The 57,671-nt window shown below is 75.0% G+C and carries 43 protein-coding genes and 1 pseudogene (1 of these 44 running past the window's edge); 24 read left to right on the top strand and 20 right to left on the bottom strand.

The genetic code is table 11. The features are described 5' to 3' along the window. Both ACFY0X_RS18480 and ACFY0X_RS18475 read left to right on the top strand, forming a co-directional pair. A protein-coding gene (locus ACFY0X_RS18480; protein WP_387755817.1) for a MupA/Atu3671 family FMN-dependent luciferase-like monooxygenase crosses the window boundary here: on the top strand, positions 1-11,547 show its 3' portion. 1,791 nt of this gene lie to the left of the window's left edge; 11,547 of the gene's 13,338 nt are visible here — the last part of the coding sequence; the start codon falls outside the window, past its left edge; the stop codon is at positions 11,545-11,547. Then, positions 11,544-13,013: a condensation domain-containing protein gene (locus tag ACFY0X_RS18475; RefSeq protein WP_387755815.1), complete on the top strand. Its 1,470-nt coding sequence runs from the start codon at positions 11,544-11,546 to the stop codon at positions 13,011-13,013. The genes ACFY0X_RS18480 and ACFY0X_RS18475 overlap by 4 nt, the downstream gene beginning before the upstream one ends. 114 nt (positions 13,014-13,127) lie before the next feature. Here the strand turns inward: ACFY0X_RS18475 and ACFY0X_RS18470 are convergent, their stop codons facing one another. Then, entirely contained in the window at positions 13,128-15,044 is a 1,917-nt protein-coding gene (locus tag ACFY0X_RS18470) for a glycoside hydrolase family 5 protein (RefSeq protein WP_387755813.1), read from the bottom strand. Between the two features lie 313 nt (positions 15,045-15,357). Further along, positions 15,358-17,337, bottom strand: a complete 1,980-nt coding sequence (locus tag ACFY0X_RS18465; protein WP_387755811.1) for a heavy metal translocating P-type ATPase — start codon at positions 17,335-17,337, stop codon at positions 15,358-15,360. A 113-nt stretch (positions 17,338-17,450) separates the two neighbouring features. Here ACFY0X_RS18465 and ACFY0X_RS18460 point away from each other — a divergent pair, with 113 nt between their 5' ends. Beyond that, complete coding sequence (locus ACFY0X_RS18460) at positions 17,451-17,852, top strand: ArsR/SmtB family transcription factor (RefSeq protein WP_387755808.1); 402 nt, start codon at positions 17,451-17,453, stop codon at positions 17,850-17,852. Between the two features lie 21 nt (positions 17,853-17,873). Here the strand turns inward: ACFY0X_RS18460 and ACFY0X_RS18455 are convergent, their stop codons facing one another. Continuing rightward, positions 17,874-18,812 (bottom strand): LysR substrate-binding domain-containing protein, encoded by a 939-nt coding sequence (locus tag ACFY0X_RS18455; protein ID WP_387755806.1) that lies wholly within the window; start codon positions 18,810-18,812, stop codon positions 17,874-17,876. A 130-nt stretch (positions 18,813-18,942) separates the two neighbouring features. Between ACFY0X_RS18455 and ACFY0X_RS18450 the strand changes: the two genes are divergently transcribed. From ACFY0X_RS18450 to ACFY0X_RS18440, 3 genes are all read left to right on the top strand, one after another. Further along, positions 18,943-19,686 carry an SDR family oxidoreductase gene (locus ACFY0X_RS18450; protein WP_387755804.1) on the top strand — a complete coding sequence of 248 codons (744 nt, stop codon included), beginning with the start codon at positions 18,943-18,945 and terminating at the stop codon, positions 19,684-19,686. Between the two features lie 89 nt (positions 19,687-19,775). Beyond that, entirely contained in the window at positions 19,776-20,384 is a 609-nt protein-coding gene (locus ACFY0X_RS18445; RefSeq protein ID WP_387755802.1) for an ester cyclase, read from the top strand. A gap of 109 nt (positions 20,385-20,493) precedes the next feature. Next, entirely contained in the window at positions 20,494-21,024 is a 531-nt protein-coding gene (locus ACFY0X_RS18440; protein WP_387755800.1) for a hypothetical protein, read from the top strand. A gap of 62 nt (positions 21,025-21,086) precedes the next feature. On the opposite strand, the gene ACFY0X_RS18435 is transcribed toward ACFY0X_RS18440, so the two are convergent. Both ACFY0X_RS18435 and ACFY0X_RS18430 read right to left on the bottom strand, forming a co-directional pair. Beyond that, positions 21,087-22,550, bottom strand: coding sequence for a carboxylesterase/lipase family protein (locus ACFY0X_RS18435; RefSeq protein ID WP_387755798.1), 1,464 nt, complete (start codon positions 22,548-22,550; stop codon positions 21,087-21,089). A gap of 19 nt (positions 22,551-22,569) precedes the next feature. Next, a complete protein-coding gene (locus ACFY0X_RS18430; RefSeq protein WP_387755796.1) occupies positions 22,570-22,773 on the bottom strand; it encodes a hypothetical protein in 204 nt (67 codons plus the stop codon). Between the two features lie 222 nt (positions 22,774-22,995). On the opposite strand from ACFY0X_RS18430, the gene ACFY0X_RS18425 reads away from it, so the two are divergent. The 4 genes from ACFY0X_RS18425 (at position 22,996) to ACFY0X_RS18410 (ending at position 27,951) form a co-directional block, all read left to right on the top strand. Then, entirely contained in the window at positions 22,996-24,393 is a 1,398-nt protein-coding gene (locus tag ACFY0X_RS18425) for an NAD(P)/FAD-dependent oxidoreductase (protein WP_387755794.1), read from the top strand. Positions 24,394-24,564: 171 nt separating this feature from the next. Further along, positions 24,565-26,109 (top strand): MFS transporter, encoded by a 1,545-nt coding sequence (locus ACFY0X_RS18420; RefSeq protein WP_387755792.1) that lies wholly within the window; start codon positions 24,565-24,567, stop codon positions 26,107-26,109. A 111-nt stretch (positions 26,110-26,220) separates the two neighbouring features. Then, positions 26,221-26,610: an SCO5389 family protein gene (locus tag ACFY0X_RS18415; protein WP_387755790.1), complete on the top strand. Its 390-nt coding sequence runs from the start codon at positions 26,221-26,223 to the stop codon at positions 26,608-26,610. A 294-nt stretch (positions 26,611-26,904) separates the two neighbouring features. Further along, on the top strand, positions 26,905-27,951 hold the full coding sequence (locus ACFY0X_RS18410) for an LLM class flavin-dependent oxidoreductase (RefSeq protein ID WP_387755788.1): 1,047 nt from the start codon (positions 26,905-26,907) through the stop codon (positions 27,949-27,951). 60 nt (positions 27,952-28,011) lie between these two features. Here ACFY0X_RS18410 and ACFY0X_RS18405 read toward each other — a convergent pair whose 3' ends face one another. Beyond that, positions 28,012-28,581 (bottom strand): Uma2 family endonuclease, encoded by a 570-nt coding sequence (locus ACFY0X_RS18405; protein ID WP_387755786.1) that lies wholly within the window; start codon positions 28,579-28,581, stop codon positions 28,012-28,014. A 194-nt stretch (positions 28,582-28,775) separates the two neighbouring features. Here ACFY0X_RS18405 and ACFY0X_RS18400 point away from each other — a divergent pair, with 194 nt between their 5' ends. Beyond that, positions 28,776-29,792 (top strand): NADP-dependent oxidoreductase, encoded by a 1,017-nt coding sequence (locus ACFY0X_RS18400; protein WP_387755784.1) that lies wholly within the window; start codon positions 28,776-28,778, stop codon positions 29,790-29,792. Between the two features lie 109 nt (positions 29,793-29,901). Here ACFY0X_RS18400 and ACFY0X_RS18395 read toward each other — a convergent pair whose 3' ends face one another. Then, positions 29,902-31,983 carry a hypothetical protein gene (locus tag ACFY0X_RS18395; protein ID WP_387755782.1) on the bottom strand — a complete coding sequence of 694 codons (2,082 nt, stop codon included), beginning with the start codon at positions 31,981-31,983 and terminating at the stop codon, positions 29,902-29,904. Between the two features lie 92 nt (positions 31,984-32,075). Between ACFY0X_RS18395 and ACFY0X_RS18390 the strand changes: the two are divergent. Continuing rightward, positions 32,076-32,570, top strand: a pseudogene (locus tag ACFY0X_RS18390) (alpha/beta hydrolase fold domain-containing protein); the annotation flags it as partial. Between the two features lie 48 nt (positions 32,571-32,618). Here ACFY0X_RS18390 and ACFY0X_RS18385 read toward each other — a convergent pair. Both ACFY0X_RS18385 and ACFY0X_RS18380 read right to left on the bottom strand, forming a co-directional pair. Beyond that, positions 32,619-33,197, bottom strand: a complete 579-nt coding sequence (locus tag ACFY0X_RS18385; RefSeq protein WP_387755780.1) for a GNAT family N-acetyltransferase — start codon at positions 33,195-33,197, stop codon at positions 32,619-32,621. Beyond that, complete coding sequence (locus ACFY0X_RS18380) at positions 33,181-34,116, bottom strand: class I SAM-dependent methyltransferase (RefSeq protein ID WP_387755778.1); 936 nt, start codon at positions 34,114-34,116, stop codon at positions 33,181-33,183. The genes ACFY0X_RS18385 and ACFY0X_RS18380 overlap by 17 nt, the downstream gene beginning before the upstream one ends. A gap of 183 nt (positions 34,117-34,299) precedes the next feature. Between ACFY0X_RS18380 and ACFY0X_RS18375 the strand changes: the two genes are divergently transcribed. From ACFY0X_RS18375 to ACFY0X_RS18355, 5 genes are all read left to right on the top strand, one after another. Continuing rightward, positions 34,300-35,364 (top strand): ATP-binding protein, encoded by a 1,065-nt coding sequence (locus ACFY0X_RS18375; protein WP_387755776.1) that lies wholly within the window; start codon positions 34,300-34,302, stop codon positions 35,362-35,364. After that, on the top strand, positions 35,361-37,163 hold the full coding sequence (locus tag ACFY0X_RS18370; protein WP_387755774.1) for a hypothetical protein: 1,803 nt from the start codon (positions 35,361-35,363) through the stop codon (positions 37,161-37,163). Before ACFY0X_RS18375 ends, ACFY0X_RS18370 begins: the two co-directional genes overlap by 4 nt. Positions 37,164-37,233: 70 nt before the next feature. Continuing rightward, on the top strand, positions 37,234-37,638 hold the full coding sequence (locus tag ACFY0X_RS18365) for a hypothetical protein (protein ID WP_387755772.1): 405 nt from the start codon (positions 37,234-37,236) through the stop codon (positions 37,636-37,638). After that, complete coding sequence (locus ACFY0X_RS18360) at positions 37,635-37,976, top strand: hypothetical protein (RefSeq protein ID WP_387755770.1); 342 nt, start codon at positions 37,635-37,637, stop codon at positions 37,974-37,976. The genes ACFY0X_RS18365 and ACFY0X_RS18360 overlap by 4 nt, the downstream gene beginning before the upstream one ends. 228 nt (positions 37,977-38,204) lie before the next feature. Further along, positions 38,205-38,885, top strand: coding sequence for an HAD family hydrolase (locus ACFY0X_RS18355; protein ID WP_387755768.1), 681 nt, complete (start codon positions 38,205-38,207; stop codon positions 38,883-38,885). A gap of 12 nt (positions 38,886-38,897) precedes the next feature. Here ACFY0X_RS18355 and ACFY0X_RS18350 read toward each other — a convergent pair whose 3' ends face one another. The 5 genes from ACFY0X_RS18350 to ACFY0X_RS18330 all read right to left on the bottom strand — a co-directional run bounded on the left by ACFY0X_RS18350 (position 38,898) and on the right by ACFY0X_RS18330 (position 42,928). Beyond that, positions 38,898-39,476: a suppressor of fused domain protein gene (locus tag ACFY0X_RS18350; RefSeq protein ID WP_387755766.1), complete on the bottom strand. Its 579-nt coding sequence runs from the start codon at positions 39,474-39,476 to the stop codon at positions 38,898-38,900. A gap of 138 nt (positions 39,477-39,614) precedes the next feature. Continuing rightward, on the bottom strand, positions 39,615-40,313 hold the full coding sequence (locus ACFY0X_RS18345) for a hypothetical protein (RefSeq protein ID WP_387755764.1): 699 nt from the start codon (positions 40,311-40,313) through the stop codon (positions 39,615-39,617). Next, positions 40,313-40,933, bottom strand: coding sequence for a SigE family RNA polymerase sigma factor (locus tag ACFY0X_RS18340; protein ID WP_387755762.1), 621 nt, complete (start codon positions 40,931-40,933; stop codon positions 40,313-40,315). The genes ACFY0X_RS18345 and ACFY0X_RS18340 overlap by 1 nt, the downstream gene beginning before the upstream one ends. A gap of 182 nt (positions 40,934-41,115) precedes the next feature. Beyond that, the gene (locus tag ACFY0X_RS18335) at positions 41,116-41,895 is read right to left on the bottom strand and encodes an MBL fold metallo-hydrolase (RefSeq protein ID WP_387755760.1); all 780 of its coding nucleotides are present in this window, start codon (positions 41,893-41,895) and stop codon (positions 41,116-41,118) included. Between the two features lie 37 nt (positions 41,896-41,932). Then, positions 41,933-42,928 (bottom strand): GlxA family transcriptional regulator, encoded by a 996-nt coding sequence (locus ACFY0X_RS18330; protein WP_387755758.1) that lies wholly within the window; start codon positions 42,926-42,928, stop codon positions 41,933-41,935. Between the two features lie 558 nt (positions 42,929-43,486). Between ACFY0X_RS18330 and ACFY0X_RS18325 the strand changes: the two genes are divergently transcribed. From ACFY0X_RS18325 to ACFY0X_RS18305, 5 genes are all read left to right on the top strand, one after another. Then, entirely contained in the window at positions 43,487-45,268 is a 1,782-nt protein-coding gene (locus ACFY0X_RS18325) for a sensor histidine kinase (protein WP_387755756.1), read from the top strand. A 17-nt stretch (positions 45,269-45,285) separates the two neighbouring features. After that, positions 45,286-45,672, top strand: coding sequence for a roadblock/LC7 domain-containing protein (locus ACFY0X_RS18320; protein ID WP_355264222.1), 387 nt, complete (start codon positions 45,286-45,288; stop codon positions 45,670-45,672). A gap of 82 nt (positions 45,673-45,754) precedes the next feature. Then, the gene (locus ACFY0X_RS18315) at positions 45,755-46,117 is read left to right on the top strand and encodes a DUF742 domain-containing protein (RefSeq protein WP_387755754.1); all 363 of its coding nucleotides are present in this window, start codon (positions 45,755-45,757) and stop codon (positions 46,115-46,117) included. Beyond that, entirely contained in the window at positions 46,098-46,715 is a 618-nt protein-coding gene (locus ACFY0X_RS18310) for an ATP/GTP-binding protein (RefSeq protein ID WP_387755752.1), read from the top strand. Before ACFY0X_RS18315 ends, ACFY0X_RS18310 begins: the two co-directional genes overlap by 20 nt. Before the next feature lie 168 nt (positions 46,716-46,883). After that, positions 46,884-48,362 carry a cytochrome P450 gene (locus ACFY0X_RS18305; protein WP_387756174.1) on the top strand — a complete coding sequence of 493 codons (1,479 nt, stop codon included), beginning with the start codon at positions 46,884-46,886 and terminating at the stop codon, positions 48,360-48,362. 171 nt (positions 48,363-48,533) lie between these two features. Here ACFY0X_RS18305 and ACFY0X_RS18300 read toward each other — a convergent pair whose 3' ends face one another. From ACFY0X_RS18300 to ACFY0X_RS18290, 3 genes are all read right to left on the bottom strand, one after another. Further along, positions 48,534-50,168, bottom strand: coding sequence for a purple acid phosphatase family protein (locus ACFY0X_RS18300; protein ID WP_387755750.1), 1,635 nt, complete (start codon positions 50,166-50,168; stop codon positions 48,534-48,536). Between the two features lie 92 nt (positions 50,169-50,260). Then, entirely contained in the window at positions 50,261-51,082 is an 822-nt protein-coding gene (locus ACFY0X_RS18295; RefSeq protein ID WP_387756172.1) for an SAM-dependent methyltransferase, read from the bottom strand. Positions 51,083-51,318: 236 nt separating this feature from the next. Next, positions 51,319-52,671: an MFS transporter gene (locus ACFY0X_RS18290; RefSeq protein ID WP_387755748.1), complete on the bottom strand. Its 1,353-nt coding sequence runs from the start codon at positions 52,669-52,671 to the stop codon at positions 51,319-51,321. A 146-nt stretch (positions 52,672-52,817) separates the two neighbouring features. On the opposite strand from ACFY0X_RS18290, the gene ACFY0X_RS18285 reads away from it, so the two are divergent. Further along, positions 52,818-54,431 carry an alpha/beta hydrolase gene (locus tag ACFY0X_RS18285; protein WP_387755746.1) on the top strand — a complete coding sequence of 538 codons (1,614 nt, stop codon included), beginning with the start codon at positions 52,818-52,820 and terminating at the stop codon, positions 54,429-54,431. A gap of 67 nt (positions 54,432-54,498) precedes the next feature. On the opposite strand, the gene ACFY0X_RS18280 is transcribed toward ACFY0X_RS18285, so the two are convergent. The 3 genes from ACFY0X_RS18280 to ACFY0X_RS18270 form a co-directional block, all read right to left on the bottom strand. Further along, complete coding sequence (locus ACFY0X_RS18280; RefSeq protein WP_387755744.1) at positions 54,499-54,849, bottom strand: 5-carboxymethyl-2-hydroxymuconate Delta-isomerase; 351 nt, start codon at positions 54,847-54,849, stop codon at positions 54,499-54,501. Between the two features lie 114 nt (positions 54,850-54,963). Further along, positions 54,964-55,356, bottom strand: a complete 393-nt coding sequence (locus tag ACFY0X_RS18275) for a ribonuclease domain-containing protein (RefSeq protein ID WP_387755742.1) — start codon at positions 55,354-55,356, stop codon at positions 54,964-54,966. Between the two features lie 113 nt (positions 55,357-55,469). Next, positions 55,470-56,540 carry a phosphatidylinositol-specific phospholipase C domain-containing protein gene (locus ACFY0X_RS18270; protein WP_387755740.1) on the bottom strand — a complete coding sequence of 357 codons (1,071 nt, stop codon included), beginning with the start codon at positions 56,538-56,540 and terminating at the stop codon, positions 55,470-55,472. Positions 56,541-56,840: 300 nt separating this feature from the next. Between ACFY0X_RS18270 and ACFY0X_RS18265 the strand changes: the two genes are divergently transcribed. Further along, positions 56,841-57,485, top strand: a complete 645-nt coding sequence (locus ACFY0X_RS18265; RefSeq protein WP_387755738.1) for a dihydrofolate reductase family protein — start codon at positions 56,841-56,843, stop codon at positions 57,483-57,485. Positions 57,486-57,671: the final 186 nt, after the last annotated feature.

Genomic DNA, 57,671 nt, shown 5'->3' with positions numbered 1-57,671 from the left:
GGCTGGTTCGACACCGGGGACCTGGCCTTCCTGGCCGCCGGCGAGGTGGTGCTCACCGGCCGTCGCAAGGAGATCATCATCGTCAACGGCGTGCACTACTTCTGCCACGAGCTGGAGGACGTGGTGGCCTCCGTGGCGGGGGTGCGCTCCGGGCACGTCGCGGCCTTCGGGGTGCCGGACGAGCGCACCGGCACCGAGCAGCTGGTGATCGCCTACGTCCAGAACGACCCGGACGCCCCCGCACCGCCCGTCGCCGCCGAGGTGCGGCAGCTGCTGGCGGCCCGCCGGCAGCCGGCCCCCGCGCTGGTGCTCCCGGTCCCGGCGGCCGACTTCCCGCGCACCACCAGCGGCAAGATCCAGCGCACCGCGCTGCGCCGCCGGCTGCTGGACGGCGGACTCGACGACCACATCGTGGCGTTGGACCTGGCGGAGGGCAACTCCCGGACGCTGCCGGACTGCGTGCGGCGGCTCGACTGGGAGGCCCGGCCGGTTCCGGGGGGCGCGGCGGCCGGGTCGGCCACGTCGGCCGGATCAACCGCGTCGGCCACATGGCCCGCGCTGGCCGCGTTGCCCGCGTTGGCCGAGGAAACGATCCTGCTGCTCGGCCCGTCCGGCCCCGGCACCCTCACCGAGGCCCTGACCGCCGCCCTGCCGACCGCCGTGGTGGTGGACCAACAGCCGACCGGCGACCCCCAGGACTGGCTGCGGGCGCTCGGGGACCGTCCGGCCGACCGGCTGGTCTACCTGTGGAGCGCGACGGCCGACGGCACGACGCCGCCGGACGAGGCGCTGCTCGCCCTGCTCCGCGCGCTCCCGGCCCGGGCGCCGGTCCGCGAACTGGTATCCGTCAGCGCCGGGCTGCACGCAGTGCTCCCCGGTGAACTCCCCCGGCCGCGGGCGGCGTTGACCGCGGCGCTGACCGCCGGGGCCCGGGCCGAGCAGCTGGTGCCCGCCGCCCGACACCTCGACCTGCCGGGAGACGCGCCGGCCGCGGAGCAGGCCGCCGCGCTGCTCGCCCTGCTCGCCGACCCCCGCCCGGAACCCGAGTCCGCCTGGCGCGCCGGCCGCCCCTGGGTGCCCCGGCTGGGCGTGGCCGACACCGCCCCCGGCCCGGCCGGCGAGGGCTGCTCGCTGCTCACCCCCGGCGCCCGCTACCTGGTCACCGGCGGCCTCGGCGGGATCGCCGCCGAGCTGCTGCCCGGGCTGCTGCGCGAGTACGGCTCCCGGCTGCTGATCGTCGGCCGCAGCGACCTGGACGCCCCGACCGCCGAAGCGGCCGAGCGCCGGGCCGCGCTGCGCCGGCTGTCCGTCCAGGGCGGCCAGATCAGCTACCGACAGGCCGATGTGACGGATCGTCAGCGATTGGCGGAGGTGCTCGCCGAGGCGGAACGGGAATGGCGGGCACCGCTGGACGGCGTGCTCCACCTGGCCGGCGGCTACCGGCTCGCACTCCTCGCCGACACCGACACCGAGGGCTGGCGCGAGGCCGTCCGGACCAAGACCGAGGGCACCGACCACCTCGTCGAGCTGGTCCGGCAGCGGCCGGGCGCGCAGTTCGTCGCCTTCTCCTCGATGATCGGCCTCCAGGAGGCGGTCGGTTCCACCGGGTACGCCGCCGCCAACCGCTACCTGGAGAGCACCGTCGACCGGCTGCGCCGGGAGACCGGCACCCCGGCCTGGACGGTCTCCTGGGGCCTGTGGAGCGGGATCGGCATGAACCGCGACACCGAGAACGAGCAGGCCGCCGCCGACCGGGGCATCGCCGTGCTGAGCGCCGCGCACGGCCGCCGGCTGGCCGCCCTGCTGCTGGCCGGCGCCCCGGGCCACCGGTACGCCGGTCCGGACCCGACCTCCCCCGCAGCCCGGCGCCGGCTGCTCGCCACCGCGCCCCGCCCGCTGGCCGCCACCGCCGCACCGGCACCGTCCGCCACCGCCGCGCCGTCGCCGTCCGCCGCGGCCCCGGCGGCCCGGCCCGCCGGACCGTCCGCCCCCGGGCACACCGCCCCCTCCGGGCTGCGCCGGCTGGTCCTGGACGCCTTCGAGTCGGTCCTCGACGGCCCGCTGGACCCGGGCCGCCCGCTGGCCGAACTCGGCATCGGATCACTCCAGTTGATGCGGGTGCACGGCGCGCTCAGCGCCGCGCTGCCCACACCCCCGGCGCCCACCGAGCTGTTCCGCCACCCCACCGTGGACGCCCTGGTCGCGCACCTGGCCGCCGGACCGGCCACGCCCGCCGCTCCGGCCGCCTCCCCCGCCGCCCCAGGCGGCGGCTCCGCCGCGGGCCCGGGCGACGACCGCCGGGTGGCGATCGTCGGCCTGGCCCTGCGCCTCCCGGGCGCCGACACCCCCGAGCAGTACTGGCGCAACATCGTCGAGGGCGTCCGGAGCACCACCCGGTTCACCGAGGAGGAACTGGCGGCGGCCGGGCTGCGCCCGGAGGAGTACCGCCACCCCGACTTCGTCCCGGTCACCGGGGCGCTCAGCGACGTCGACCGGTTCGACGCCGAGGCCTTCGGCATCAGCGGCAGCGAGGCCGCCCTGATGGACCCCCAGCAGCGCCTGCTGCTGGAGATCTGCCGCCAGGCCCTGGAGGACGGCGGCTACGACGCGCCGGACCCGGAGCGCCGGGTCGGGGTCTTCGCCGGCACCGGGATGACCCTGTACGCGCTGCGCAACTACTATCAGCACACCCTCGCCGCCACCGCCGACCCGGCCGAGCCGGTGGCCGCCCTGCAGACCGCGATCGGCAACCAGGCGGACTTCGCCGCCACCCGGGTCGCCTACCGGCTGGGCCTCACCGGTCCGGCGATCGGCGTCCAGACGGCCTGCTCCACCTCGCTGGTCGCGGTGCACCTGGCCGTGCAGTCGCTGCTGGCGGGCGACTGCGAACTGGCGCTGGCCGGCGCCGCCGCCCTGCACATCCCGCAGGCCGCCGGCTACCGCTACGAGGAGGGGTCGATCCTCTCGCCCGACGGCTCCTGCCGGGCCTTCGACGCCGAGGCCGGCGGCACCGTCGGCGGCAACGGCGTCGCCGCCGTCCTGCTCAAGCGCCTGGACCGGGCGCTGGCGGACGGCGACACCGTGCACGGGGTGATCCTCGGCTCGGCCGTCAACAACGACGGCGGACGGAAGGTCGGCTACACCGCGCCCAGCGTGGACGGGCAGGCGGCCGTGGTCGGCCGGGCGCTGGACCTGGCGGGCGTGCCGGCCGACACCATCGGCTACATCGAGGCCCACGGCACCGGCACCCCGCTCGGCGACCCGATCGAGTTCCGGGCGCTGGCCCAGGCGTTCCGCGCCCGGACCGACGCCGCCGGGTTCTGCTCGCTCGGCTCGGTGAAGCCCAACATCGGCCACCTGGACACCTGCGCGGGCATGGCGGGCCTGATCAAGGCACTGCTGGTGCTGCGGCACGGCACCATCCCGCCGCTGGTCAACTTCACCCGCCCCAACCCCGCGCTGGAACTCGCCGACAGCCCGTTCCGGCTCGCCGCCGACCGCCGGGACTGGCCGGACGGCCCCACCCCGCGCCGGGCCGGGGTCAGCGCGCTGGGCGTCGGCGGCACCAACGCCCACCTGGTGCTGGAGCAGGCCCCGGCCGCCACCGCGGCGGTGCCCGAGCCGCGCCCGGCCCCGACCGTGCTGCCGCTGTCGGCCCGCACCGCCCAGGGCCTGACCGAGCTGGCCGCCCTGGTCCGCGACCGGCTGGACGCCGAACCCGCCCTGGCGCCCGGCGACCTGCCGCTCACCCTCGGCGCCGGCCGACGCGCGCTGCGCCACCGGCTGGCCGTCACCGGGCCCGACCCGGCCGCCCTGCGCAAGGGCCTGGACGCCTTCCTGGCGGGCCGGCCCACCGCCGGCGCGGTCCACCGCGAGACCGGGCGCGGCGAGGTCCACCCGGTGCTGCTCTTCACCGGCCAGGGCGCCCAGTACCGGGGCATGGCCGCCGAACTCCACCGCGCCTTCCCGGTGTTCCGCGCCGTCCTGGACGAGTGCGACCGGCTGCACCGCGAGAGCTGGGACGAACCGCTGCTGCCGCTGCTGCTGGACGCCGCGCCGCAGGACACCGACGACATCTGGACCACCGAGGCGGCGCAGCCCGCGCTGTTCGCCCTCCAGGCGGCCTACCTGCGGCTCTGGCAGGAGCTCGGCGTCCGGCCGGCCGCGGTCGCCGGGCACAGCGCCGGGGAGTACGCGGCCTTCCACGCGGCCGGCGCGCTCGACCTCGCGGACGGGATGTTCCTGACCGCGCTGCGCGGGCGGCTGATGCACCGGCTGACCGGGCCGGGCGCCATGACGGTGGTCCGGGCCGGGCTGGACCGGCTGGCCGGGCTCGGCGACTGGCTGCCCGGGGTGGACCTGGCCGTGGTCAACGGCCGGGAACAGTGCGTGCTGGCCGGCCCGCCGCGCGAGATCGCCGCCGCCGAGGCCGTCCTGGCCGCCGACGGCGTCGCCACCGAGCGGCTGCGCGGCGACCGGGCGTTCCACTCCCGCCTGCTCGACCCGATGCTCGACCCGTTCCGCGACCAGCTGGCCCGGCTGCGCCTGCGGCCGCTGACCGTACCGCTGGTCAGCAACCTCGGCGGCGAGGTGCTGGCGCCCGGAACCGTCCCGACGCCCGACTACTTCCTCCGGCAGACCCGGGAGACCGCCCGGTTCGACCAGGTCCTCACCGCCCTGGACGGGCAGGACCACGAACTCTTCCTGGAGATAGGCCCGCACCCGACGCTCACCGGCATGGGCCGCCGGGAGCTGCCGCGGCGCCACTTCGTCGCCGGCGGCCGGCGCGGCGCGTCCCCGGAGCAGCAGTTCGACGCCGCCGCGGCCGCGCTGTGGGCGTACGGCGTCCCGCTCGACTGGGCCCGCTTCGCCGCCGCCCGGGACTGGCCGGACGGCCCGGCCCGCCGCGTCCCGCTGCCGACCACCGTCTACCAGCGCCGCCGCCACTGGTTCACCGCCCCTGCCCGGCCGACCACCGAGGACCCCGTCATGCGCCAGGAACCACCCCAGCAGACCGCACCGGCCCCGGCGCCGGTCGCAGCGCCGGCCGCGACCCCGGCCCCGGCCGCGGCGCCGGTCACGGCCCCGGCCGCCGTACCGTCGCCGGCCCCCGAGGAGCTGGCCGAGCAGGCCGTGCTGCGGCAGGTCGTCGAGCAGACGGCCCGCCAGCTCGGCTACGACGAGGCGTCGGTCGGCGCCGACGAGCCGTTCTTCGACCTGGGCGCCGACTCGCTCTCGATGATCAACATGATCCGGGACCTGGAGCGCGCGTTCCGGGTGCGGGTGTCGATGCGCGAGCTGTTCGAGGCGGCCGACACGCCGGCCCGGCTGGCCGGGCTGATCGCCTCCCGGCTGGAGCCGGCGGTGCTGGCCGCGCTGCTGCCGGCCGCCGAGCCGGAGCCCGTGGCGGCACCCGTGCCGGCGCCCGAGCCCGTGCCCGTGACGGCCCCGGTGGCGGCGGCTCCGGTCCCGGCCGTACAAGCCGCCCCGGCCGTACACACTGCCCCGGCCGTCCAGACCGCCCCGGCCGCGCAGGCCACCCCGGTCGTCCAGGCGCCGGCCCCGGCGCCGCAGCCCGTCCTCGCGGCCCCCGCCGCGCCCGCCGCGCCCGCCGCGCCCGCCGCCCCGGTCACCGACGGAACCGGCCTGATCGAGCGCCAGCTCTCCCTGCTCGGCCAGTTCTCCGACCTGATGCGCGACCAGCTCGGCCTGCTGGCCGGCGGCGCGCCCGCGCCCGCCCTCCCCCCGGCGCCGGCGCCGGCCGCCCTGGCCCCGGCCACCGTCCAGGCTCCCGCCGCCCCCGCCGCGCAGATCCCGGCCCCCGTCGAGGCCCCCGCCGAGGCACCTGCCGCCGCCCCCGCCGCCCCGCAGGTGCACGGCCCCCGGGTGACGGTCTCCCGCGAGTCCGGCATGGCCTCCGGCGGCCTGACCGACCAGCAGCGCGCCCACGTGGACGAGCTGGTCGCCCGCTTCACCGCCCGCACCACCGCCTCCAAGGCGATCACCCGCCGCCACCGCCGCACCCTGGCGGACAGCCGCGCCGTGGTCGGCTTCCGCTCCGGCACCAAGGAGATGCTCTACCCGCTGGCCGCCCGCCGGGCCCGGGGCTCCCGGCTGGAGGACGTCGACGGCAACCCGTACGTCGACATCACCATGGGCTTCGGCGTCCTGCTCTTCGGCCACGACCCGGAGTTCGTCTCCGAGGCCGTCCGCGAGCACCTGGCCTCGGGCCTGCGGCTGGGCCCGCGCGGCCCGGAGACCGGCGAGGCCGCCGAGCTGCTGGCCGAGCTGACCGGCACCGAGCGGGTCGCCTTCGCCAACTCCGGTACCGAGGCGAACGCCGGGGCGATCCGGCTGGCCCGCGCGTACACCGGCCGGGACAAGATCGTCATGTTCGAGGGCTCGTACCACGGCCACTTCGACCACACCCTGGGCCGCACGCTGGGCCGCGGCGCCGACCGGGAGACGGTGCCGGTGTCCATCGGCATCCCGGGCAGCGCTGTCGCCGACCTGCTGGTGCTGCGGTACGGCGACCCGGAGAGCCTCAAGGCCATCGAGGAGCACGGCGACCGGATCGCCGCCGTCCTGGTCGAGCCGGTGCAGAGCCGCCACCCGGGCCGCCAGCCCGTCGACTTCGTCCGCTCGCTGCGCGAACTGACCGCCCGGCTCGGCATCGTGCTGGTCTTCGACCAGATGCTCACCGGCTTCCGGCCCCACCTGCGCGGCGCCGAGGGCTTCTGGGGCGTCACCCCGGACGTGTCCACCTACGGCAAGGTGCTGGGCGGCGGCTACCCGATCGGCGCGATCGCCGGACGGGCCGACGTCCTGGACGGGATCGACGGCGGGCACTGGGACTACGGGGACGACAGCTACCCGCCCAGGGACACCACCTTCTTCGGCGGCACCTACATCCAGCACCCGCTGGCGATGACCGCCGCGGGCGCGGTGCTGCGCCACCTCAAGGCGGCCGGCCCCGGCCTCCAGGAGCGCCTGAACGCCCGCACCGACGAGCTGGCGGCCACCCTGAACGGCTTCTTCGAGGAGGAGGAGTTCCCGCTGCGCCTGGCGCACTTCGGCTCGCTCTTCCGGTTCGAGCCCCGGGCCGACATGGAGCTGCTCTACCCGCACCTGCTGACCCGCGGGGTCTACGTGTGGGAGTGGCGCAACTTCTTCCTCTCCACCGCCCACACCGACGGCGACCTGGAGTTCGTGGTCGACGCGGTCCGCGAGTCGCTGCGCGACCTGCGGCGCGGCGGCTTCTTCCCGGCCTCGCCCGGCGTCCGGCTGCCCGCCCCGCGACCGGCCGCCGAACTCCCCCGCCCCGCCGAGGCCGTCCGCACCCACGCCGAACCGGTTCCGTACCAGCCGGTCAGCGACCCGCAGCGGCCGGTGGACTTCAGCCTCTACTTCTTCGGCGACTACCCGCTGGACTCCCCGGAGGACGAGAAGTACCGCATCGTCCTGGAGAGCGCCCGCTTCGCCGACCGGCACGACTTCCACTCGGTCTGGCTGCCCGAGCGCCACTTCCACTCCTTCGGCGGCATCTTCCCCAACCCCTCGGTGCTGGCCGCCGCCCTGGCCCGGGAGACCACCCGGATCCGGCTGAACGCGGGCTGCGCCGTGCTGCCGCTGCACCACCCGGTGCGGGTGGCCGAGGAGTGGTCGGTGGTCGACAACCTGTCCGGCGGCCGGGTCGGCCTGGGCTGCGCCAGCGGCTGGCACCCCAACGACTTCCTGTTCTTCCCCGAGCGCTACGGCAGCCACAAGGAGCTGATGCACCGGCAGGTGGAGACCGTCCGGGCGCTGTGGCGCGGCGAGCCGTACCAGGGCCGCAACGGCAACGGCGAGCCGATCGAGGTGACCCTGCACCCGCGCCCGCTGCAGGACCTGCCGCCGATGTTCACCGCGATCGTCGGCAACCCGGACAGCTTCCGCGAGGCGGCCCGGAACGACCTCGGCGTGATCACCAACCTGATGACCCAGGACGTCGCCCAGCTGGCCGAGAACATCGCGGTCTACCGGCGCACCCGGGCCGAGCACGGCCTGGACCCGGAGGCCGGCCGGGTGGTCGTGCTGGTCCACACCTACCTGGGCACCGACCTGGCCACCGCCCGCGAACAGGCCTACCGCCCGTTCTGCAACTACCTGCGCTCCTCGCTCTCGCTGTTCGGGCAGATGGCCAACAGCCTGGGCCTGACCCTGGACTTCGAGAACGCCCGCGAGGACGACCTGGAGTTCGTGCTGGAGCGCGCGTACGAGCGGTACTGCGCCTCCCGCGCGCTGATCGGCACCCCGCGGAGCGTCCAGGGCGTGCTGTCCGAGCTGCGGGCGGCCGGCGCGGACGAGATCGCCGCCTTCGTGGACTTCGGGATCTCCCCCGAGCTGGTCGCGGCCGGCCTGCCGCAGCTCGACGTCCTGCGCCGGGACACCCTGCGCCGCGCCCCGCTGTCCTACGCCCAGCAGCGGATGTGGTTCCTGCACCGGATGCTGCCCGACGGCGGGCAGTACAACGAGGTCAAGGCCATCGAGCTGGACGGCCCGCTCGACCCGCGCGCGCTGGACACCGCGCTGCGCGGGCTGGTCGAACGCCACGTCGCGCTGCGCACCGTCTTCCGGGAGCAGGACGGCGAACCGTTCCAGCAGGTGCTGGCGCCGCCCACCGGCCCGGTGCTGCGGCGGGTCACCGCCGACCGGACCTCGCCGGACGCCGTCGCCGACCTGGTCGCCGCCGAGGGCGAGCACCGCTTCGACCTGGCCGAGGGCCCGCTGTTCCGGGCGCTGCTGCTGGAACAGGCGGCCGACCGGCACGTCCTGGTCCTGTCGATGCACCACATCGTGATCGACACCCTGTCCACCGTGGTGATCACCCGCGAGCTGGGCGAGCTGTACCTGGCCGCCCGGGAGAACCGGGCCGCCCGGCTGCCGGTGCTCGCCACCGGCCCGGCCGCCGAGGCCGCCCGGGAGCGGGCCCGGGTGGCCGCCGGCGAGTACGAGGAGAGCCTCGCCTACTGGCGCAAGGTGTTCGGCGGCGGTGACCTGCCGGTGCTGGCGCTGCCCACCGACCGGCCGCGCCCGGCTGTCCCGGACGGCCGCGGCCGCGCCTTCGTCCACCACCTGCCCGCCGAACTCGCGGACGGCCTGCGCGAGTTGGCGAGGTCCCGGCGCTCGACCCTGTTCATGGTGCTGCTGACCGGCTTCGCCGGCGTGCTGCAGCGGTACGCCGGCCAGGACGAGATCGTGCTGGGCACCCCGGTGGCCAACCGGGCCGAGGGCACCGAGGACCTGGTCGGGTTCTTCGTCAACACACTGGCGCTGCGCCTGGACCTCTCCGGCGAGCCGGCCTTCGCCGAGGCGCTGGGCCGGGTCCGCTCCACCGCGCTGGACGCCTACGAGCACCAGCAGCTGCCCTTCGAGGTCCTGGTGCAGGACCTCAACCCGCGGCGCGACACCAGCCGCAACCCGCTGTTCCAGGTCATGGTGGAGTTCGAGAACCACGCGGTCTTCGAACTGGACCTGCCCGGGCTGACGGCCCGCCCGCTGGACCACGTCGCGGACCGCTCCGCCTTCGACCTCACGCTCTTCCTGACCAGCCTGCCCGACGGCATCCGCTGCCACGTGGAGTACGCCGAGACCCTGTTCGACCGGGCCACCGTCGACCGGCTGCTCGGCGCCTTCGAGCGGCTGCTCACCGCCGCGGTCGCCGACCCGGAGCGCCCGCTCGTCGAGCTCACCGCCGTCGCCTCGGACGAGGCCGACACCGCCCTGGAGTGCGGACCGGCCGCCGCCAAGGACCCCGCGCACCCGCTGGCCACCGTGGCCGCGACCGCGGCCGGCCGGCCCGACCGGACGGCGGTGGTCGCCGCCGACGGCACCACCACGGACTACCGCACCCTGCTGGCCCGGGCGGAGGAGCTGGCCGGCCGGCTGCTGGCGGCCGGCGTCCGCGAGGGCGACCGGGTGGGCGTGCTGCTGCCCCGCTCGGTGGACCAGGTGGCCGCACTGCTGGCCGTCCTGCGCCTGGGCGCCGTCCACGTGCCGGTCGACGTGCTGCAGGGCACCGAGCGCTGCCGGCTGATCGTCGAGGACAGCGCGCCGGCCGTCCTGCTCACCACCTCGCCCGACCTCCCCCCGGAACTCGGCCTGACCGTACCGACGGTGCTCACCGGCACCGCCCCGGCCGACACCGCCGGTGCCGGGCTGCCCCCGCTGCCCGCCCCCTCCGCCGAGGCGCCCGCGTACCTGCTGTACACCTCCGGCTCCACCGGCCGCCCCAAGGGCGTGCTGATGCACTCCCTGGCCCTGGCGCACCTCGTGGCCTGGAACGTCGCCGACCACCCCGCGGCCCGGACGCTCCAGTACGCCTCCTGCGGGTTCGACGTCAGCATCCAGGAGATCCTGACCACGCTGGCCGGCGGCGGCACCCTGCTGCTGATCGAGGAGGAGACCCGCTACGACGTGACGGCCCTGGCCGCCGTCGTCCGGGCCACCCGGGCCGAACGGCTCCACCTGCCGTACACGCCGCTGGCCGCGCTGGCCGACGCGCTCGGCGAGGAGCCGGTGCCGCACCTGCGGGAGCTGATCTCCGGTGGCGAGCAGGTGCTGCTCACCCCCGGGCTGCGGGCCTTCCTGCGCCGCAACCCCGGCTGCCGGCTGATCAACCACTACGGCCCGACCGAGACCCACGCGCTGACGGCCGGCGGGATCGAGCCGGACGGCCCGGAGTACGCGCCGATCGGCCGGCCGACCCCGGGCAGCCGGATCGTGCTGCGCGACGCCGCCGGGCGCCGGGTGCCGGCCGGGGCGGTCGGCGAGATATACGCCCTCGGCGTCCAGGTCGGCATCGGCTACGCCGGCCGCGCCGAGGAGAGCGCCGCCGTCTTCGCCGACACCCCGGAGGGCCGGACCTACCGCACCGGCGACCTCGGCCGGTGGCGGCCGGACGGCCGGCTGGAGTACCTCGGCCGGGCCGACCGCCAGGTCAAGGTCCGCGGCTACCGGGTCGAACCGGGCGAGATCGAGACCGTGCTGCTCGGCCTGGCCGGCGTGCGCGCCGCCGCCGTGACGGCCCGCCGCACCCCCGCGGGCACCGTGCTCGCCGGGTACGTCGACTGCCCGGCCGCCGAACTGCCCCGGGTCCGCGACCAGTTGGCCGACCTGCTGCCCGACTACATGGTCCCCGGGCTCTGGGCCGCCGTGGACGCCCTGCCGTTCACCGCGCACGGCAAGCTGGACACCGCCGCCCTGCCCGAGCCGCGCCCGCTCGGCGCGGACGAGCCCGCGGCCGCGCCGGCCACCGAACTGGAGCGCACCGTGCAACGCCTCTGGGAGGAGGAACTCGGCCGCCCCGCCGGGGTGGAGACCTCCTTCTTCGACCTGGGCGGGCACTCGCTGGCCGCCACCCGGCTGCTGAACCGGGTCCGCGAGGCGACCGGCCTGCGGATCGGCGTGCTGGACTTCTTCCGCCGCCCGACCGTCCGCGCGATGGCCGCCCACCGGCCGGCCGCCGAGCAGGCCCCGGCCCCGGCGTACGAGGAGGGCACCCTGTGAGCGCCGCGGAGGAGGGCTGGGAGCGGCTGCTCAAGCTGCTCGACGAACGCGAGATCGTGCTGCGCACCACCGGCGAGCGGCTCGGCTACCTCGCCCCCGCGGGGGCGATGGACGAGGAGGTCGCCGGCCTGGTCCGGGCGCACCGCGACCGGCTGCTGACCACCCTGACCGGCGCCGGGGCCGCCCTGGCCGCCGCGCCGGCCGGGGCGGGGCAGCGGCGGATGTGCAGGGCGCACGCGGGCTCGGCCGATCCGGCGGTCTGGAACATCACCCAGCGGATCACCCTGCGCGGGCCGCTGGAGCCCGAGCGGCTGGCCGCCGCGCTGACGGCGGTGGTCGAGCGGCACGAGAGCCTGCGGACCCGCTTCGCGGACACCGGGCTCGGGGTGCTCCAGCAGGTGCTGCCGAACACCCCGCTGGACGTCCCGGTCGAGGACCTGCGCGCCCTCGCGCCCGCCGAACGGGACGCGGCGCTCGACGCGGCCCTCGACGCCGAGACCACCCGCCCGTTCGACCTGGCCGCGCCCCCGCTGCTGCGCGCCCGGCTGCTGCGCCCGGCGGACCAGGAGTGGGTGCTGCTGCTGGTCATCCACCACATCGCGGTCGACGGCTGGTCGCTGGCCACCGTGCTGGCCGACCTGGGCGCGCTCTACCGGACCGGCGGGCCGTTGCCGCAGGAGCCCGGCCGGATGACCGACTACGCCTGCTGGGAGCGGACGGTGGTCACCCGCGCCTCCGTCGCGGCGGCGGTCGACCACTGGGTGGGGGCGCTCGGCGGCGCCCCGCTCGCGCTGGACCTGCCCACCGACCGGCCGCGCCCAGAGCGGCGCTCCGGGCTCGGGCAGACCGCCGCGTTCCGGATCCCGGCGGCGCTGGGCGAGGCGGTCGGGCGCTACGCCGCCGCGCGCTCCACCACCGCCTCGGCGGTGATCGTGGCCGCGTTCGCCCGGCTGCTGGGCTCGCTCGGCGGTGCGCCGCGGATGTTCCTGCTGCTCTCCAACGCCAACCGCACCCGGCCGGCGGACGAGCGGGTGGTCGGCCTGATCACCAACAGCATGCCGCTCCTGGTGCCCAGCCGGGCCGAGGCCGGGTTCGGGGAGCTGGTGGACCGCGCCGCCGCCGAGATCGCCTCCGGCCTCGACCACTCGGTGGTGCCGTTCGGCCTGCTGGTCGACGCGCTGCGGGAGCGCGGCGTCCAGCTGCCCGCCTGGCACCCGCAGATCCTGCTCGCCGTCCAGAGCACCCCGCCCATCGCCCTCGACCTCCCCGGCCTGGCCACCGAGATCGAGGACATCCCCGGCCCGTCCGCCCGCGCCGACTTCGCGATCTCGCTCACCCCGGACGCCGAGGGCTACGCGGGGCTGGCCGAGTACGACGCCGACCTGTTCGACCCGGACACCGTCCGGGGCTGGCTGGACGCCCTGGTGGCGGACCTGGCCCGGCAGTTGGCCGTCCGGCTCACGTGACACCGGACGGGCCCCGGCGGGCGGTGCGCCGCCCGCCGGGGCCCGTCGGGCTCCGCTGGTCGCGGTCGGGCGCCGGAGGGCGTCCGGAGACGCTGCCCCTCCTCCCGCGCCGGGTCAGCCGAGCGGGCGGCAGAGCAGGGCGGCCGGGGCGCCGTACTGGAGCCGCTGCCAGGTGGAGGCGACGCCGGCCAGGTACTCGCCGTCCGCGCACTGGCCCTTGTAGCGGCCCGGCGCCCAGTCGCTCGCCACCGAGCCGCCGGTGGCGGGCCGGTTGTCGCCCCGGTCGAACCAGAGGGTGCGGCCGGTCAGCGGCAGCGGGGCGGCGGCGGGGGCGCACAGCAGCGCGGCCATGCCGTTGCCGCGCACGCTGTAGCCGACGGCGAAGGCGCGGTCGGGGCACTGGAGCTTGTCGTAGCCGGACGCCCAGTCGCCCTGGGTGACGTAGCGCTCGTCGGTGACGGTGGTCCAGTCGCCGCCGCCGGCGGCCGGTTCGCCCGCGTCGGTGCACAGCGCCCGGCTGTCGCCGCGGGCCAGGGCGGTCAGGCGCTGGCCGTCCGGGCAGTCGCCCTTGCGGTTGCCGGGGCTCCAGTCCGGGCGGGCGAGCATCCGCCGGGAGAGGTTCCGGTCGGCGTGGTCGAGGTCGAGCATGTTCCAGTGGTCCACCGCGGGCACCGGGCCGCTCACCGCCGGGGCGCCGATCAGCCTGGTCCAGTCGGCGGCCCGCCAGTCGCCGGGGTCGGTGAGACCGGTGCGCCTGCCGTCGGGGCCGTAGGAGAGCAGCGCCCAGGTGTCCAGCGGCCGGCCGGCGCCGTCGGCCCAGCCGACCAGCGGCCAGAAGGCGAAGTCGGTGTCGCCGCGCACCAGGATGTCGGTGAACGCGTGCAGCCAGGCCTGTTCCTCGGCGTCGGTCGAGCCCCGGCCGCCCGCGCCGAACTCGCTGATCCAGACCGGGGCGGTGAAGTGCTGCCCGGCCCGGGTGACGAACAGCGCCTGGTCGTCCACCACCTGGGCGAGCTGCTCGGGGGTGAAGTCCTGGTAGCGGGGGTCGTCGGTGGCTCCCGGGCCGCTGCCCGCACCGGTGTTGGCCGGGCCGGTGTAACCGTAGAAGTGCGCGGAGTAGACCAGCTTTCCGGAGTCGACCAGGGTGTTGGAGAGGTTGCGCACCGGGGTGAGCATCGGGCGGCCGTGGCTGAACCCCGCGGCGGGGACGCCGTACCAGTTGATGCCCTCCATGACGACCAGCAGGTCCGGGTCGGCCTGGAGGATGCGGTTGCCGGCCTCCTCGAAGGCGGCGTACTCGTCGTGGGCGTCGCCGAGGCCCCAGTTGGGGTCGTCCCAGAGGTCCCGCCGGACCTCGTTGCGCAGGTCGGCGCCGACCACCCGCTTGTCGGACTTGTAGCGGTTCACCATGAACAGCCAGTCGTCCTCCCACTGGGCCGTCGACTGGCCGCTGTTCCAGCGCTCGTTGCCGTCCAGGCCGCAGCAGAACCGGTAGCCGGTGGTGTGGTTGTTGAGGATCACCGCGAAGCCGTCGGCGGTGAGGGCGGCCACCACGGCGTCGAAGACCTGGAGCGGGGTCCGGCCGCGCAGCTGCGGGTTGGCGGCGACGGCGGAGTCCGGGACGGGGACGGTGTCGTGGATCATCGCGTTGGCGAACGGCAGCCGGATGCTGTTGACGCCCAGCCCGTGGAAGTCGGCCAGCAGCCGGGCCACCGGCACCCGGTCCAGGCCCAGCGGGATGTTGTGCGAGACCTGTCCGGCCTGGTTGGCGGCGGGGTCGTCGGGGCTCCCGCTACCCTGCCAGGTGCCCTGGGCGCCGGCCCAGTTGGCGGACTTCAGCTTGAAGCGCTCGCCGGCGGCGTCCACGATGTAGCGCCCCCGGGTGCTCAGCGGGCCGGTCCAGGACGCGGCCGGCCGGGCCGGCTCGCCGTCCTCCGGCGCCGCGGCCCCGGGGCCCGCCGCCAGGACGGCGAGCACCGGCAGGACGGCGGCCAGGGCGAGCAGTCGCGCCGCAGGACTCTTCATGGTCATCCCCGCTGTGGTGAGGCGGCCCGGGATCGACGGCCTGGTCCCGCACCGTCGGCGAGGACCGAGAATATGACGGATCCTCATGTTCGGGAAGGGCGCACGCCGGGACCGCACTCAGTCCTCGGCGTCCGCCCCCGGGCCGTCCTCGGCGCGCTGGTCCCCGGTGCGTCCGGCGGGCCGGTAGCCCGTGCAGCGGACCGCGCGACGGGGCGCCTCCCGCCGGCCGCGGTACCAGCCGAAGCCGCCGTCGCCGGGCGGGATCAGCGGCTCGGACCGGCCGTCGAGCGGCAGCGGTCGGATCCGCTGGTCGAGGCCGTCAGGCCCGCGCCCCGGTCCAGGCGGCCTCGCGCAGCAGTCGGAGCCCGTTGAGGCCGACGACGACGGTCGAGCCCTCGTGGCCGAGCACGCCGAGCGGCAGCGGGAGGGTGGCGACCAGGTCCCAGACCACCAGGACGGTGATGAACACCGAGGCGATGACCAGGTTCTGCACCACGAGGGAGCGGGCCCGCCGGGAGAGCGCCACCACGGCCGGGACGGTGGCGAGTTCGTCGCGGACGACGACGGCGTCGGCGGTCTCCAGGGCGAGGTCGGAACCGGCCCGGCCCATCGCGACGCCGGTGTGGGCGGCGGCCAGCGCGGGCGCGTCGTTGACGCCGTCGCCGATCACCAGCACCCTGCGCCCGGCCGCCTCCCGCTCCCGGACGGCGGCGACCTTGTCCTGCGGCAGCAGCCCGGCCCGGACGTCGCCGATGCCGACCTCGGCGGCCAGCCGGGCGGCGGCGCGCGGGTTGTCGCCGGTGAGCAGCACCGGCGCGGTGCCGGTCAGCGCCCGCAGGGACGCGACGGTGGCGGCGGCGTCCGGGCGCAGCCGGTCGGCGATGCCGAGCACGCCCACCGGGACGCCGTCCGCCTCGACCAGGACGGCGGTGTGCCCGGTCTCCTCCAACGCGGTTGCCAGCGCGGCGGCTTCGGCGGAGGCGGCATCGGTGCGGCCGTTGATCAGACGGGCGGGCGTGCCGACCGCGACGACCCGGCCGTCGACGGTGGCGGTGACGCCGACGCCGGGGGTGGAGGTGAAGTCCTCGGCGGTGCGGAGGGTCAGGCCGCGGCCGCGGGCGGCGGCGACGACGGCGCGGGCGAGCGGGTGCTCGCTGGGGTGCTCGGCCGCGGCCGCCAGTGCCAGCAGCCGTGCCTCGTCGAGGCCGGAGCCGGTGAGCGGCCGCAGGTCGGTCAGGCGGGGGGTGCCCTCGGTGAGGGTGCCGGTCTTGTCCAGCGCGACGGCGTCGACCTGGCCCAGCCGTTCCATCACGACGGCGGACTTGACCAGGACGCCGTGCCGGCCGGCGTTGGCGATGGCGGAGAGCAGCGGCGGCATGGTGGCCAGCACCACCGCGCAGGGGGAGGCGACGATCATGAAGGTCATCGCGCGCAGCAGCGAGCCGGTGAAGGCCGCGCCGAAGGCCAGCGGGACGGCGAAGACGGCGAGGGTGGCGAGCACCATGCCGATCGAGTAGCGCTGCTCGACCTTCTCGATGAACAGCTGGGTGGGCGCCTTGGTCTCGGAGGCCTCCTCGACCAGGTGCACGATCCGGGCGATCACCGTGTCCGAGGCATCGCGTTCGACCCGCACCCGCAGCGCCCCGGTGCCGTTGAGGGTGCCGGCGAACACCTCGTCACCCCGGCCCTTGGCGACCGGCAGCGGCTCGCCGGTGATGGTCGCCTGGTCGACCTCGCCGGCGCCGTCGAGCACCCGCCCGTCGGCGCCGATCCGCTCGCCGGGCCGCACCAGGACCGTGTCGCCGACGGCGAGGTCCTCGGTCGGCACGGTCTCCTCGCCGCCGCCGGGCAGCAGCCGGGTGGCGGTGGCCGGGGCGAGGTCGAGCAGTCCGCGCACCGAGTCGGCGGTCCGGGCGGTGGCCAGCGCCTCCAGGGCGCCGGAGGTGGCGAAGATGACGATCAGCAGCGCGCCGTCCATGACCTGCCCGACGGCGGCGGCGCCGAGCGCGGCCACGATCATCAGCAGGTCGACGTCGAGGGTCCGCTCCCGCAGCGCCCGGAGCCCGGCCCAGGCGGGCTCCCAGCCGCCGGTGGCGTACGCGAGGGCGTACAGCGGGCCCCAGGCCCAGGCGGGGGCGCCGGCCAGCTGGAGCGGCAGCGCGAGCAGGAAGAGCACCGTCGCGGCGCCGGCCCAGCGGGCCTCGGGCAGCGACAGCACCCGGGTGCGCCGGCGGGGCGCGGTGTCGGGACGCGGCGCGGCCGAGGGCGCGGGGCGCTCGGCCAGGGTGGTGGAGGACATGCGGGCAGGACCCTTCGGGACGGGCGCGGGCAGACGTGGGCCGGGTCTATGGCTCACTCACCATACATGAACATATGAACGCTTCTTCATCTATGAGTTGTAGGATGGTCCTCATGGGTCATGGAGCCGCCCCCGCCCCCGCCACCGCCGTCCCGCACACGCGCCTGGACGCCACCAGCGCTGCCCGGGTGGCCACCACCCTGCAAGCCCTGGCCACACCGTCCCGCCTGCTGATCCTCTCCCGGCTGCGCGAGGGCCCCTGTGCCGCCACCGAACTCGCCGCCGAGGTCGGCCTGGAGCAGTCCGCCTGCTCCCACCAGCTGCGCCTGCTGCGCAACCTCGGCCTGGTCGTCGGGCAGCGCAACGGCCGCCAGGTCGTCTACGCGCTCTACGACAACCACGTGGCCGCGCTGCTGGACCAGGCCGTCTACCACATCGAGCACCTGCGCCTGGGCCTCAGCGACGCCGTCGACCTCGACGACGCGGACCGGCCGGTCGGCGGCGCCGCGCGCTGAGCGTCGCGGCGCCATCCGGGTTCAGGCGCGCGTCCCGTCGGGCCCGGCCCCGGCCGACCGGCTGGAGACCACCGGGTTGACCCGGGCCTGCCGGGCCAGGAGGTCCGCGAAGGCCACCGTGAGCGGGTCGGGACGGGTGCGGGTGTAGGCGGTGAGGACGCGCAGGATCGGGGGGTCCGGGCGCAGCAGGACGCCCTCGAAGCGGGCCGGGACGATGTTGGCCGGCACCAGCGCCGGCCCGAGCCCGGCCGCCGCCAACAGCGGTGCGGCGGAGGTCTGTTCGGCGCGGATCGCCGCCCGGGGGTGGAAGCCGGCCCGGGCGCAGACCTGGTCGAGCAGGTCGGCGAGGCCGTTGCCGGGGGCGTAGTGGACCCAGTCCCGGTCGGCGAGTTCGGCCAGCGCGACGGTGCCGTCGGGGCGGTCGGCCAGCGGGTCCTCGGCGGGCAGCACGACGGTGAACTCCTCGACGCCGAGCTCCCGGATCGGCCCCTCCCAGCCGGTAGGCGCGGGGCCGATGGCGAGGTCGGCGCGGCCCGCGGCCATGGCCGCCTGGAGGAGGCCGGTGTGGGAGTACTCGCGCAGCCGGATCCGCACGCCGGGGTGCCGGCGGTGCCAGTCCCGCAGCACCGGCGGCAGGATGCCGAGGCTGACCGAGTAGACGACGGCGACCTCCAGTTCGCCCTCCTCCAGGCCGGCCGACCGGCGGGCCGCCGCGTGCAGGCGTTCGGCCTCGGCCAGCGCGGCGCGGGCGTGCGGCAGGACCGCCCGGCCCATCGGGGTGAGCCGTACGGACCGCGGCAGGCGTTCCAGCAGCGGTCCGCCGAGGGCGCCCTCCAGGGCCCTGATCTGGTGGGACAGCGCGGGCTGGGTGACGTGCAGCTGTTCGGCCGCGCGGGTGAACGATCCGGTGTCGACCACGGTGGCCAGGTATTCGAGCTGCCTGAGCGTGGGTGTTGCCATGAACGGATTTTATCGCTGGGGTAGAAAACAAGCCTTGGACTCATCATCCCTGGTCGGGAGAGGGTCGTGGGGTGGCCGCCGCGGGAAGCAGCGGGCGGCCGAACACCCCGACGATCCTCAGGAGTTCCCCATGTCCGTTTCCGTCTCGGCGCCCGCCGCCACCTCGCTCCAGGGCCGACGGCTCGTCGTGGTCGGCGCCGGTTCGCGCACCGGGCAGGCCCTGGCCAAGGCCGCCTCGGCGGCCGGCGCCTCACTGGTGCTGGCCGGCCCGGACCCGCGCAAGCTGGAGTGGACGGCCGGCGAGCTGGCCGGCCCGTCCGAGGTGATCGCCCTGGACATCGCCGACGAGGAGTCGATCGCCGCCTTCGCCGCCCGGGCCGGCCGCTTCGACCACCTGGTCTCGACCGCCGCGATGCCCGCCAACGGCCCGCTGCGGGAGCTCGACGCGGCCGACGTCCAGCGGGCGTTCGCGGCGAAGGTGATCGGCCCGCTGCTGCTGGCCAAGCACCTGGTCGGGCAGGTCTCCGAGAGCGGCTCGTTCACCTTCTTCTCCGGTGTGGCCGCGTGGCGCCCGGCCCCCGCGCGCACGGTGATGGCCACCACCAACGGCGCGCTGGCCTTCCTGGTGCAGGCGCTGGCGGTGGAGATCGCGCCGGTCCGGGTCAACGCCGTCTCCCCCGGCATCGTCGACACCGGCTCCTGGGACGGCCTGGGCGCCGACAAGGAGGCGTTCCTGCGCGGCGTGGCCGAGCGCAACCCGGCCCGGCGCGTCGGCACCCCGGAGGACCTGGTCAAGGCCGTCCTCTACGCCATCGACAACCCGTACGTCACCGGCACCGTGCTGCACGTCGACGGCGGCGGCCGACTCGCCTGACGTCCGGCCCGCCCGATCTCCGGCCGTCGTCGGCCACCCCCGCACGCCCGGATCCCGGGCGTGACCACCCGATCCGAGGAGCTGTTCCCATGCGTTCGCGCACCCTGATCCGTACCGCCGCCGTCCTCGCGGCGGTGGCCGGCCTGGCGGGCGGCACCGCCGCGGCCGCCCCCGCCCACGACGGCGGCCGCCACGACTCCGCCCGCGACTGGCCGCAGCGCCTGATCGACCGCACGCCCGGCCTCGTCCAGCCGAAGGCGCTCACCGTGGACCGCTCGATCGGCGCCCGGCGCGCCGCCCAGGAGGTGCACCTGGCCCAGCAGTTGTACACCTTCTGGAACACCGGGCAGCAGCGGTACCTGGACGCGGCGGTCAGCCCGCAGTTCCGGGACAACACCCTGCCGGGGGGCCGTCCGCAGGGCCCCGCCGGGCCGGTCTTCGCCTCGAAGAACTTCCGCGCCGCGGTGCCGGACCTGACCTGCGAGCTGTCCGACGTCCTGGTCGCCGGGGACAGGATCACCGCCCGGCTGGTGTTCCGCGGCCACTTCACCGGCACCTTCGACGGGGTGCGGGGCCAGGGCCAGCGCGTCGAGTTCAACGCCATCGACATCCAGCACGTCGGCACCGACCGGATCGTCGAGGACTGGCACATCGAGGACAACGCGACCCTGATGGCCCAGCTGGGCGTCCACGCCTGACGCCCTCGGCCCCCGCCCCGCGTGCGGATGATCGGCCTCCCCCACCCGGGGGAGGCCGATCATCCGCACGCGCGATTCCGGCCCGCCGCCCGCTCGGCACGCTGGACGGGTGACCAGTACGACGATCCACCCGACCGAACTCCCCGTCCCGCGCTGGGCCGAGCGGACCGCCCGCGCGATCCCGTGGCTCGGCCTGCCGGTGTGCCTCTGGCGCCTGCCCATCGGGTTCGGGTTCCTGATGGGGATGGACGTGCCCCGCATGGACCTGCCGCTGTGGGCGAGCGTGGGGTACGTCGGCACGCTGAGCATCCTGTCCGAGGTGTTCGCGCTGCTCTGCTCCTGCCTGGTGCGGCGCTCGGGCGAGGTGGTGCCGCACTGGGTCCCCGTCCTCGGCGGCAGGAACATCCGCCCGTACGCGGTGCTCGTCCCCGCCACGGTCGCGGGCCTCGCCCTCACCGCGCTGACCGTGGACTGGGTGCTCGCTGCCTTCCAGCTCGCCGGCTTCTCGGAGGTCCCGTACGTCAACGGCTGGTGGCGGTTGCTCGCGGCGGCCGTCAGCGGCCTGTTCGTGTTCTGGGGCCCGCTGGTGCTCGCCCTCGCCTTCGCCTACTACCGGCGCCGCTGCCGGGTGGCGCGGTAGCCGGCGGGCGGGCGGGTGCGGCCCGGAGCGGATCCGGGCCGCACCCGCCCTGCCCCGGCCCGTCAGCCGAGCCAGATCTCCCGGACGGCGCGCAGCGGGTCGCGCTCCACCCGGGGTTCGGTGTGCCAGCGCATGGTGGCGCGGCCCTCCTGGTACGGCGGCCAGGCGGCGCCCGGGTCGAGGTCGCGGACGAAGGCGACCCAGGCCCCGTGGACGGCGTCGGCCAGCGGCTGCGGCGGGTGGGCGCCGAGGGCGGCCTCGACGCCCTCGGCGTGCAGCAGGTCGAAGGCGAACGGCAGGTCGATGCAGTGGTAGGCCTGGCCGATGCGGCCGGGGGCGGCCCCGGACCAGTCGAACTGGTAGAGCCAGGTGGGCCGTTGCCGCTCGGCGCGGGCCTCGGCGATGGCCAGGGCGGGGGCGCGGAACAGCCAGTCGGTGATCGCGTCGCCGCCGGACGCGGCCGGCCGCTCGGCGAGGAAGCGGGCGGCACGGCTGCCGTCGTCCAGGCCCAACGCATGGAGCAGGCCCAGCAGTTCGCCCTCCGGGGCGTCCCCCGCCGCCGGGGCGTCCTCCCCCGCCGGAACCGCGAACTCGTGCGCGGTGAAGCCGAGCAGCAGCGGGACGTCCGCGTCGACGATCGCCTCCGGCACCGGCACCGGCACCAACTCGCCGTCGGCGAAGGGCGCCAGGGGCAGGGCGGGCAGCCCGTCGGGATCCGGCCCGGCGGAGTCCAGCGCGTCCTGGAGGGCCAGCAGTTCGGTGTCGGTGGCGTCCCGCAGGGCGGCCGCCGTGGCGGGTACGCCGGTGCGGGCGGTGAACACCCGGCTGACGGCCTCGGCGGTGGCACGGTCCTGCGGGCGCATCACCGCGCCGGAGACCGAGATCGCCGCGCGGAACAGCCCCCGGGCGGCCGGCGTCGCGAGCAGCGTCTGCACGGCGCCGCCGCCGGCCGACTGCCCGGCGACGGTGACCTTGGCGGGATCGCCGCCGAAGGAGGCGATGTTGTCCCGCACCCATCCCAGCGCGGCGATCCAGTCCCGTACGCCCCGGTTGTCGGGGGCGTCGGCCAGGTGCAGGAAGCCCTCGACGCCGAGCCGGTAGCCGATCGACACCACGACCACGCCGTCCCGGTTGAAGGCCGCGCCGTCGTACCAGGGGCTCGCCGAGGACCCGGCGACGAAGCCACCGCCGTGGATCCAGACCAGCACCGGCAGTCCGGCCGCCGGGGTCGGGTCCGGGGTGAAGACGTTGAGGTTGAGGATGCCCGCGCCGGGGACGGTCGGCTCGGGGATGGTGGTGACCTCGCCGAACGGACGGCGCTGCGCGGTCGGCCCGTACTCGGTCGCGTCCAGCACCTCGGTCCACGGCCGGGGCGGCACCGGGGCGGCGAACCGCAGCTCGCCGACGGGTGGTCGGGCGTACGGAATGCCCAGGAAGCGGACGCCGCCGCCGGCGCGGCGCTCGCCGCGCACCGGGCCCCGGCCGGTGGGGACGACCGGGTGCCGCTGAGGTCCTGCGGTGCTCATGCGTGCTCTCCTGTGCGGGTCACGGGCGCGGCGCCTCGTGGTCGATGTAGTGCCGGAGCCGGTTCAGCTCCCGGTGGTCGGCCGTGCGGACACCATAGGTCCGGTCGGGGGTGACCGGGGTGACGGAGATCCGGCCGTCGCGCCGCAGGGCGAGCGCGTCGGCGTCGGGGTCGGTCTCGGTGCAGGCGTCGGCGGGGCGGTGCCCGCAGAAGCCGAGGGCCACGGCGAAGCCCGCCGGCGCCGGCGGGCTCGTAGGCGTGCCAGATCTCGCGCCCGTGGCCGACGGTGGTCCAGCGGGCGGACGGGACCGGGACGGCGCCCGCCCGCTGAACCCGCAGCCTTATGTCAACACCATTGACTTTGAGCCGGGCGCCCCGGTCTGATGGCGGCACACGGAGGCCCGCCCCTCCGCGAACCGACGCCATGCACCGAAGGAGCCACCGCCATGGCCGACCCCGTCCGCGCCCTCCAGGACGCCCAGCCCGTACCGTTCTGGCTGGACGACCCCGCCCGGCCCGCGGCCGCCTCCGCCCTGGTCGGCGACGTGCGCTGCGACCTGCTCGTGGTCGGCGGCGGCTACAGCGGGCTGTGGACCGCGCTCATCGCCAAGGAGCGCGACCCCTCGCTCGACGTCGTCCTCGTCGAGGCGAAGGAGGCCGGCTGGGCCGCCTCCGGCCGCAACGGCGGCTTCTGCGAGGCCAGCCTCACCCACGGCCTCGCCAACGGGTACCAGCGCTGGCCCGACGAACTCCACACCCTGGAGCGGCTCGGCGCCGCCAACCTCCAGGCCATGGAGGACACCCTCGAACGCCACGGCATCGACTGCGACTGGGAGCGCACCGGCTCCCTCGTCGTCGCCACCGAGCCCCACCAGGTCGGCGAGCTGCACGAGTTCGCCGGGCTCGCCGCCCGCCACGACAGCCGGCTCGACGTCCTGGACGGCGACGCCGTCCGCGCCGAGATCGACTCCCCCACCTTCCTCGGCGGCCTGTGGGACCGCAACGGCGTCGCCATGCTCAACCCCGCCCGCCTCGCCTGGGGCCTCAGGCGGGCCTGCCTCGACCAGGGCGTACGGATCTTCGAGCACACGCCCGCCACCGGCCTGACCGGCTCCCCGCGCGGCATCACCGTCCGCACCCCGTACGGCCGGGTCGCCGCCCGCCGCGTGGCGCTCGCCACCAACGCCTTCCCCTCGCTGCTGCGCCGCCACCGCCCGTACACCGTGCCGGTCTACGACTACGCGCTGATGACGGAGCCGCTGAGCGAGGAGCGGCTCGCCTCGGTGGGCTGGCGGGGGCGCCAGGGCTTCTCCGACAGCGCCAACCACTTCCACTACGTCCGGCTGTCCGCGGACAACCGCATCCTGTTCGGCGGCTACGACGTGGTGCACCAGTTCCGCAGCCGGGTCCGGGCCGAGCGCGACCAGCGGCCGGAGACCTTCGCCACCCTCGCCCGGCACTTCTTCCGGACCTTCCCCCAGCTGGAGGGCGTCCGGTTCAGCCACGCCTGGGGCGGCGCCATCGACACCTGCACCCGGTTCAGCGCCTTCTTCGACCTCTCCCACGACGGCCGGGTCGCCTACGCCGCAGGATTCACCGGCCTGGGCGTGGGCGCGACCCGCTTCGGCGCCGAGGTGATGCTCGACCTGCTCGACGGCGCCCGCACCGAGCGCACCGCGCTGGAGATGGTCCGCCGCAAGCCCCTGCCCTTCCCGCCCGAGCCGGCCCGCTCGATCGGCATCGGCATCACCCAGTGGGCCCTCACCCGCGCCGACGCCGACGCCGGGCGCCGCAACCTCTGGCTGCGCACCCTGGACCGCTTCGGCCTCGGCTTCGACAGCTGACGGCCGGGCGGGCGGGCAGGCGGGTGCGCGAGGGATTCGCCGTGGCCGGATGTCCGTAATGAACGATTGTGTTCCCTATCTCCCGGGGATACCGTCGGTAGTGGTGAACGAATCCGTCCCCTGCCCGTCGTTTGCCCGTCGTTCACCCCCGAACCCATTGGGGGACCTGCCATGGCCACCTCGCGCGCCCTGGCCGAGGCTCCGCCCGCGACCGCACGTCGGGGCCAGCACCCGGGGATAGCACTGACCGTCATCGCGGCGACCCAGCTGATGGTCGTCCTCGACATCACGATCGTGAACATCGCGCTGCCGCACATCCAGCAGGCGCTGCGGTTCAACACCACCGAGCTGTCCTGGGTCATCAACGCCTACACCCTCACCTTCGGCGGCCTGCTGCTGCTCGGCGGGCGGGCGGGCGACATCCTCGGGCGGCGGCGGGTGTTCGTCGTCGGGGTGCTGGTGTTCAGCCTGGCCTCGCTGCTCGGCGGGGTCGCGCAGTCCTCCGGCTGGCTGCTGGCCGCCCGGGCGCTCCAGGGCCTGGGCGGCGCCATCGCCTCGCCGACCGCGCTGGCGCTGATCGCCACCAACTTCAGGGAGGGCCCGGAGCGCAACCGGGCCTTCGGGGTGTTCTCCGCGGTCGCCGGGGCCGGCGGCGCGATCGGGCTGCTGCTCGGCGGCATGCTGACCTCCTGGCTGTCCTGGCGCTGGGTGTTCTTCGTCAATGTGCCGATCGGCATCGCGATCGCGCTGCTGGCGCCGCTCTACATCAACGAGTCCGAGCGCCACCCCGGGCGCTTCGACCTGACCGGCGCGTTCTCCGCGACGGCGGGCATGGTCTCGCTGGTGTACGGCTTCATCCGCGCCTCCGACCACGGGTGGACGGACACCGTGACGCTGACCGCGTTCGGCCTCGCCGTCGTCCTGCTGGCCGGCTTCCTCGCCCACGAGCGGCGGGCGCCCCAGCCGATCACCCCGCTGCACCTGTTCCGCGACCGCAACCGCTCGGGCGCGTACGGGCTGATGCTCTGCATGGCCGCGACGATGTTCAGCATCTTCTTCTTCATCACCCTGTTCGTGCAGGAGGTCCTCGACTTCAGCCCGCTGCGGGCCGGATTCGCGTTCCTGCCGATCAGCGTCGCGATCGTGGCCGCCGCCCAGTTCGCCGCCCGCAGCCAGACGCGGTTCGGCGCCAAGCCCTTCCTGGTGGCCGGCTCCCTGCTGGTGCTGGGCGGGGTCATCTGGGCGACCCGGATCGACATCGGCAGCAGCTACCTCGGCGGCATCCTCGGGCCGACCCTGATGTTCGGCTTCGGCATGGGCTCGATCTTCGTCCCGGTGATGCTGACCGCCGTCTCCCGGGTCGCCCCGCACGAGACCGGCGCGGCCACCGGCATGCTCAACACCACCCAGCAGGTGGGCGGCTCGCTCGGGCTGTCGATCCTGGTCACCGTGTACGGCACGGCCAGCCGCACCGAGGCCCGGCAGCAGGCCGGGGCGTTCCTCCGGCAGGCCACCCCGCAGCAGGCCGCCCAGTTCCGGGCCACCGGCCGGCTCCCGGCACCGTACTCCGACCAGGTGCTGGTGCACGGCATCGCGAGCGCGTTCCAGCTGGGCCTGGTGTTCGCGGCGCTCGCGGTGGCGGTCGCGGTGTTCGTGATCAAGGCCGGCCGGGTGCCGCCGCCGCCCGCCGTCAGCCCTCCGGGGGGCGGAGCTTGACAGGGCGTCAGGATGACCGGGAGAGTCTTCCTTGCAATGGTTTTCATCTTCGATAACTGTTGCGGGCGAACGCCGCCCACCGAACCCCGACGCGCCCGAAAGAGGACACCCATGTCGCTCGACGTCTCCCCCGCCCTCCTCGCCCAGGCCCAGCAGGGCCGAGTCGACGAGGCCGACTTCCTCGACACCGTCCGCACCTCGCTCCCGTACGCCTACCAGGTCGTCGCCGGGCTCAGCACCGAACTCGCCGCCGGCCAGGAGGAGTTCACCACCGACAACACCACGCCCAGCGACGAGCAGCGCGCCCAGCTGCTGCGCGCGCTCGCCAGCAACGCGATCCGGGGCAGCCTGGAGGACCACTTCGGGGTGAAGCTCGCCTTCGTCAACTGCCACCGGGTCGGCGCCTTCCGCCCCGGCACCGAGGACGGCGCGGCGTACCGGGAGTTCACCTCGCTGCACAACCAGATCCGCAACCAGAGCCCGGAGCTGCGCAGCTGCTGACGGCGCCCGGACGCGGCGGCCCCCACCCTCGCTCGACGGGGTGGGGGCCGCCGTACGTGCCGCCGCGTTGCGCGCCGTTGCGGGGGGTTGCCGATCGTTGCCGGGCGTTGCGTTCCGTTGCGTTCCGTTGCGGGCCTGTGTCCGGATCGCGCGTCGATCTTGTCGGGCGGCGCGGCGCCTGCGTACGTTCGGAACGCACCAGCCGGCCGGCCCGCCCCGGGCCACCCCTCGCCACGCCCCACCGCCCCCCTCGCGACCTCGCCCCTCACCACGCCTCACCCCGCGGAGCCCGCCATGTCGCCGACCCCTCGCCCGCTGCGGAAACTCGGCTTCCTGACCATCGGGCTCTTCGACGAGGCGGACCCGCGCCGCGGCCACGAGTCCACCCTCGGCCTCATCACGCTCGGCGAGCGGCTCGGCTTCGACAGCGCCTGGCTGCGCCACCGCCACCTCCAGTACGGCATCTCCTCCCCGCTCGCCGTCCTCGCCGCCGCCAGCCAGCGCACCAGCCGCATCCAGCTCGGCACCGCCGTGACCCCGCTCGGCTGGGAGAACCCGCTGCGGCTCGCCGAGGACCTGGCCACCGTCGACGTGCTCTCCGGCGGCCGGCTCAACCCCGGCTTCAGCGTCGGCCCGCCCACCCACTACGAGCACGTGCGCGGCGCGCTCTACCCCGACACCGGCGAGCAGGAGGACTTCGGGCCCCGGCGCGCCGAACGGCTGCTCGCCCTGGTGCGCGGCGAGGACGCCTCCGGCTTCGCCGGCACCGAGGGCGTCGAGGTGTACTCCCGCCGGGTCCAGCCGCACTCCCCCGGCCTCGCCTCCCGCCTCTGGTACGGCGCCGGCAGCCTGCGCTCGGCCCGCTGGGCCGGCGAGCAGGGGCTCAACCTCCTCACCAGCAGCGTGGTCAAGCCGGAGGACCCCGGCGAGGAGGGCCCGTTCGACTTCGCCGCCATCCAGGCCGCCCAGATCCGCGCCTTCCGCGAGCATCACCCCGACGGCGGACGCGCCCGGGTCTCCCAGGGCCTGGTGGTCATCCCCACCGACAGCGCCACCCCCGAACAGCGCGCCAGGTACCAGGCCTACGCCCTCGCCCGCACCCCGCGCACCCTCACCCCGCAGGGCCCCGCCCGACTGCTGTTCGCCCCCGACCTGGTCGGGACCACCGAGGAGCTCGTCGAGCGGCTGCACGCCCACGCCGGCTACCGCGAGGTGGACGAAGTCGCCTTCGCACTGCCGTTCACCTTCGCGTACGAGGACTACGTGCAGATCCTCACCGACCTCGCCACCCGCCTCGGCCCCGCCCTCGGCTGGTCGCCCGAGCCCGGGCACCAGGGCTGAGCGACCGCCGGCCCACCCGGGACCCCGCCGGATCGGACCGCGACCCGGCCCGCCCCCGAGTCAGAACTCGCCGGTTTCCAGGTCGAGTTCGAACGGCTCGGGCAACCGCACCGGCACCCCGAACGGATGCGGCCCCTCGACCCGGGTGTAACCGAGCGCCCCCGGCTGGGAGAACAGCGTGCAGGCCCGTTCCTGCCGGTCCACCAGGAGGTAGAGCGGCGCACCGAACTGGGCGTAGCGGCGGCGCTTCACGATCCGGTCGGTGTCGGCGTTCGAAGGAGAGGTGACCTCGACCACGAGAACGGTCTGGTCGGGAAGCAACGCGCCGGGATTGTTCACGGCCAGCTTCACCGGAACGAGGGCCAGGTCGGGGATGTAGAAGTTCTCGGTGCCCGGCAAGTCGAGGTTGCCCGAGCCCGAACGCAGTCCGAGTTCGCGCTGACGGGGCCCGATCTGCAGGCGGATCAGATCGACGGTGTTCTCGTGCTCCCAAGACGGCGACACGGGGGTGATGACTCCCTCGACGATCTCAACGCGTTCGCCCGCGATGTGCCGAATGGCGTACTTGAGGGCCTGTTCGGGGTTCGGCACGTGGCTGTAGTCGCCCGGGCCGAGGTGCGCTGTGCTCACGTAGTGCTCTCCTGTCAGGCGCCGGTCTCCGCGCTCAGGGGCTGCCCGGCGGCAAGCCTACCGGCGCATCGCGCCTGCATATGCACGCACCACCAGGCCTACCCACTGATTCCGGACACTCTCTGGCCATATGAATAAGCGCTTGCTTAGAATCGGCGCGTTCAGCCGTCGATCCCGAGTGACCAGGAGACGTCATGGCCGGAGCCACCGGAGTCAACCGTCAGATCCGTCTTGCCAGTCGGCCGGTCGGGGAGGTGCGTCCGGAGGACTGGGCGCACGTGGCGGAGGCGGTGCCGGAGCCGGGGGACGGGGAGTTCCTGGGGCGGACGCGGTACGTGTCGCTGGATCCGGCGATGCGGGGGTGGCTGGACGACCGGCCGTCGTACCTGCCGCCGGTGGGGGTGGGCGAGGTGATGCGGGCCGGTTCGGTGGTGGAGGTCGTCGCGTCGAACCACCCGAAGTTCCGGGTCGGCGACCACGTGGTCGGGGCGTTCGGGGTGCAGGAGTACGCGGTGTCGGACGGGAAGGGCGCGCTCACGGTCGATCCCGCGCTCGCGCCGCTGTCGACGTACCTGGGCGCCCTCGGGATGCCCGGGATGACGGCGTACTTCGGGCTGCTGGAGGTCGGGGCGCTCAAGGAGGGCGAGACGGTCGTCGTCTCCGGCGCCGCCGGGGCGGTCGGCAGCCTGGTGGGCCAGATCGCCAAGGTGAAGGGCTGCCGGGTGGTCGGGATCGCGGGCGGTCCGGAGAAGTGCGCGCTGCTCACCGGTGAGCTGGGCTTCGACGCCGCGATCGACTACCGCGCGGAGGACGTCCGCAAGGCCCTGCGCACCCACGCCCCGGACGGCATCGACGTCTACTTCGACAACGTCGGCGGCCCGGTCCTGGACGCCGCGCTGACCCGCCTGGCGATGCACGCCCGGGTGGTGGTCTGCGGCGCGATCAGCCAGTACAACAACGAGGGCGCCGTGCAAGGCCCGTCCAACTACCTGTCGCTGCTGGTGCGGCGGGCCCGGATGGAGGGCTTCGTGGTGTTCGACTACGCCCGCCGGTACCCGGAGGCGGCCGCCGAGATCGCGGGCTGGATCGCGGCGGGCCGGATCAAGGTCAAGGAGCAGGTGGTGGAGGGCACCGTGGACGACTTCCCGGAGACCTTCGGGATGCTGTTCCGCGGTGAGAACACCGGCAAGCTGGTGCTGCGGCTCGTCTGACGAGCGGACTCCCCGGGCGTCCGTCACCCCCCGCACGGCCGCCCGGGGACCGGGCGCGGACGGCGGGCGCGGCGGGTCGGCCGGCGGGGCGGCCGGCGGGGCGGCCGGGTCAGCGCAGCTCGGCCAGCAGGGCGCGCAGCCGCTCGTCCTCGCCGATGATGTCGTACGCGAGGCCGGAGGTGACGATCCGGCGGTCGCGCTCGACGAGGTCCCCGACGTACGGGAGCAGCGAGGTCTCCCGGGCCGCGGCACCCAGCGCGTGCAGGGCCTCGCAGCCGCCCGTGACGTCGGCGTCCGTCTCGACGGAGTGGAGCGCGGCCCGGGCGAGGCGGCCGACGTCGAGGGTGTCGGGGTCGGCGATGTCGAGCAGGGCGCGGGCGGCGCCGGCGGCGTCCTGCGGCTGGTCGAGCAGCGCCTCCAGCCGGGGCGCGAGGTCCCGGCCGGCCGCCCCGAGGGAGGCGGCGGCGCGCAGCGCGCGGACCGTCGTCCAGCGGTACCACGGCCCGTTCCCGGCGGTGCGGTCGAGGACGGACGCCAGGATCCGGACGGCCTCCTGGGCGTCGCCGTCGATCTGCCAGAGGGCGCGGGCGGTGGCGATGTCGGCGTCCAGCTGCGGGACGGTCGGCTCCGGCTCCGTGCTCACCGCCGCGAGCAGGTCCGGGAGCAGCCCGGCGGCGGCCGCGCCCAGGTCGGCGGCCGCCTGCGCCGCCTCGGCCCGCTCGCGCGAGGCCGCCAGCCGTTCGGCGACGGCGTCGAGCAGCAGGGCGGGTTCGCCGGTGACGTCGTGGTGGGCGCGGGCCACCTGGAGCGGGCCGGCGTTCGCCCGCAGGGCCTGGGCGGCCCGTTCGCGGGCGTCGGGCGGGCCGCCCGCGACGACGGCCGCGACGGCGGAGGCGGCGTACGGGAAGCGGGGCAGCACCGCGCAGAGCTCGGGCAGGCCGTCGACGGCACGCGGGCCCCACCGGCGCAGCAGGTTGACCAGGTCGGCGGTCTCGTTGTCGCCGAGTCCGTCGGCGGCGAGCCGGCCGCGGACGGCGGCGAGCAGCTCCGGGGCGAACGGGAACGCGGGGGCACGGGAGTCGCCCGCGGCGCGGCGGGCTTCCGGGCGCCGTGCGAGGTCCCGGGCGAGCAGCGGGGCGGCCTGTCCGGGTGCGATCCGGACCAGTGCGGCGAGGGCCTGGTCGGCCGCCCTGTCGTCCGGCCGGGTGGCGAGTTCGAGGAGCGCCGGCGCGGCCTCGGCGGCGAGCGGGCCGAGCTTGGCCAGCAGGCTCGCCGCCGTGTCCTGGGCGGCGAGCGGGGCGACGGCCTGGATCAGCCGCGGCGGGGCGGCGCGCGAGACGTAGCAGGCGTGGTCGGCCGCCCACAGCGCCTCGGCCCGCACCTCGGGGCGCGGGTCGCCCAGCGCGGCCTCCAGCAGGGTGAGGGCGGCCTCGCGGTCGGCGTCGGTGTCGCGGTCCAGCAGGGTGTCGACGACGGCGAGCAGCAGTTCCTCGTGGTGGACGCTGTAGCGGTCGACGGTGAGTTCGCGGGCCGGCAGCAGGCCGAGCACGGCCGTGTGGTGGGCGGCCTCCCAGCGGTCCTCGTTCTTCAGGCAGACCAGGACTGCCGCCAGCCGCAGCGGCGCCGGGGTCTCCTCGCCGAGCCGTACCCGGGCTTCCGCGGCGGCCGCGCCCAGGTCCACCCGGCCGAGGGCGACGAGCAGTTCGGCGGCCACGTCCGGGCTCTCCTCGGCGGCCCAGCGCTCCCACAGGGCGGCCGGCGCCGTCCCGGCGTCCCCGGTGTGGCCGACGGCCCAGGCGGCGGTCAGCCGGACGGTCTCGTCCGGGTCGGCCAACAGCGGGAGCAGCAGCGGAAGTTGGTCGGCCACCGCGGCCCGGACGGCACCGTCCGGGACCTCCCACTCGCCCTCGCTCTCGGCCAACCCGCCCAGCAGGCCGAGCACGTCGACCGTCCGGACCCCGGCGGCGGCGAGCCGGGCCAGGTAGGGCACGGCGTCCGCACTGGCCGGGTACACCGTGCCCTGGTGGAGGATGCTCCCGTACAGCTCGGAGACCGCCTCCTCCGCCGTAGCCTCGTCGCCCTCGGCGAGGGCGCGCAGCAGGTCGGGCAGGTCCTCGGCGGGGCCGTAGGCGTGCGAGAGGTCGGCCCAGGGGTGGGCGTCGAGCCCGGCGAGGGCGGTGGTGAGGTCCATGGGCGGGATGCTCGCAGGCGGGACCGACAATTCCCCCGCCACCGTGGTGGACTGGCCCGACGACGGGAGCCACGGACGCGCCGCGGACGCGCCGGTCGGTCCCGGGCGGTTCGGGGGCGCCGCGGTCCCGCACGGGTGGGGCTGGGAGGCTGGTCCGCGACCGCGGCGGTCCGGCACCGGTCGGCCAGCTGCTGCTGAGCCCGATGCTCGACGACCGCGGCGACACCTTCTCCAGCCACCAGCTGGCCGGCCACGACACCTGGGACCGCACCTCCAACGCCACCGCCTGGCAGGCCCTGCTCGGCCACCGGTACGGTGCCGCCGACCTCTCTCCGTACGCCGCCCCGGCCCGCGCCACCGACCTGTCCCGACTGCCCGCGGCGTACGTCGAGGTCGGGTCCGCCGAGATCTTCCGGGACGAGGCCGTCGCCTATGCCGACGCCATCTGGCGGGCGGGCGGCGAGGCCGAACTCCACGTGTGGCCCGGCGCCTGCCACGGGTTCGACACCCTCGCCCCGCACGCCGTCATCAGCCAGGACGCCCACGACGCCCGCACCCGTTGGCTGCGGCGCCTCCTCCACCGGTGACCGGGCCTCCGCGCGCGGTGCTTCCGGGCCGCTCGACAGGGGCCGTCGTCAGCGGATTGTTCTCAGGGCCCCGGCCGCCGCCCGGGCCCCGTCCAGCAGGCACACCATGTGCAGCTTCGCGACCGCCCGGCCGTCGACCAGGACGGCCCTCGGCTCCCGCCCCCACACCTCGAAGCCGCAGGCGGTGTAGAGCCGCAGGGCCGGCTCGTTGCCCTCGGAGACGGTCAGCAGCACCTGCCGCAGCCGTCCGTCCTCCGCCGTGCGCAGCACCTCCCGCACCAGGGCGCGGCCGATCCCCCGGCCGGCGGCGCCGCGGGCCACCGCCATGCCGTACAGCGTGCCCTTGTGCCGTTCCTGGCTGCGTTGCGGGACCTTCAGCCCGGCGGTGCCGACCAGCGCGCCGGTGCCGTCGAAGGCGCCGATCAGGGCGCCCGGCCCGTCCTCGGCCTCGGCCAGCCGGCGCAGCGTCACGGACATCGGCTTGCCCGCCTCCTCGGCGTGGCTGGAGGTGAAGGCGCTCGGCGACTCGCGCAGCGCCTGGAGGCGGAAGGCCCGGTACGGTACGGCGTCCGCCGCGCCGAGGCGGCGCAGGAGCACCGGCCGCGCGCGCTCAGCCGAGACGGACACGGGTGCACCTCGTCAGGTACGGCACGGCGATCTCGTCCCGGTCGGCCAGGTCCGGGTGGGTGGCCAGCAGCTGTTCGACGTCGGCCAGCAGGCGGACCCGTGCCTCCTGCGGCAGCGCGATCACATAGCTGCGGGAGGCGACCATGTCGACGATCCCGGCCCGGGTGGTGAGGTGCTCCCAGCGGATCTCCAGCAGCTCGGGCGCGCCGAACGGCGCCGGGAGGACCGGCCGGGTGTCGATCCGCTGCGGCGTCGGAGGGCGCATCAGCTCACCCAGGGCGGCGGTCCAGGGCTCGGACTCGTCCCGGATGTTCCACACCAGGGCGAGCGTCCCGCCGGGGACGAGCACCCGGGCGATCTCCGGCACCGCGGCCGCCGGGTCGAACCAGTGCCAGGCCTGCGCCACCACCACCGCGTCCACACTGGCGTCCGGCAGCGGGATGCGCTCGGCCGAGCCCGCCCGGACCGCCGCCCTCGGCACCGCCGCGGCCAGCCGCGCCCGCATCCCCTCGTCGGGCTCGACCGCCACCACGTCCAGGCCCGCCTCGACCAGCTGCCCGGTCAACTTGCCCGTCCCGGCGCCCAGATCGAGCACCCTGCGGGCCTCCCGGGGCACCGCCGAGCCGATCAGCGCCGGCGGATAGCCGGGCCGGCCGTGTTGGTAGGCGTCCGCCGCCGCCCCGAACGACCGCGCCCGCAGCCGCCCGGCCCACCGCCTGGTCGCCCCCTGCCGCGTCATCCCGCAGGCCCGCCCGATCTCCTCCCAGGTCGCCTCGCGCCCGCGCCGCAGCTCCTCCACCAGCTCCGTCCGCCGCTCCTCCAGCGCCTCGATCACCCCCGACAACCGCCGCAGCCCGTCGACTCCGCCGCCACCGGCCACGTCCGCCGCCACCCGCCGCCCGAGATCACCCGTGTCCATGGCCCGGCACTGTACGGACCGGCGGCGGGCGGCGTCAACACTCATTGCCCTGGGGCGCAACACATGTTGCGCCGTTCGCCGCCCTGCCTCCGTGTCCTGCCCCCGCCGCCGAAAATCCGGTGCGCCCGGCGAACTCCGGCCCGCACACTGGGCCGGTCGTCCGCCGTACCGCGAAGGAGCCCCGTGCAGGGAGCAGTCAGCGTCTCGCCCGCCCAGATCCCCGAGCTGCTGCTCGGCCTGGCCACCGTCCGCCCGGTGTTCCTCTGGGGCGCCCCCGGGATCGGAAAGTCCTCCCTGGTCAGGGCGTTCGCCGAGTCGCTCGGCCTGGAGTGCGTGAGCCTGGTCGGCACCCAGCTGGCCCCGGAGGACCTGATCGGCGTCCCGCAGCTCACCCCCGAGGGCCGCTCCCGGTTCTGCCCGCCCGAGCAGATCGCCCGCGACGAGCCGTACTGCCTGTTCCTCGACGAGCTCAACGCGGCCTCGCCGGACGTCCAGAAGGCCTTCTACTCGCTGATCCTGGACCGCCGGATCGGCTCGTACGAGCTGCCGCCCGGCTCGATCGTGATCGGCGCGGGGAACCGCGCCACCGACGGCGCGCTCGCCCGGCCGATGGCGTCCGCGCTGGTCAACCGCATGATCCACGTCCACCTGCGGGCCAGCGCCGAGGACTGGCTGCGCTGGGCGGCCGGCGCCGGGATCCACCCCTGGGTCCTCGACCACCTCACCGACCGGCCCGACCACCTGTGGTCCGCCCCGCCCAAGACCGAGGAGCCGTTCTCCACCCCGCGCGCCTGGCACATGCTCTCCGACGCGCTGCACTCCTTCGGGCCCACGCTGGACGAGGAGACCCTCAAGGTCCTCGCGTACGGCCTGCTCACGCCGCAGCACGCGATCGCCTTCTGCGGCTACGCGAAGATCGTCCGCAACTCGTACGGCCTGGAGGCCATCCTCAAGGGCGACGCCCGCTGGCCGCACCGGGTGGAGGACCGCGACCTGCTCTACTACCTGGCCGACTCCTTCCGCGGCCGCCTGGTCAAGGAGCTGCCCGCCAGCAAGGAGCACGCCTCCGGGGCGCAGCGGCAGACCGCCTTCCGGGCCAAGTCACTGCTGGTGCAGCTGGCCGAGATCTCGGTCGAGGTCGCCCAGACGGTGATCGCCGACGGCGCGGACGGCAATCCGGTGCTGCCCTCCTGGTTCCTGATCGAGGCCGCCCGGGACATGCCGCGCCTGGTCGAGGCCCGCCGGTGAAGCCCGCCGCCGCGAAGCGGAAGCCCGACCCGGGCGCCGAGTCCTTCGCCGAGGGCGTCCGGCTGCTGCGCCGTAATCCCGCCCTCGCCGCCCTGCCCGCCGAGTTCTGCCGCACCGAGACCTGCGGGGCCGCCCCGCCGGGCGGTTGGGCGGTGGTCGACTCCAACGGCACCGTGCACGTCAACCCGCGCCGCCGGGCCGAGCCCGAGGAGTGGGCCTGGGTGCTGGCGCACGGCCTGCTGCACCTCGGCTTCGGCCACGTCCCGGCCGGACGCGGCGCCCGGGTCCAGCCGGACGACCACGCGGCCGCCGCCCGCTGCGCGGTGGTCAACCGCTTCCTCGCCACCTTCCCGGTCGGCCACCCGCCGGTCGCTCTCCCGCCCGAGTACCCGGGCGGCGACGAGGAGGAGCTGGCCGCCCGCTGGCGCCGCGACGGCCTGCCGCCGGCCGACGCCGCCGGGACGGCCGGCACCGCCGGCCCGGCCTGCCGCGACCAGCTGCTGGTCGAGTGGCACGGCAGCGGCCGCGCGCCCAAGGACTGGCAGAGCGCCTTCGCGGCCGCGCTCACCCGCACCGTGTCCGCCGCGATGGACCGGGCCGGCGGCCGGATCGACGAGAAGACCGGCCGGCGCCTGCCCGAACGCCCCTGGACCAGGGCGCTCAACTGGTTCGTCTCCTCCTACCCGCTGCTCGGCGGCATCGCGGCCGGCCTGACCCTGGTGGCCGACGCCGAACTCGCCCGCGCCCACGACATCGCCATCGCCGCCGTCAACGCCGACGCCGGGGAGGTCTACGTCAACCCGCTGCGCCAGTACACCGACGAGGAGTGGCGGTTCATCCTCGGCCACGAGATGCTGCACGCCGCCCTGCGGCACGGCGAGCGCCAGGGCGGGCGGGACCCGTTCCTGTTCAACGTCGCCGCCGACTACGTCATCAACGGCTGGCTGCTGGAGATGGGCGTCGGCGAGATGCCCGAAGGCCTGCTGCACGACCCGCAGTTGAAGGGCCTGTCGGCCGAGGAGGTGTACGACCGGATCGTCCGCGACCAGCGCCGGATCCGCCGGCTCGCCACCCTGGCCGGGAAGAACCGCCCGGACGTCCTCGGCGCACCGCTGGACCGCGGCCCGCGCGACTACGTGGACCTCGACGACTTCTACCGGCGCGGCCTCCAGCAGGGCTTCGAGCTGCACCGGCGCGAACGCGGCCTGCTCCCGGCCGGCCTGGTCGAGGAGATCCGCGCACTCGCCCACCCGCCGCTCCCCTGGGACGCGCGACTGGCGCGCTGGTTCGACGAGTTCGTGCCGAGCCCCGAACCGGTGCGCAGCTACTCCCGTCCCGCCCGCCGGCAGTCCGCGACCCCGGACATCCCCCGGGCCGGCCGCTACCGCCCCGAGGAGGAGGTGCCGCGCTGCACCTTCGGGGTCGTCCTGGACACCTCCGGTTCGATGAGCCGGCCGCTGCTCGGCAAGGCGCTCGGCGCGATCGCCTCCTACGCCGCCGCCCGCGACGTCCCGGCCGCCCGGGTGGTGCACTGCGACGCCGCCCCGCACGACGCCGGCTACCTCCCGGTCGAGGAGATCGCCGGGCGGCTGCGGGTGCACGGGCGCGGCGGCACCGTCCTCCAGCCGGGCATCGACCTGCTGGACCGGGCCGACGACTTCCCGCCCGGCGCGCCCGTCCTGGTCATCACCGACGGCGAGTGCGACGTCCTGCGGCTGCGCCGCGACCACGCCTTCCTCGTCCCCCGCGGCGCCGCCCTGCCGTTCACCCCGCGCGGGCCGGTCTTCCGGATGAGCTGAACAGTTCCGAGAGCCGTCCCTCGGGAAAAAGACCACGCCACTACGCCCGGACCAAGCCATCATGGCAGTCATGACGGACGCAACTGGAGCGGAGCCGCTGGGCATATGCCTGGTGGCCAATGTCGCTCAGGAGACCAGCCACGGCGAAGGCGGCCTGGAGATCCACAAGGGGCTGCGGCACTTCGCGCCCGGGGCGAAGCTGTGGATCGCACCGCCGGCCTGGGGCGACGGCGGTGAGAACGTCATCGTGGCCGGCCGCCACCGAGGGAGCCACCGCCGCTACGTGCGGATGGTGATCAAGAGCCGGTTCCTGGTGGACTTCCGGGTCCGTGCCGTCTACAGCCCGGCGCTGGTCCGTGCGTTGACGGAGGCGGAGCCCAGTGCGGAGAAGGAGTTCGGCGCCCGCTTCCTGTGGCCTCCGGACCAGGCGGAGAGCTGGGCTCGGTCCTGGAACACCCCGAAGACGAGCTCATGAGCACAAGCATCGTCGTCCAGTACACCGAGCTTCTGCGGACCAGCACTTTCGACCTCTGGACCCGGTTGCGCGAGCTTCTGCGGACCCAGGGGCTCGATCCCGCTGGGACGGTCGTCGTCGACCTCGTGCAGGAAGGCCCCGACCACGAAGACGGCCAGATCATCTCCGCCGAGGGCAGGGTCTACAGGTTCAGCCTCTTCTACGACCAAGAGGCAGAACACGGTGCCCGCAGTGCACGCCTCCACGACTGGACCGACATCACGGAGTCCTGGCAGACCGGATCGTTGGCCAGGCGGACAGCAGACGCCTTCACATGGAAGTCCCGACGCGCGGACTGAAGCCCCCCTTGATCGCGCCGGTAAGCCGGTCTGCAGATGAAACCCACACGCGCCACCGGGGGAACTGGAGAAACGGACTCGCAAGCTCGATCCATGTCCCCCGCTTCCGATCCGCAGGATCACTGGCCCGCAGATCCACTGGGCTTGAATCAGTGATGTCGGTCTGACTCAGACCGGCTGATCGCTCAAGGGTCGACTGACGGGCGTCCGTTGACCAGACTGAGCCCAATGACGACACGACCCTCTTCTCAGGAAGACCTCCGCGCTGTTCTCTTCGACTCCGGCGGCGTGCTGATGCAGCCGATCGGCGGCCGGTGGAACCCACGGGCGGACTTCGAGCAGACCGTTCTCGCCCACGTGCCTTCGGTCACGTCGGAACAGTTCGCGGCAGCCATCGCCGCAGGCGACCGCTTCCTCGCTGCCTCGTCGCCCGCGCCTGGGCTCGACGACTACCACGGGCTGATGCTTCGTGACGTGGGGGTGGAACCGACCTCGGAACTCCTCGCCGACTTGCGCCGCGAGGTCCCGCCGGCCACTCTCCTGGAGACCTATCCGGAGGTCGTGGGCACCCTGGGAGAGCTCAGCCGCCGGGGCGTGCGGATGGCGGTGGTATCGGATGCCTGGCCCAATCTGCCCGACCTTCACGCGGGACTGGGGATCGGGCGGTTCTTCGAGGCGTATGCGATCTCCACGGTGCTCGGCTGCAACAAGCCGGACCCACGCATGTACCACCATGCCAGCGACGCGCTGGGACTCGCGCCCGCGCAGTGCCTGTTCGTCGACGACGATCCGGCCCTGGTCGCCGCTGCGATCGGACTCGGGTATGCGGGGCGCGCGGTCTGCCGGGGATCGCTCACAACGGAGGTGCCGTCCATCGCGTCCCTCACGGAACTGCTGGACCTCTTCTGACCGGGCGGGAGCTCACACGACCGAGGCCCTGAACGGATCGGTGGGAACGATCTCGGCCGCGTCGAAGAGTCGCTCCAACGCCTCGTGGCCGTGATGTCGGCGGAACTCGTTCTCGGCTGCGGTCACCGGCAAGGCCCACAGAACGCGGGCGTGTCCAGCGGGCAACGGACAGCGCTCGAGCTCGGGCCCGTGGAGATAGGGCAGGCTGATGAGCAGGTGGTCGCAGGCCGAACCCGGCACCCAGGGTTCACCGATCGGCATGCTGTGCTCCAGGTCGAGCCGATGCCCTCCGCAGTGGTAGTACGCGAGCACCGCCATGAGTTCGACGAACCGCTGGTCACGGACGTGGGAGGTCATGACGAACTCGAGTCCGTAGCCGTCCTGCTCTCCCGCGGACCAGCAACCGGCCGTCACATAGGCCCAGCAGTCGCCGCGCGGGCCGGGACCCACGACGAGAACTCGCAGGTCGGGCACCACCTCCCGCCGGCCCGGCCCGAGGTCGTATTCGACGACCTCCACGGGATGCCCGTTGAAGAACCTCCGGACATGCGACTCGACGGCCGCTGCCGCCTGCACCTTCGCAACGCTCACCGCGCGATCATGCCAGACCGTCGAGGGGCGGCCCCGGCCGATCGCTCAGGGGTCGGGAAGTGCTTGGCGCGGGCCCGGCCAGGGCGGGGCGTTGCCTTGCCCTGGCGGGCTTCGCCCGTCGGCGCCGAGCCGCGTGGGTCAGGGCGACAGCGTTTTGCTCGCCAGGACCATTCCCTGGGCGTCGTACGCGGCGATCCTGATGCCCTCGAGCGGGAACTCCGTCGGGCCGTCGGCGGTCTTCCGGCTGGGCCCCCAGACGAAGCCGGTGGCGTAGCCCGGGGTGCCGGGCAGGGAGGCGACGGTGGCCCAGCGGGACCGGCCGTCCAGTTCGACGGCCATCCGGGCCACCTGCCCGGGCCCGTGGTAGACGAGGTTGTACAGGCTGTCCGGCTGCCCGGGGTTCCCGTAGTACTGCATGGTGACCTCGGTCGCTCCGCCCGCCCAGGAGTATCCGCCGCAGCCCGGGGAGCTTCCGTACGCGGGGGCGTCGTGGATGCAGATCTCCTGGTCCTTCAGCTGCATCCACCAGCCCGGGCGGCCCAACGGCAGCTGCTGGCCGGGCTCCACCACCACCGCCTCGGGAGCGGGCCCCGCCGGTTCCGGGAGGACCTGGGCGGCCGGCCCGACGGCCCGGGCCCCGCGGTGCGCGGACAGGGCCGCGCCCGTCCCGGCCACCACCGCCAGCGCGACCGCCACCGCGGAGGCGCCCATCGCCACCCTGCGCCCCCGCCGCTGGCGGCGCACGTGGGCCTGCACCGGCCCGGCGGACCAGTCCGCCACCTCGACCCGGGCCGCCTCGTCCCGCAGGGCGCCGCGCACCATGTCCTCGGTGTCCATCACCTGTCGCCTCCGTTCGTGCCGTCGATCGTTGAACCGGTGTCCGCCGCGTACGAGGCCAGCGCCGGGTGGCCGCGCAGTTTCGCCAGGCCCCGGCTGGCCTGGCTCTTGACGTTGCCCACCGAGCAGCCGAGCACCTCGGCGACCTGGCGCTCGCTCATGTCCTCCCAGTACCGCAGGACGACCACGGCCCGCTGACGCTGCGGCAACCCGGCCAGCGCCTGGAGCAGCACCGAGCGCTCCTCGACGCCGCGGTGGCCGCCGCCGGCGGTGGCCGCCCGGTCGGGAAGGACGGGCATGAGCAACTGCTTGGCCCGGCGCCGCCGGTGACGGCTCAGGTTGTTGTTCACCAGGGCCCGGTGGATGTAGGCGTCCGGCTCGTCCAGGCGGCTGATCCGGGACCAGTTCCTGAAGACCTTCGCGAACGTCGCCTGCACCACGTCCTCGGCCTCGTGGTGGTCGCCGGTGAGCAGGTAGGCGGTGCGCACCAGCCGCCGCCAGCGCGTGGCGGCGAACGCCTCGAAGTCGAGCTCCCGCAGTCCGGGACCGCCCGCGGAAGCCGATGCCGTGACGGGCCTGGGCCGGTCCTCCACCGGGATGTTCAATGCGCTCGCGGTCATCCGATTCCTCTTCGCGTCCACGCGACGGCCCGACCGGACCGTCGCTCTGCCCTACTCACCGCCGCGCCGCCGCAAGGGTTGCACGGCCCTGTCCACGAGAACGGGCCGTGCGCGGGCATCCCGCGGATCCTCGCCCCGAACGGCTGGGGAACCCACCCCGGGGCCGCCCGTGCGCGTCCCGGTCACCGGTCTCGCGCGGCCGGCCGCGGGTCCGGGTCCTGTGACCTGGTCCGCAGGCGGCCGCGGGCCGCTCGGCGGTGGAGCCTGCGGTGTTCGGCGGTCGCCCAGCGGTCGGCGCGGGCCGGGTCGAGGGGTGTGCCGTGGCCGACGTGGAGCCGGGTGGGCTTGAGGTCGAGCATCGCGCGGAGGCTGGCGAGGTTGGCGAGCGGGTCGTCGTGGAAGGGCGGGTTGGCCGGGCGGCCCTCGATGAGGCCCATGAAGGAGTTGGCGATGAGGTCGCCGGCCACCAGGTCCCCGTCGTCGGTGAGGACGGAGACGGAGCCGGCGGTGTGGCCGGGGGTGGGGATGATGCGGCCGTCGACGCCGAAGTCCGCCAGGGCGGTCTCGCCGTGGACGAGGAGGTCGGGCTCGAAGGGTTCCGCCTGTTCGTGGAGCTTCGCGTTGCGGGCCATGAGCCGTCCCATCGGGCCGGTGGGCAGGTACGGTTCGCGGACCCGGCCGGTGCGGTAGGGGCCCAGGTCCGCGGCGTGGGCGGCGATCGGGGCGCCGGTGAGCCGGCGCAGTTCGGCCGCGGAGCCGAAGTGGTCGATGTGGCCGTGGGTGACGACGACGAGGCGGACGTCCTGCGGGTCGACGCCGTGGGCCGCGACCTGTTCGGTGATGCGCCGGGCGCTGCCGGGGGTTCCGGCGTCGACGAGGACCGGGTGGCGGCCGAGCAGCAGGTAGGCGTTGACGGCGTGACGGCCCAGGACGGGTATCGGGATGACCCTGGTGCGGGACAACCGGGCGCTCCTCGGGGAGAAGGGGGGTGATGGGGATTCAGCGGGCGGTGGCGTGGGGGCGGAACCGGCGCCGGTATTCGGCCGGGGTGGCGCCCAGGCGGCGGCGGAAGGCCCGGTGCAGGGTCTCCACCGATCCGAGTCCGCTGGCGGCCGCGATGTCGGGCAGGCTGCGGGCGGTCTCCTCCAGGAGCCGGCGGGCCGCCTCCACCCGGACCGCCTCCAGGTAGTCGGCCGGGGTGCGGCCGGTGCGGTCGCGGAAGACCCGGGCGAAGTGGCGCACGCTCAGGTTCATCCGGGCGGCCATCGCCTCGACCGGGATCCGCTCGGCGAGGTTGTCGTCGATCCAGCGGCGGAGTTCGTCGATGCGGTCGTCGGCACTCGCCTGGAGGGAGAGCGGAACGCTGAACTGCGTCTGCCCGCCGGGGCGTTTGACGTACATCACCATGGCGCGGGCCGCGTCGAGGGCGATCGCCGGTCCGTGGTCCTCGGCCACCATGGCGAGGGCGAGGTCCAGGGCGGCGGTCACGCCCGCGCAGGTCCAGATCCGCCCGGCGCGGATGAAGATCGGCTCCGGGTCCACCGCGATGTCCGGGTACCGCGCGGCCAGTTGGTCGGCGGTGAGCCAGTGGGTGGTGGCGGGCAGACCGGCCAGGAGTCCGGCCTCGGCGAGCAGGTGGACGCCGGCGCAGACGCCGCCGACGCGCCGGGCGGCCGGCGCCGCCGTGGCCAGCCAGCCGACGACGTCAGGGTCGACGACGGCCTGGTACCGGCCGTCGGCGTGGTCCATGGCGCCCGCCACGAGGAGGGTGTCGACGCCCGGGCCCACCTCGGCCAGCGACCGGCCGGCGACCAGGCTGATCCCGGCGGCGGTGGGCAGCGGGCCGGCCCGCACGGCGGCGATCTCGACCCGGTAGGCGGGGGCGTCGCCCTCCACCAGGCGGGACGCGACGGAGAACACCTCCGCGGGGCCGGTCACCTCCAGCAACTCGACCCCGGGGAACGCGGCGATGACGACGGTGCGCGGTTCGGGCATGCCCCGATCCTTCCGCCGCCCGGGCCGTGTCCGCAATGCCGGGGTTCTGTCACATCCGGCCATCGGCCACGACCGAAGCGGCGCGAGCGGCCAAGGCGGGCGAGGCAGCCGAAGCGGGCGAGGCGGCGCAAGCGACCGAGACGGCCGAAGCGGCGGCCGGACGGACAGGTCCGCCCGCCCGCCCGCCGGGCCCAGCCGCGAATCCCCTTCCGGGTGATCGCCGCACCACCGATTGACCGGCATCACCGCGCCGTAGCACGAACTCGGCGCTCGGCGGAGGCACTTGGAGCGGAAACCCTTCGCATGAGCGAATCCGGAGCGGGTCGGCGGCGCGCGGGCGCCGGGGCGAGAAGCCTGGTGGGCGGGCGGTGGCCGTCCCCGGTTACGACTGGTGTGCGAGATGTCGGGGTTGTCCGGCAGTTTGCGACAAGTCGGTTGCGGGACGGTATTTTTGACTTTCGGTCAGGATGTCCTGAACTTGGCTATGCTGCACCACCACGCCTCCGGAGCCGGCCCCCACCCGTCCCCCGTACTGTTCCGATCGTTTGAGGATGCTGAATGCTTCGAGCTGGATCGTCACCCGCCAGACGGCGCCGAGCGCCCCTGCTCGGCTGGTTGTTGCCGACGGCCGTGATGGCGGCGGCCGTGGCGGTCGCCGCGCTGGTGGTGTCCGCCGGGGCCCGGGCCGGGGTGCTGTGGTGCGGGGCGACGGGCACCGTGCTGGTGGCCGTGGTGGCCGCCGAGTCGGCCCGCCGGGGGCGGGCGCTGAGCGAGTCGCGCGACCGGCACGCCCGGCAGGTGGAGGAGTTGCAGCGCCGGCTGGCCGGGCAGGAGGACGAGCTGGACCGGCTGGCCAGGGTCGAGATGCGCAGGGTGGTCGCCGGGGCCCGGTACGGGTACTCCTTCGACGTGCTGACCCGCCCGCTGGAGGAGGGCGACGCCCCCGTCTCACCGAGGTTCCGCCGCTCCCTGGTGGCCGTCACCGAGGCCGTCGCCAAGGCCGTCGACGACGAGGTCAGCCGGCGCGACTCCGCCGAGCGCGCCTTCGTCAACATCGCCCGCCGGGTGCAGGCCATCATCCACCGGCAGGCCAAGGACCTCCGGGAGATGGAGGACCGGCACGGCAACGACCCGGCGGTCTTCGACGACCTGCTGCGCCTGGACCACGGCAACGCGCTGACCGGCCGCCTCGCCGACAGCATCGCCGTCCTGTCCGGCGCCCGCCCCGGCCGCCAGTGGACCCGCCCGATCGCGCTCTACAGCGTGCTGCGCGGCGGCATGTCCCGGATCCTGGAGTACCAGCGGGTCGACCTGCACCCGGTGGCCCAGATCTCCGTCACCGGACCGGCCGTCGAGCCGCTCATCCACGCCGTCGCCGAACTGCTCGACAACGCCACCCGCTACTCCCCGCCGCACACCCACGTGCACCTGAGCGCCTCCGAGGTGCAGAGCGGGATGGCGATCGAGATCGAGGACGGCGGCCTCGGCCTCACCGACGAGGCGCGGATCCGCGCCGAGCGCTCGATCCGCGAGGCGATGGTCTCCAAGGACTTCGACGACCTCACCGAGTCGCCCCGGCTGGGCTTCGCCATCGTGGGCCGGCTCTGCCAGGCGTACGGCTTCCAGATCTCGCTGCGCCGCTCCGCGTACGGCGGCGTCCGGGCGGTGCTGGTCGTACCGCAGGAACTGCTCACCACCGCGCCGCCGACCGGGCGGGCGCACGGCATCGGCGCCTTCTCCGGGCCCCGCCCGCTCCCCGCGAACCCGCCCCGGCACGCGGCCCCGGGTCGTCCGTGGGGCACCCGGACGACCTCGGCCGGCGTCGGGCCGTCCTACGGCTCGACCAACCCGTGGGGCCCGTCCGGCCCGGGAGCCGGGGACGACGAGGTGATCGTGACCGAGTGGACGCCCAACGGCCTGCCGCAGCGCCGCCGCAGCCGGCCGATGGTGCCCCGCGGCGGCTACGGCGCGGCCGCCCGTGCCGCCGCGCGGCCCGCCGGGCCCGTGCCCGGGCCGCCGGCCCAGGCACCGCGCCCCGTCAGGGAGCCCAAGGAACCCAAGCAGCCGGGCCTGTGGCTGGAGGCGTTCATGGACGGCATCAAGGGCACCGGGCCGGCACCGACCGGGCCCACGGGACCGGAAGGCACCGGGCACGCCACGGAACCCGGCCGCGGCACGGACACCGGCCGCGCCACCGCGGAAGCCGGACACGGCACGGACGCCCGGCAGTCGGACGCCCGACAACCGGGTTCCGGACAACCGGGTTCCGGACAGACGGGTGCCGGACACACCAGCGCCGCACACACCAGTGAAGAGACGGCAGGGAAAGGCGAGCAGTGATTCCGCACCGCAGCAACATGGACTGGATCCTCAACGACCTCGCGCACAGCGTCCCGTGCGTGCGCCACGTCATCGTGCTGTCCGCCGACGGCCTGCGGATCGCCCAGTACGGCACCGACCCGGACACCGCCGACCGCCTCGCCGCCGCCTGCGCCGGGCTGCAGAGCCTGGCCGGCGCGATCGGCCACGAGTTCCCGCACGGCGACGGCTCGATGCGGCTGGTGGTGATCGAGGTGGACGGCGGCTACTTCTACCTGATGGCGGCCGGTGACCGCGCCTACCTCGCGGTGCTCGCCGACGAGGGCGTGGACGCCGGGCTGGTCAGCCACCAGATGCGCGACCTGGTCGCCCGGATCGGCGAGCACCTGTCCACCCCGCCGCGCAACCCCGAGGTGGTCGTGTGACCGACCCGGCAGCCGACCCGGCCCGCCGCACCGGGCTCCGGCGGCGGGACGGGCAGCTGAACGAGCACAGCGAGGCGGTGGCATGACGGCCGAGCAGGGTGGCTGGGACGGCCCCGAACCCGACCGGCTGTACGTCATCACCCGGGGCCGCAGCGGCCCCTCCGGGCCGGGGGTCTTCGACCTGGTCACCCTGATCGTCTCCCTCGCCGAGCCGACCCCCGCCCACCAGCCGGAACACGCCGCGATCCTGCGGCTGTGCCGTTCCCCGCTCTCGGTCGCGGAGGTCTCCGCCTACCTGGAGCTCCCCGTCAGCGTGGTCACCGTCCTGCTGGCGGACCTGCTCGACGACGGGCTGATCGAGGCCCGCAGCGCCGCCGTGCCCGCGGCGGAACTCCCCGACCGTGCCCTGTTGGAGGCGGTGATCCATGGACTTCAGCGGCTCTGACCCGGTGGTCGGGCCGGCCGGTACGGACCTGCTGCCGGACACCGTCACCACGGCGGTCAAGGTGGTGGTCGTCGGCGGCTTCGGCGTCGGCAAGACGACGCTGGTCAGCGCGGTCAGCGAGATCCGCCCGCTGACCACCGAGGAGACCATGACCCAGGCCGGGGTCGGGGTGGACGACCCGACCGGGGTCGAGCAGAAGACCTCCACCACCGTGGCCATGGACTTCGGCCGGATCAGCATCAGCGACCGGCTGGTGCTGTACGTCTTCGGCACCCCCGGCCAGGAACGGTTCTGGTTCCTCTGGAACGGCCTGTTCGAGGGCGCCCTGGGCGCGGTGGTGCTGGTGGACACCCGTCGGCTGGAGGTCAGCTTCGAGGTGATCGGCCGGCTGGAGGAGCGCGGCGTGCCCTTCGTGGTGGCCGTCAACGGCTTCCCGGAGGCGCCGTCCGTCCCGCTCGACGAGCTGCGGGGCGCGCTCGACCTGCCGCCCGAGGTGCCGATCGTCGCCTGCGACGCGCGCAGCCGGGAGTCCAGCCGGGACACCCTGATGGCCCTGATGCACCACCTGTACGAGCTGGCCGCCCCGGCGGCCCCGTAGCCCGCCGGCGCACCGGCCCCCTCCCGGCCCGCCCGCCGACCCGATGCCCGTCACCGAATCCCACCCGCGACCGGAGAGCCCGTGACCACCCCGACCCCCGAACCCGTCGGCGCCGAACCCGAACCCCGTACCGGGCCCCGCTCCGCGGCCCGTACCGCCGCCGCCCCCGTGCCGGCCGCCGCCCCGCCGCCCGGCTGCCCGGCCCACGCGGGCGGCGGCATCGCCCCGACCGGCCCCGGCGGCCTGCGCCGCCTGTACGGGCCGGAGGCCGAGGCCGACCCGGCGGGCCTGTACGAGAAGCTGCGCGCCGAGTACGGCGAGGTGGCCCCGGTGCTGCTGCACGGCGACCACCGGGCCTGGCTGGTGCTCGGCCACGGCGCCAACATCGCCGCGATGCGCACCCCCTCGCTGTTCTCCCGGGACTCGCGCCTGTGGAACGCCTTCCGCAACAACGAGGTCCCGGCGGACTCCCCGCTGCTGCCGGTGGTCGCCTGGCAGCCGATCTGCGTGTTCGCGGACGGCGACGAGCACCGCCGGCTGCGCGGCGCGCTGCTGGACGGCCTGAACGGCTTCGACCGGCGCGGCATCCGCCGCCACGTCCGCCGCTTCACCACCGACCTGGTCCAGGTGGTCGGGCCGACCGGACGGGCCGAGCTGATCTCCCAGTTCGCCGAGCACCTGCCGATGCTGGTGATGACCAAGCTGCTCGGCATGCCGGACGAGTACGGTCCGCAGCTGGTCACCGCCGCCCGGGACCTGATGAAGGGCACCGAGACGGCGATCGCCAGCAACGAGTACGTGGTCGCCGGTCTGCGCCGGACCATCGCCATCAGGCGCGAGAGCCCCGGCGACGACCTGACCAGCCGTCTGCTGGCGCACCCGGCCGGGCTGACCGAGGACGAGGTGATGGAGCACCTGCGGGTGGTGCTGCTGGCCGCGAACGAGACCACCGTCAACCTGATCGCCGACTCGCTGAAGATGGTGCTCACCGACCCGCGCTTCCGCGCCCACCTCTCCGGCGGCCAGATGACCCTGGGCGAGGCGCTGGACCAGGTGCTGTGGGACTCCCCGCCGATGTCCCTGGTGGCCGGCCGCTGGGCGACGGCCGACACCGAGCTGGGCGGCCAGCAGATCCGGGCCGGGGACCTGCTGCTGCTCGGGCTCGCGGCGGGCAACGTCGACCCGGTGGTCCGCCCCGACCTGGCGGCCCCGCTGTACGGCAACCGCTCCCACCTGTCCTTCGGCGCCGGGCCGCACGAGTGCCCCGGCCAGGACATCGGGCGGCACGTCGCCGAGGCCGGGATCGACATCCTGCTCACCCTGCTGCCGGACGTCCGGCTCGCGGTCCCCGAGGAGGAGCTGACCTGGAGCTCGGCCTGGATCTCCCGTCATCTGACGGCGCTGCCGGTGGAGTTCACCGCCCGGGACATCGAGCCGGACCCGCTCTCGGTGGCCGAGGCGGAGCAGGCGGAGGCCGTCCAGGCGAAGGCCGGGGCGGCGGCGGAGCAGGCACCGGGCCCGGCCGTCCCGGCGCCCCGCGGTGCCGAGCGCACGGGGGCGGCCGGGGCGGCCGGGGCGGTGGCCCCGACGGTCCCGGCGCAGCGCCGCGGCTGGTGGGACGTGCTGACCGGTCTGTTCCGGCGCTGAACGGCCGCTCGGCCGGCCTCTCGCACCTGGCCCGGTCAGGCCTGGCCGCCGGGCGCGGGGAGGCCGTACGGTCTCCCCGGGCCCCGGCGCGGACCAGGCTCCCGGCGCGGATCCGGACCCTGCCGCGGACCCGGACCCTGCCGAGGCCCGGTCCCGGCCCCGGGCGTCGGATCAGCCGTCGCGCCCGTCGGTCCGGCGCCGGTACAGCGTGAAGGTGTCCACCGGGGTGAGGTCGCCGTGCGGCCCGTCGAAGGTGTAGTAGGTGACCTTCATGGTGGTGGTGCCGCCGCGCCGGTCGCCCGGGTCGACCTCGAAGGCCGCGAAGCCGTGGCTGTGCACGCGGTCCTGGACGGCGGCCCAGGGGGCGTCCTCGGTGAGCCAGACCGACTCCCGGTAGGGCGCCCCCGGCTTCGGGTCCTCCAGCCCGACGACCACCCGGCCCTTGGGCTGCTCGAAGAGGTCGTCCTGGGTGGTGGCGGCGTTGCCGCCGGCGCCGATGATCATGTGGACGGTGCCCCTCCCGGTGTCGACCAGGTCGGTGCGGGTCTCGGTCGGCACCGGGGTGCGGGCGTCGTTGGGCAGGGTGCCGCGGACGGGGTGGGAGCGCTCGTAGTAGTGCTCGTGGCCGCACACCACCAGGTCGACCCCGTAGGCGTCGAACAGCGGGCCCCAGGCCTCCCGGAGGCCGAGGTCGCTGCCGGAGCCGTGCTTCGAGCTGGAGATCATCGGGTGGTGCATGCAGACCACGATCCAGTCGATCGCCCGGCTGCCCCGCGCCGCCCGCAACTCCCGCTCCAGCCAGCGCCGTTGGGCGCCGCCGGAGTAGCCGCGCAGGTAGCCGTCGCCGGAGTTCTGGATGGCCTCGTCGTCGTTGGCGAGGCTGATGAAGCGCACCGAGCCGACGGTGAAGGCGTACCACATGCCCCGGGTCTCCTCGTCCGAGGAGGCCGAGGAGTCGGGGAGGGAGAAGTAGGCCTGGTAGCCGGTGGCGCCGATCGGGCCGTTGCCGCCCTCGTTCTCGTGGTTGCCGACGCAGGGCATCCAGGGCCGCAGCCGGGTGGAGCGGCTGTTGCTGATGAACCAGTCGGCCCAGGTCGCGGTGCGGCTCTGGCCGTGCCGGCCGGCGTAGGAGGAGTAGCAGAGGTCGCCGTTGACGAGGTTGAACAGCGGGCCGACGCGTTCGACGGCGGCGACGATGTCGGCGGAGGCCGCGGTGCCGACCTGGCTGCTCATGAACACCGGGTACTTGCCGAGCGGGGAGGGCATGCCGTCGGGGAAGGTGATCCGGCGGCGGAGGTTGGGGGCCGCCTGGTCGCCGAAGCTGGTGAAGGTGAAGGGGGCGCGGCCGCGCGGGGCGGTGGTGAAGGTGCCGGTCTCGGGGACGGCACCGTCGTGTCCGGCGCTGTAGAGGTAGGTGGCGCCCGGGCGCAGGCCGGAGAGTCGGGCGTGGTGGACGTACACCTCGGCCTTGTCGATCGAGTCCCGGTAGGTGCGGGTCTCCGCCTGGACGACCCGGCCGAGGCCGCCGTCCGGTGAGCCGTACCGCACCTGCGGGCGGCGCACGGACTGCGGGGTGATCCAGGAGACGGTCATCTCCGTGCCGGCGTCGGTGCCGAACTGGAGGTGCAGTCCGCTCACTCCGGCCGTTCCGGCGCGGTGCGGGGTGGTCTGCAGGAGGGGGCTGGTGGGCGCGTCGTCGGCCGGCCGGGCGGCCGCGGGTTGCGCGGCCGCCGCCGATCCCGCTGCCACCAGGGCGGCTCCGGCCGCCGATGTGCCCTTGAGGATGGACCTGCGTGCAATGGTCATGAAAACTCCGCCTGCCGAGTGGGGGTTCGACGGGCAGTCACTTTAATGACATGTACAGGTAAAGACGATCGTTTTGACAGATCTTCGGTTTTCTACGGCTTGCGACCGACTCCCCCGTAGGCCGAGACCTCGCCCTCGACCTGCGCCGGGTCGTCGGCGAGCTCCGGGTGCCAGCGGTTGATCAGGACCACCCCCGGGTCGTCCGGCTCCAGCCCGGCGAAGAAGCGCTCGACGCCCTCGCGGGAACGGAAGTGGAGCGGGATCCCGGCCTCCGCGTACCGGCGGCCGGCGGTCGCGATGCGCTCCGGCGCGACGTCGGCGGTCCCCGCGGACAGCGCCAGGAAGCTGCCGGCGGGCAGGGCGTCCAGGAGCTTGCGGACGGGCGGGTGCGCGGCCTCGTCGGAGAGGAAGTGGACGATGTTGATCAGCGTCAGGGCGACCGGCTGGCCGAGGTCGAGGGTGGCGGCCACCCCCGGATCGGCCAGGAACCGCTCCGGGTCGCGCAGATCACCCTGGACGTAGGCGGTGCGGCCCTCGGGGGCGCTGGTGAGCAGGGCGCGCGAGTGGGCCAGCACGATCGGGTCGTTGTCGACGTAGACCACGCGGCAGGCCGGGTCCACGGCCTGCACGATCTCGTGCAGGTTGGGCGCGGTGGGGATGCCGGTGCCGACGTCCAGGAACTGGCGGACGCCGTGCACCTCGGCGAGCCGGCGCACCATCCGGTGCATCACGGCCCGGGCGGCGGTGGCGTCCTCGCGCACGCCGGGCAGGTCGGCGATGACCCGGTCACCGACCTCGCGGTCGGCCGGGAAGTTGGTCTTGCCGCCGAGCAGGTAGTCGTAGACCCGGGCGGAGTGGGCCCGGTCGGTGCGCAGGTCCACCTGCGGCGGCTCCTCGAACCCGGCCTCGGTCAGCCAGCTCTCCGACAGGTCGGCCGCCAGGTCGCGGTCGTCCGCTCCGAAGCCGTCCGCCACGAAGCCGCCCGGCGTGTCGCCGCCGCGCGTGCCGGTGTGCGGTGCGTCGGCGCCCCGTGCGCCGGTGCGCGGTGTGTCGGTGCGCGGTGTGTCGGTACCCGATGCGTCGGTGTCCACGCTCGCCCTCCCCGTTCAGCGGTGGTCCGGACCACTCAACCACAGCTGTTGACTGTCCGTCAGGCGGTTCCCGCTGTCCGCCGAACCGGCGCGTCGGCCTCCCGGACGGCCGCCGCGAAGGACGGCACCTTCATCGCGGTCAGCAGCGCGAGGGCCGGCCCGGCCGTGCAGACGGTGACGTACACCGGGATGACCCCCAGCCAGTGCCGGTCGCTCAACCACTCGGCGAGCAGCGGGAAGGTGCCGCCGAACGCGGCGATGGTGGACGCGTTGACCACACCGAGGCCGACCGCCCGCACCTCGGTCGGGAACAGCAGTCCGGTGAAGACGTTGAGCGTGCCGAGCACCGTCGCCACCAGCATCCCCAGCAGCACGGCGACGACCTGGAACGGCAGCCAGCCCTGGCGCAGCCCGGCGAGCAGGATGCCGACCAGCGGGATCGGCAGGCCGAAGCCGAGCCGGGCGACCGGCAGCAGGCCGAAGCGGTCGGCGGCGGCGCCGGTGAGCAGCATGGTGACCAGCACCACGCCGAGCACCACGGTCATGAAGGAGGCCGCCTCCTCCTTGCTGATCACGTGGTAGGCGGCGGCGTACTGCGGCAGGTAGGCCAGCGCGAAGTAGTAACCGACCGTCCCGCCCAGGGTGTTGAGGAAGACGGTGAAGACCGCCCAGCGGTGGTCACGCAGGGTCCGCAGGAACGGCGGGCGGGCGGTGCGCCGCACGCGCTCCCGGGCGCGGCGGAACTCCGCGCTCTCCGGCGCCCACCGCCGCACCCAGACGGCGGCCAGCCCGAGCAGCGCGGCGATCACGAATCCCCAGCGCCAACCACCGTTCTCCAGACCGGACTTGCCGATGGTGCGGATCAGTACGGTGAGCACCCCGAAGGAGAGCAGCGAGCCGAGGACGATCCCGCCGTAGGAGACCGAGCTGAACGCGAAGCGGTGCCGCGGCGGGGCGGTCTCGGTCACGTACGCGGCCACGCTCGGCGCCTCGCCGCCGAAGGCGAGCCCCTGCACCACCCGCGCGAGCACGGCCAGCACCGCGGCCCAGACCCCGATCGCCTCCCGCCCCGGGATGGCGGCGATGCCCAGGCTGGCGGCGGCGATCACGGCCATGCCGAAGCTCAGCGCGAAGCGCCGTCCCCGGGTGTCGCTGAGCCGTCCGATCAGGTAGGAGCCGACCGGGCGGGCGACGAAGCCCACCGCGAAGGTGACGTACGCGCCGAGCACGCCGCTGACGCCGTGCTTGCCGTGCCCGAAGAGGTCCGCCGCGAAGTAGGGCGCGAGGACGGCGTAGATGCTCCAGTCGAAGGACTCGACCACCGATCCGACCGTTGCCGCGGCCAACTCGCGCCGCCGCCCGCCGACTTCCACGTGATCACGGAGCGGGGCCACCGCACTGCTTTCTGTCATGGCCTCAGCATGGCACCGTTCGGACCGCCGGGGAATCATGCGTCGCAAGCGATGTCCGCCGTCGCACGGTTCGACACCGGGAGGGTCTCCGGGAATCCCATGTGACCGATGTGACGGGCGGGTGATATTCCTGTGCCGTGCATTCCATGATCACCCGAACCCCGCGGCGCACCCTGCCCGCCGCCGTCGCGGCCGTCGCCACCGCCGCCCTGCTGGCCGGCTGCGGCAGCGGGAGCGGCCCCGCCGCCGCCCCCGCGACCACCCCGGCCGCCGCCGCGGCGACGCCCGGCGCCGCCCCGACACCGACACCGACACCGACGGTCAGGCCCACCGGCGCCGAGGACCCGGCGCTCAAGGCCTTCTACGGCCAGCAGCTCGCCTGGGGCCCCTGCGCGAAGGACCCGCAGAACCAGGAGGACACCTCGGCGCTCCAGTGCGCCGCCCTCAAGGTCCCGCTCGACTACACCGCCCCGGCCACCGGCACCCTGGACGTCGCCGTGGTCCGCAACCCGGCCGCCAAGGCCGACCAGCGGATCGGCTCGCTGCTGCTCAACCCCGGCGGCCCGGGCGGCTCCGGCGTCCAGATGGTCACCTACGACCCCAAGGGCTTCGACGGCCCGGTCCACGACCGCTACGACATCGTCGGCTTCGACCCGCGCGGCACCGACGGCACCAGCCCGCTCAACTGCCTGGACGACCGGACCCGGGACGGCTGGCTGAGCACCGACCAGCCCGGTGACGGCCACGGCAAGCAGCTGGCCGACGCCTGCCAGGCCAAGTTCGCGCAGGTCCTGCCGTTCGTCAGCACCCGCAACAGCGCCCGGGACATGGACGTGCTGCGCGCCGCGCTCGGCGACCGGAAGCTCAACTACCTCGGCATGTCCTACGGCACCTACCTCGGCTCGCTCTACGCCGAGGAGTTCCCGGACCGGGTCGGCCGGCTCGTCCTGGACGGCGCCACCTCCGCCTCCACCGCGCTGGTCCAGCACAACATCGAGCAGCAGGCCGGCTTCGAGCGGGCCCTGAAGGCCTTCGCCGCCGACTGCGTCACCAAGGACGCGTGCCCGCTCGGCAAGGACGCCGACCAGGCGGCGCCGAAGCTCGCCGCCTTCCTCGACGGGCTCAAGGACAAGCCGCTCAGGACGGAGAAGGGCCGCACCCTGACGTCCAGCCTGGCCTGGACCGGTGTCCTCAGCCGGCTCTACGGCGGCGAGAAGGCCTGGAACGGTCTGCGCAACTCGCTCGGCTGGGCGATGGTGCGCGGCAAGGGCGACTATCTGCTCGACCTCGCCGACGGCTACAACGGCCGCGACAAGGACGGCCGTTACAGCCCCTCGGCGGACGCCTACACCGCCATCCACTGCGCCGACGGCGCCACCGACGCCCCGGCCGGCGAGCAGCTGCAGGCCGCGCTGACCGACCTCGCCGCCAAGGCCCCGCTGGTCAGCAAGCACGACCCGACGGCCGCGCTGTTCGACCCGGACTGCCGGATCTGGCCGTTCCGCGCCACCGAGAAGCCGCACGTGATCAAGTCCGCCGCCACCACCCCGATCGTGGTCGTCGGCACCACCGGCGACCCGGCCACCCCGTACGCCTGGGCCGAGAAGCTCACCGCCGAGCTGGGCAACGCCGTCCTGCTCAGCCGTGACGGCGAGGGCCACACCGGGTACGGCGCGAGCAAGTGCGTCCGCGCCTCGGTGGACGCCTTCCTGCTGGACGGCACCGTGCCGGCCGCGGGCATCCACTGCCCGACGGACTGATCCGGACCGCACCCCACCGGTGGCGCCGGGCCCGCGGGCCCGGCGCCGCCGCCGTCCTCCCGGGCTCTCAGTGGCCGGGGTGGTGGACGATGCGGTAGGTGTCCCGGTCGAGTTCGGTGACCTGGACGGCGATGACCGCGGGCCGGGCGATCCGGGCGCGCAGGGCGGCGAGCACCCGGGCGCTCAGTTCGGCGCGCTGCTCGGTGCTGCGGCCGGCCAGGATCTTCACCTCGACCAGGACCACGGCCTCACCGCCGGTCCCGTCGCCGACCCGGTGCCCGCCGGCCGGGCGGAAGAGGGTCTTGCAGTCCGCCACGGTGGTGTCGATCACCTCGGTGATCGCCTGGTGGACCTCGGCGGCCAGGGCCGCCCGGTCGAATTCGAGTTCGGCCGAGTGGTCGACCAGGATCTGCGGCACGGGAACCTCCAGGAGTCGTCTGCCGGGCGCGGCCGAGGGTACCGGACCCGCTTCGGGGCCCCGGCGCGGGTGCGGCGCCGGGGCCCCGGAGCGTCCGGTGGAGCGGTGGCCGGGTCAGCAGCCGAAGTTCACCTTGCGGAAGGTCGCGTAGTGGTCGGCGGTGTAGTAGTCCTCGTGGTACTGCTCGCCGGTGACGATGCGGCGGGCCCCGCGGGTCGACGAGCCCGGGGTGACCACGGTGTACTCGTGGTAGTAGCCGGACGACTGCGCGGGCAGCACGCGCTCCCGGTTCTGGAAGACGACGCCGTCCTGGCGGTACGGGAAGGGACCGCCGGAGGCGATCAGGTCGAGGGTGGTGCGGGCCTGCGAGGGCAGGGCGGTCAGGCACACCGAGCCGCTCACCGCGGCGTGCGCCTCGGTGGCGACGGCGATCGGCGCGAGGGTGACCAGGGCAACGGCGGCGGTGGCGGCGACGCGGGTCTTCCACGCGCGTAGAGTTCGGGTCATGACAACCAGGATGGCGACCGCGCGGCGCCGCCGGAACCCCCGTTCCAACTCTTCACCTCCGGTCAACTCGACGTACTCCCAGGTGCCTTGACCTGGTCAGCCACCGGCCCCGGTCAGCCGCGGGACAGCACCAGCGACTGCACCGACGCGAGCCTGCGCCAGTCGCTGGAGACGATGCTCGCGTGCGCCTTCGCCAACTGCTCGGTGCGGGCCCGCGCCTGGTCGGCGGTCGGGTCGGTGCCGCTGATCGCCGGGGCGACCAGGTGGGAGTCCGTCATCACCAGCAGGTAGTGGGCGCCGTCGTACCAGGCGGTGTCGACGGTGGTGACGTACGTGGAGGCGTCGCCGTCGAAGACCACGAACCAGGGCCGGATCGAGGCGTCCGCGCCGGTGTACCGGCCGCGCGGGTCGCCGGTGGCGGCGCCCAGCACGGACGGGAACACCTGGGCCTGGCCGATCCGGCCGGCCGCCGCCAGGTCGCGCAGGTGCCGGCCCTGCTCGACGTCGGTGTGCAGGGTGTCGAAGGGGTTGTCCAGCTCGACCGTGCCCGGTATCGCGTACAGCAGCACCTTGCCGGCCAGCGCCGAGCGGCTCGGCCAGTTGCCCGCCCGCACCGCCTCGTCGACGCTCGCGTACGAGCCGCCGCCGGGCCTGGCCAGCAGGTCGGCCGGGCGCAGCACCGCGGAGCCGAGGTGCTGGGCGATCAGCGCGTCCAGCTGGTCCGGGCCCATCCCGAGGTTCGCCGAGTAGCCGGGCTTGAGCTCCAGCTTGATCACCAGCGGCCCGGCGCCGGGGTGCGCGGCGAGCCAGACCCGGACGTCGTCCAGGCAGCTCCCCAGGTCCTGGTCGGTGTTGCCGCCGTAGAGCTGCGCGGGGGTGCTCGCGGCGGTGCAGTTGTTGGAGTTGCCGAACGGGTTGGAGTGGCTGACCTGCCACTTCTTGGTCACGATGTTCGGCCAGAGGTCCAGCTCGATCATCCCGGTGCCGGTGTCCAGCCCCTGAGCGAGGTACGGGAAGGCGCCCGGGTCGTAGGTGTTGTGGAGGCCGACGGTGGTCGCGGAGCCGAACGGCAGGTCGCCCGGCCCGCCGGTGGTGGCGTCCGCCGGTGCGGTCGGCACCAGCGCCGCCGCGGCGGCCATCAGGCCCGCGGCCAGGAATCCGGTCAGGGTGCGGCGTACGGTCATCGGAACGGTCCCCCCGAGGTCGTGGGATGCGGCCGCCCGGCTCCCGGGCAGCCTGACGAAGCATCGCCCGCCCGGGCGTGCTCAGGATGAAGAAGGCACGACAATAGCGTGACGGCCACACCGCTTCTCCCCCGCTCCCCTCCCCTTCCTCCACCCGTTCACCACCCGCCGCTCCCGCCACGCCCGGCACGGGTGACGGAGCGTCGGGAAACCGGCGCCCCCGGTTAGCGTGGCCCGCGCGCGGGGGTGCGGGCGGTCCGCACCCGAGGCACGCGCGAGACACGGCGCGGCGGAGGAACGATGTCCCTGGTGCGGGTCCACAACTTCTCGATCTCCCTGGACGGTTACGGCACGGGCGAGGGCCAGAGCCTGGACGCCCCGTTCGGCCATGCCGCCGACCGGCTGCACACCTGGTTCTTCCACACCCAGACGTTCCGGCGGATGCAGGGCAAAGACGGCGGCAGCACCGGCGTGGACGACGCGATGGCGCGCACCTGGGGCGACGGCATCGGCGCGGAGATCATGGGCCGCCACAAGTTCGGCCCGCAGCGCGGCCCCTGGCAGGACGAGGACTGGCGGGGCTGGTGGGGGCCGAACCCGCCGTTCCACACCCCGGTCTTCGTCCTCACCCACCACCCGCGCCCGTCACTGGAGATGGACGGCGGCACGGTCTTCCACTTCATCGACGCCTCCCCCGAGGAGGCGCTGCGCCGGGCCCGGGAGGCGGCCGGCGGCCTGGACGTGCGGATCGGCGGCGGCCCGACCACCGTCCGGGAGTTCCTGGCGGCCGATCTGATCGACCACCTGCACGTGGTCCTGGTGCCGGTGCTGCTCGGCCGGGGCGAGCCGCTCTGGACCGGGCTCGAGGGGCTGGAGCGGCGCTTCCGCACCGAGGCGGTGGCCTCGCCGAGCGGCGTCACCCACCTCACCTTCACCCGGCCGTAGCCGGGCCCCGGCCGGCCCGGCTACGGCCGGGTGCTCGGCACGGACGGCGCGGACGGCGCGGTACGGACGACGGCGGCCTCCCCCCCCCCCCGGGGGGGGCCCCCGCGGGGGTTCCCCCCCCCCGCCCCGGGGGCGCCCCGGGCGGCCCCCCCGGTCACACCCCGGGGGCCGCCCTCACCACCGACT

It is taken from the genome of Kitasatospora sp. NPDC001547, assembly GCF_042894165.1.
In the GTDB taxonomy this organism is placed as follows: domain Bacteria; phylum Actinomycetota; class Actinomycetes; order Streptomycetales; family Streptomycetaceae; genus Kitasatospora.
This window is presented reverse-complemented; position numbering and strand designations above follow the sequence as displayed.

Bases quoted from the DNA above. Each gene is read 5' to 3' on its own strand.
- ACFY0X_RS18470 (WP_387755813.1), bottom strand. From the start codon at position 15,044: ATGACCATGAAGAGTCCTGCGGCGCGACTGCTCGCCCTGGCCGCCGTC.
- ACFY0X_RS18465 (WP_387755811.1), bottom strand. From the start codon at position 17,337: ATGTCCTCCACCACCCTGGCCGAGCGCCCCGCGCCCTCGGCCGCGCCG.
- ACFY0X_RS18460 (WP_387755808.1), top strand. From the start codon at position 17,451: ATGGGTCATGGAGCCGCCCCCGCCCCCGCCACCGCCGTCCCGCACACG.
- ACFY0X_RS18455 (WP_387755806.1), bottom strand. From the start codon at position 18,812: ATGGCAACACCCACGCTCAGGCAGCTCGAATACCTGGCCACCGTGGTC.
- ACFY0X_RS18450 (WP_387755804.1), top strand. From the start codon at position 18,943: ATGTCCGTTTCCGTCTCGGCGCCCGCCGCCACCTCGCTCCAGGGCCGA.
- ACFY0X_RS18445 (WP_387755802.1), top strand. From the start codon at position 19,776: ATGCGTTCGCGCACCCTGATCCGTACCGCCGCCGTCCTCGCGGCGGTG.
- ACFY0X_RS18435 (WP_387755798.1), bottom strand. From the start codon at position 22,550: ATGAGCACCGCAGGACCTCAGCGGCACCCGGTCGTCCCCACCGGCCGG.
- ACFY0X_RS18425 (WP_387755794.1), top strand. From the start codon at position 22,996: ATGGCCGACCCCGTCCGCGCCCTCCAGGACGCCCAGCCCGTACCGTTC.
- ACFY0X_RS18420 (WP_387755792.1), top strand. From the start codon at position 24,565: ATGGCCACCTCGCGCGCCCTGGCCGAGGCTCCGCCCGCGACCGCACGT.
- ACFY0X_RS18415 (WP_387755790.1), top strand. From the start codon at position 26,221: ATGTCGCTCGACGTCTCCCCCGCCCTCCTCGCCCAGGCCCAGCAGGGC.
- ACFY0X_RS18410 (WP_387755788.1), top strand. From the start codon at position 26,905: ATGTCGCCGACCCCTCGCCCGCTGCGGAAACTCGGCTTCCTGACCATC.
- ACFY0X_RS18400 (WP_387755784.1), top strand. From the start codon at position 28,776: ATGGCCGGAGCCACCGGAGTCAACCGTCAGATCCGTCTTGCCAGTCGG.
- ACFY0X_RS18395 (WP_387755782.1), bottom strand. From the start codon at position 31,983: ATGGACCTCACCACCGCCCTCGCCGGGCTCGACGCCCACCCCTGGGCC.
- ACFY0X_RS18380 (WP_387755778.1), bottom strand. From the start codon at position 34,116: ATGGACACGGGTGATCTCGGGCGGCGGGTGGCGGCGGACGTGGCCGGT.
- ACFY0X_RS18365 (WP_387755772.1), top strand. From the start codon at position 37,234: ATGACGGACGCAACTGGAGCGGAGCCGCTGGGCATATGCCTGGTGGCC.
- ACFY0X_RS18360 (WP_387755770.1), top strand. From the start codon at position 37,635: ATGAGCACAAGCATCGTCGTCCAGTACACCGAGCTTCTGCGGACCAGC.
- ACFY0X_RS18355 (WP_387755768.1), top strand. From the start codon at position 38,205: ATGACGACACGACCCTCTTCTCAGGAAGACCTCCGCGCTGTTCTCTTC.
- ACFY0X_RS18345 (WP_387755764.1), bottom strand. From the start codon at position 40,313: ATGGACACCGAGGACATGGTGCGCGGCGCCCTGCGGGACGAGGCGGCC.
- ACFY0X_RS18340 (WP_387755762.1), bottom strand. From the start codon at position 40,933: ATGACCGCGAGCGCATTGAACATCCCGGTGGAGGACCGGCCCAGGCCC.
- ACFY0X_RS18330 (WP_387755758.1), bottom strand. From the start codon at position 42,928: ATGCCCGAACCGCGCACCGTCGTCATCGCCGCGTTCCCCGGGGTCGAG.
- ACFY0X_RS18325 (WP_387755756.1), top strand. From the start codon at position 43,487: ATGCTTCGAGCTGGATCGTCACCCGCCAGACGGCGCCGAGCGCCCCTG.
- ACFY0X_RS18320 (WP_355264222.1), top strand. From the start codon at position 45,286: ATGGACTGGATCCTCAACGACCTCGCGCACAGCGTCCCGTGCGTGCGC.
- ACFY0X_RS18315 (WP_387755754.1), top strand. From the start codon at position 45,755: ATGACGGCCGAGCAGGGTGGCTGGGACGGCCCCGAACCCGACCGGCTG.
- ACFY0X_RS18310 (WP_387755752.1), top strand. From the start codon at position 46,098: ATGGACTTCAGCGGCTCTGACCCGGTGGTCGGGCCGGCCGGTACGGAC.
- ACFY0X_RS18300 (WP_387755750.1), bottom strand. From the start codon at position 50,168: ATGACCATTGCACGCAGGTCCATCCTCAAGGGCACATCGGCGGCCGGA.
- ACFY0X_RS18290 (WP_387755748.1), bottom strand. From the start codon at position 52,671: ATGACAGAAAGCAGTGCGGTGGCCCCGCTCCGTGATCACGTGGAAGTC.
- ACFY0X_RS18285 (WP_387755746.1), top strand. From the start codon at position 52,818: ATGATCACCCGAACCCCGCGGCGCACCCTGCCCGCCGCCGTCGCGGCC.
- ACFY0X_RS18275 (WP_387755742.1), bottom strand. From the start codon at position 55,356: ATGACCCGAACTCTACGCGCGTGGAAGACCCGCGTCGCCGCCACCGCC.
- ACFY0X_RS18270 (WP_387755740.1), bottom strand. From the start codon at position 56,540: ATGACCGTACGCCGCACCCTGACCGGATTCCTGGCCGCGGGCCTGATG.
- ACFY0X_RS18265 (WP_387755738.1), top strand. From the start codon at position 56,841: ATGTCCCTGGTGCGGGTCCACAACTTCTCGATCTCCCTGGACGGTTAC.